Source organism: Neobacillus sp. B24, from assembly GCF_055381825.1.
Window position 1 is genome coordinate 2797101 of record NZ_AP035777.1, and the last position, 57671, is coordinate 2854771.

A 57671-nucleotide genomic window follows, 5' to 3' on the forward strand; every position below is an offset into this window, starting at 1 on the left:
TTTTTCCGCCTATTTATTAGCTCAGGTGCTAACCTGAATTCCAACTGAAAACTGCGGAGCCCTTTAATTTTGTTAGAAATACATTTAGCTGCTATAATGTTGAGCCAATTTGATTATCATTGCTCCCATTCTTTCGTGATCAGGGACAATGATCCGTTCGACCCCCTCTTCCCTTAGCGCATCAGCAGTAACCTTTCCCACCGCAGCAGCCAAAGTATCTTTATTTAAACAGTCGACAATTTCCTGATGGATGGAATGTTGCCTTGCATAATCAAACAGGGATCGAACCTGGACTGCCGTGGTAAAACATACAGCATCACATTCATTTCCCAGTATCTCCTTGGTTAAAGTGGCCAGTGTTTCTTCCTTAGGAGGAATATGCTGATAGGGAAGGATTTTCTGAACCTCTGCTCCACGGGATTCGAAAAACTGGGTTAACCTAGGTGCACTTTCCCCGTGCAGTTGGAGCATGACACTTTTTCCGGAAAAGTCGACATTATGAAGGGCCTGAGAAAGCCCTTTAGTTGTCCCGTCTTCAGCGACCGCCACTGGTGTTATTTCCAATTTCTTTAAGGCAGCTACTGTTTTATAACCGCGGCAGGCTATATTTGCTCCATGAAGCCTTTTTAAAAAAGCTTCTTCCAAATCTAGCTTTCGAGCCAGGTCAATTAGCGTTTCCGTCCCGATCCCAGTTGTAAGAATCACCCAATCTGCTCCAGTTTCCACGAATTCAATGATATCAGCCTCCACTTCCTTTTCTGCTAAAAAAACAGTGCCCTGAAGCGGGCGAAGGAGTGGTATACCACCTTGCTTCTCAATTAGCGCGCACATTTCTTCCAATTTACGTGACCCGCAAATGACTACTTTCTTCCTTGATAAACCTTTTTCCATTCGCTGACACTCCTATTTCATCTTAATCGCCAAACGTTGAATTTCATGTGAAGGGTAGATAATTACTCCCGATTTTGTGGATTGTGCCGCAACGGCCATTCCAGTGGCCACCGCTTTTGCCTCAATTGCTCTATATTGACGAAGCGGACCAACCATCAGCGTATTTAACACTCCGCTAAATTTGGCTGCTACATCTTCCCCAAACCGATGCTCTCCACGGTCTCCCAAAAGCAATGACGGACGGAAGATATGCAGTGCCGGCAGATTTAGATCTTTTAACGCTGTCTCGATATCCCCTTTCACCTGGTTATAGAAAAACATCGATTTCGAGTTGGCGCCCTTCGCTGTAATAATTAAATATTTCTCGACACCGCTCGCAGATGCCAATTTGGCAGCCTCAAGCGGGTACTGGTAATCGACCTTGCGAAAGGCTTCCTTCGTTTTTGCCTTTTTAATCGTCGTTCCCAAACAGCAGAACACATCTGTTACTTGGAATAGTTCCCGGTGAGCATCCAGTCTGTTGAAATCAACGGCATGCACCTTACAAATCGGGTCAAAAGGTTGTATTGGTTTCCTTACTAACAAATGTATTTCTTCATAGAAATTTTTTTCAACTAGAATCTTGACTAGTTCATTTCCAACCAAACCTGTTGCTCCCAACACGAGCGCTGTCTTCTTTTTCATCATATTCCCTCTTTACTGTATCTTTTGAATAGATAAATCATATTCTTCTTTGGAAATAAACAAAAGGAATTATTTATGTATTAATCGGAACAGCTTTTCCAATCCATCCAATAATCGCGGTGAGGGACGGCAGTATAACTCCTCTTCTAGTACAAAAATTCTATCATCACTTTGGTAACCTAATTTCTCAAAGCCCGGACGCTTTGTGACTGCACTTTTTTGCACTTTATCCTGTCTAACTCCAACCCAGGCAAGACAAATATAATCGGGACGGCGCCGTAAAACATCCTCCCAATCGGTCTGTACGCTGGCCAATTCCACATCATTAAACACATTAACAGCCCCGGCTGCCTCCGATATTTCGGTTAGCCAGTTTATTCTCCCAGGTGTAAAAATCGGTTTTGGCCACCATTCCCAATACAAGGATGGCCGCACCTCCACCATTTTGGAAAGCTCTTTCACCCTTTCCAGTCTGTAGCGAAAGTCACGGGCAGCCCGCAATCCACGTTCATGTTCCCCAAGTACCTCGGCGGTTTTGATTAAATCCTGCTCAATATCCTTAAGTGATTGCGGATTTAATACAATATGGGGAATCCCGCGCTTCTCCAGTGCTTCAACATTTTTTTCCATTCCCGGAACACTTAAAGATGCCAGAACCAGTTCAGGTTGTAATTGTTCAACAAGATCCATATTAATCGATAAATCAGGGCCAAGCTTTGGTAAGTCATTAATCGACGCTGGCCAATCTGAAAAGTCATCCACCCCAACCAATAAATGTGTCAGGCCCAAATATTCGATAACTTCTGTATTACTCGGGCATAATGAAATAACTCGCATGTTCCTCCCCCTTTTTATACCATTTTCTACTATTTATTATTTTTTGCAAACAATTAAAACAAAAAAAGGCCCAGGTTTAGTACCTGGAACCTTACCTATCTTCATCCTCGATTGTTTCCATCAATTTAAACAGAAACCGATAGATCAACTGATAGCCTTCACCAATCGACATGTTTTCATCAAAGCCTTCTAGTGAATTTAACGCAAAGTTTAAATCCCACAGGCCTTCCTGGCTGTTAAACATTAAATCAAAGCTGTTATCCTCATTATGTATATGTGCACGTAAGTAATGTCTAAGCGTTTTGTCGTATTTCTTTTGCAGCTTTAACCCGAGCATGACATCATACGTACCGAAAACATCATCCATTTCAATCGATACTGACTCGACTCGTACTACATCAAACCATTTTGATTCCAGATAGATAAATTCATTTTTATGTTTATTTAGAAACACAAGCGGCTGGGTTAAAAATTCTCCCGATTCATTGCGAATCAAATTCTCTGTTTCTTTATCACAACGTTCAATATAGGCATCCTCGAACCGTAGACCAGCTTCTTTCTCGACTAATGGCGTTTCAATCAATTGATGCTTTTCTGCATATTCCTTTTCTTCCTTAAAAATTGGTTCATCGGAAAGATATTGCTTTATTTTATCCTTTAACATGCGTTATTCCTCCATTATAAATGTTTCACCATTATTTTGAGTGATTTTATCAATAATAGCAAATAAAGGCGGCCTATTACGGCCGCCTCTATATAATGTTTAATTTTCTGCCAGTTTTGGGGAGATTTTTTGCTCCCCTGTGGGTTTGATTTCACCTGGGTCCTCGGCCTGTTTTGCACGTTTAATAAACAAGGATAACACGATGGCCACTGCTGCGATAAAGGTCGCGATTAAGAAAGCATAGTTAATCCCTTCCAATGTCGAATTCAGCATTATATCTTGTTTCATTTGCGCAATTACTTCAGGAGTTGGCTGCTGAGTCAGATTTTTCATAGCCTCTTCACCCAGCTCTTTGGCTTTGGATTCAGCACGGTTGGACATGATTGTTACCAGCAGTGCTGTCCCAATCGCACCTGCTACCTGGTTTAAGGTATTGTTCATCGCAGTACCGTGCGGATAAAAACGGCCAGGCAATTGATTAAGTCCATTTGTTGAAACAGGCATCATTACCATCGACATACCGAACATCCGGATGGCATGAAGAATCACTAAATAGGTATATGGTGTATCAAGTGTTAATTGACTTAAAAAATAAGTGCCTACAGTCATAATAGTTAAACCGGCAACAGCTAAAGGACGTCCGCCAATTTTATCAAACAGCTTTCCTGTGATCGGTGACATAAATGCCATCACAAGTGCTCCAGGAAGCAGCATCAGACCTGCATCCATTGGAGAAATCCCTCTAAGTGTTTGCACATAAATAGGCAGTAGCAGCATTCCAGAGAACATCGCCATGTTTACGACCATCGTAATCGCTGAAGATAAAGCAAACATAGGGTACTTATAAATTCGGAAGTTCAATAATGGTTGTTCTTGTTTTATGGAACGCAAGATAAACACAATCAATGAAATGGCACCGATGGCAATCGTTCCATATACTTGAGGGCTATCCCAGCCTTTATTTCCAGCAGAACTGAATCCATATAGAATACCACCGAAACCTACACACGATAACGTTAGTGATAATAAATCAAGGCGGATATTGATTTTTTCTTTTTTATCTTTCAGCAAGAAGAAGCCGATTAAGATCACTACAATGGCGATTGGGGTAATAAAATGGAATAGCATTCTCCAATCGTAGTGTTCAATAATCCAGCCGGACAAGGTCGGACCAATCGCTGGTGCTGCCATCAAGATTAATCCAAAGACACCCATTGCTGCCCCACGTCTTTCTATTGGGAAGCTGACTAACATAACGTTCATTAACAATGGCATCATGATGGCAGAACCTGAAGCCTGAATCATCCTGCCGGCAAGTAATAGCGGGAAGGCGTGGGCAAATCCAGCAAGGATCGTACCTAGCGTGAATAACCCCATAGCTGCTAGGAATAAGTGCCGGACTGAAAATTTTTGAATTAAGTAAGCGGTAGATGGAATTAAAATCCCGTTGACTAACATAAATCCAGTGGTCATCCACTGAACCGTCGCCGCATTGACATCTAAATCTTTCATAATCGATGGCAGAGCAATATTTAGTAAAGTATTATTTAAGAATGCAATAAACGCACCAATCATGAGAACCGCAATAATTCCATATGGCGGACGACTAGTGTGATTTACGGTTTTCTCCATTGAGTTTCCCCCTTTAAACTAATTGTTCATTTTTTTATACCCCTATTTCATACTTACCTATATTATACTCCCGGTTCATTTTTTGCAATAAAAAAATCTTGCATTTTTTATGGGTTTGTCAGAATTTAAAAAATAAGTTACTATATTTTTATACTAGTGGTATAAAGTGAAACTTCCATCAGAGGGGTGTAATTCAGCCCCCGCTGATGGTTAGTTGAACCAATCCGACCTTTACGGGCAGTTGAACCCCAATTTAGTTTCTCGTATCTCAGAATTTTAAGATGGGGGTCTTACTGCCCGTTCAGGCGGGACAAAAAGAATTCAAGGTGATATTGATGAACGAACGAAAGCGGCATGTCCTGAACAAAGCACATCAGCTTTTTATTGAAAAAGGATTTCAAGCAACCTCGATTCAGGATATATTGGAATACAGCGGTATTTCAAAGGGTACATTTTATAATTATTTCTCTTCCAAGAGTGAATTATTAATTGCCATTATCAAAAAGTCTGTAGCTGACATGGAAATACTGCGCAATGACTTATTAATGGGCCAATCGCCTTCAGATATTGAAGTGTTTATAAAACAAATCGATCTACAATTAAAGATGAATCGAAAAAATAATCTGATTACGCTATTCGAAGAAGTAATGGTTTCAGATGACAAAGACCTGAAGCAATTTATTAAAAAAGGGCAAATAAAAACCATCCGTTGGCTTTACCAACGGTTCATCGACCTTTTTGGGGAGGAAAAGAAACCGTTTCTATTAGATAGTGCGATTATGTTCATGGGCATTCTCCGCGAAAATCTTAAATACAATTATTTGGCCCATCAAACAAATTCCAATATTAGTGATGTGGTCCGATACTCGGTGGATCGTTTGGTAAAAATCGTGGATGAAGTTTCTGAAACGGGTGAACAATTAATCAAGCCAGAATTATTAGATGCTTGGCTGCCCAGTAAGAAGCCTGGCGCTTCATTTAAAAAGCAGTTCCATCAACATGTTGTATCATTAAAAAATAGTCTGGCATGGTTTGATAAACAGGAATGCATGTCCGAATGGCTTACGTTTATTGAAGAAGAAATGCTGGATTCAAAAAATCCGCGCCGGTACCTGATTGAAAGCACGATGGCAGCGTTAAAATCGAACAATGATCCAATATGGGAAAAAAATTTGCTTCAGCTTGAGCAATTAGTTGTTGATTATTTTAAACAGATGGATGAGATGAAAGAAAATGGATGAGAGGCTGTCATTGTGACAGCCTCTTTTTTGAATAGATGGATATGTAAGGACACTTCTATTGAAAGAACGCCTTTTGAATTTCCCAAATGAAATAATGCTTCGAGTATTGCCTGACTTCGACCACCGCATCCTCACCATCTTTAGAAAAAATCAATCCCGAGCCCATTTGTTCCTGATACTTCCAGCCTTTCGCCTTCATATATTCCTTCACAACATCATACGTGTTATTCCCTGTACTTTGGGATAAATACCTGCTTCTCTTTTCTGTTTTTGAGAATTGAACATATTTGGAATCACCAAACTGAAGTTTAGCGGCAGAAACCAGTAGAGGCACCGGATTTCCCTCTTGGAAAATAACTGGACCAAAAGCGCTAATGAAAAGACCAGTCCCGATGATTATTGTGATCAGAAATGGAAGTATATATTTTTTAATCCGTTCCACCCAACCCCTCCTAAAACACCCATATATATAATATGACGATTGTACTGGTCGTTTTGTTCCGGAAAAAATGGAAATTTTTTAAATAAATGAAAAACACTCTTCTTGCGATTAGCACTAAGAGTGTTTTTTTCCTATTGCTGTTTTAAAAATGTACTAGGCATTGATACAGCAATTACTTCTCCGCAGGCACAAAGCACATCATTGGCATACACTTCCGTGTCCACTTTGAATTTTTTCGGGTGGATTTCGGTTACCGTGCCAATTGCTTTAAGCTGTACCCCATGCGGTGTTGGCTTCACGAAACTTACATTTAAATTACCAGTGACAAATCGAGGCGGTTCCGTCCCATCGCCAGGTTCATTACCATTTTTTCTATGGAGTGCCAATGATGCCGAACCAGTGCCATGGCAATCAATAAGCGAGGCGATTAGGCCGCCATAAACAAACCCCGTCGCTGCCAATTGTTCCGGTTTTGGCGTGTAAATTGTGACCGTTTGTTCCCCTTGCCAGCCTGTGCGAAAATGATGCCCTGATTCATTTAAGCGTCCGCATCCATAGCACCAAGCAATTTCATCTGGATAATAATCTTGAATGGCTTTTTCAATTATTTCTTTCATTGGTCCCTCCATTAGACTTTCTTTAATAAATCTCGACTTAATTCTGCAGCAGACGTCTTGCCCGACAAAGCCAGAGTTAAATCAAAATCTGCAATCAAATTGCGCAGCACCTGTTTGACACCCTCTTCTCCGGCCAATGCCAAACCGTACATGTACGGTCTGCCGACTAAGACAGCTTTTGCGCCTAATGCCAGTGCCTTGAGAATATCGGATCCTCTGCGAATGCCGCTGTCCATTAAGACCGGAATTTTGCCTTCCACAGCATCAACTACATCAGGCAGAGCATCAATGGCAGCGATTGCTCCATCCACCTGTCTGCCGCCATGATTGCTGACAACAAGTCCGTCGACCCCATGCTCCACTGCAAGCTTCGCATCTTCTGGGTGCAATATTCCTTTTAATAAAATTGGCAGAGAAGTTTGACCTTTAATAAACTCCAAGTCCTTCCATGTTAACGTTGGATTGCCAAACACCCGCGCCCACAGCATAATTGCTGCTCTCATGTCCTCTTGCGGTGATTTTTCCAAGCGGGAACAGAAAACAGGATCGGATAAATAATTGCCAATCCCTTCTCCTTCAAGGAATGGCAAATAGGCATTCTCGATATCCTTTTCCCGCCATGCCATCATTGGGGTATCGAGGGTGATAACAATTGCGTCATAGCCTGCGGCTTCCGCACGTTTGACCATGCTGGCAGCAATTTCACGGTCATTGCTCCAGTATAATTGATACCAACGCTGGCCCTGTCCCATTTCTCCGGCCACTTTTTCCAGGCTGTATGTAGAGGCGGTACTGGCGATGAACGGAACTTCCATGGCCGCTGCCGCTCTTGCAGTCGCCAACTCCCCTTCAGGATGAACAATCGACTGGACTCCTACCGGCGCTAGTAGTACGGGATAGGATAATTTCTTGCCAAATAACTCGATACTTAAATCTCTATTTGAGGTATCACAGAGCATCCGCGGGACAATTTGCCACTTTTCAAAAGCTTTATTGTTTTGCTTTGCAGTCACCTCTGCACCTGCTGATGCCGCTACATAATAATACGGTTTTGCTTCGAGGTGTTCCTTTGCTTTTGCTTCTAATTCCTCATAGGAAACTGGAACAATATTTTTCTCAAATTGCTGGTAAACCTTAAACTGGACAGAATTGCCGAAACTCACTCTTTTCCTCCCCCTTTTCGTAAACGCTTCCATAATCATGATAGCATTGGAAAAATAAACTGGTCAATAAATTGACATAATATTTCAAAAGTAAAAAGATTGCACATAATGAATTTGAGTTTAAGGAATTGTTGGAATTTTTACAAATGTTTTCCCGTAAAAGCTATTGACTTAATTTTCGTACAAATAATATGATAATACTTAGTACCACGAAATATCTTTAGGGGGCATTAATAAATGGAGAAAACAGTAGAGAAACGACTTACCCGCTCCGAGGTTCCGGAGGAATTGACCTGGAATCTGGTTGATCTATTTCCGACCGAACAGGCTTGGGAAGCAGAACTGGAAGTGATTGATAAAAAAATCGCTGAATTTGATAGTTTCAAAGGAACATTACATACTGATTCAAAGGCATTATTGAATTGCTTGGAAGCGCAGGAACAGCTGTCAATGCGCTTGATCAAAGCAGCGACATATGCCCATTTAAAACAATCTGCTGATGGTACAGACCCGGTCAACCAGGCAAATTCAGCAAAATTTGCCGCTTTACGAACAAAGAGTTTAGCTGCTCTTTCCTTCATTAATTCAGAAATTCTTGAGCTTGGAGAAGGAACTGTTGATAAATTTTTGAAGGTCGAACCAGGTTTGGAGGCCTTCCGAAAAAATCTGCACGAGCTTTTGGAATCAAAAAAGTATCGGCTTTCTCCGGAAACGGAAGAAGTGCTGGCAGCACTTGGGCAAGTTCATGAAGCTCCCTACCAAATCTACCAAATGGCAAAACTGGCAGATATGGACTTTGATCCTATCGCTGATGCCAATGGGAATGAACTATCTGTCTCTTTTGCCCTGTTTGAAAATCGTTATGAATTTTCTCCTGATACAGAGGTTCGCAGAAAATCCTACCAATCATTTGTGTCAACACTTAAAAAATATACTAATACAATCGCGGCAACATATGCTACTGAAGTGAAAAAGCAAGTGACACTCGCACGCCTGCGCAATTATGAATCTGTCACCCATATGCTGTTGGAACCGCAGCAGGTATCACTTGAAATGTATAATAATCAGATTGATATTATTTATAAAGAATTAGCACCACATATGCGCAGATTCGCGGAGTTGAAGAAAAGGGTACTAGGCTTGGATCAGATGATGTTCTGCGATTTAAAAGCACCGCTTGATGCTGATTTTAATCCTAAAACTACGTTTGAAGAAGCGAGCCAATTAATTTCAGATTCCTTGAGGGTCATGGGACCGGAGTACAGCGAAATCATCCAAAGAGGATTTAAGGAAAGATGGGTAGACCAGGCGGACAATGTCGGCAAATCAACAGGAGCGTTCTGCTCAAGCCCGTATGGTGCACATCCTTACATCCTGATTACCTGGCAGGATAATATGCGCGGCTGCTTTACGTTGGCTCATGAATTCGGTCATGCTGGACACTTCTATTTGGCCAATAAAAATCAGCGAATTATGAATGTCCGTCCGTCGATGTATTTTATCGAAGCACCGTCAACAATGAATGAAATGCTATTGGGGCAGCATTTATTGGGGAAATATAAAGATGATGTACAAATGCGCCGCTGGGTCATCCTGCAGCTTCTAGGGACTTACTATCATAACTTTGTCACCCATTTGCTGGAAGCAGAATACCAACGCCGGGTTTATGCGCTTGCAGAGAATGGCTCCGCCTTGACTGCAAAGACGTTAACAGAGGTTACAGGTTCGGTGTTATCCGAGTTCTGGGGCGATACTGTGGAAATTGATGAAGGAGCAAGTTTGACTTGGATGCGCCAGCCGCACTATTACATGGGGCTGTATCCATACACATACTCTGCAGGTTTAACTGTTTCAACAGCCGTCGCCCAAATGATTCAAGAAGAAGGTCAACCAGTTGTTGACAGATGGCTCGAGGTCCTCCGCGCCGGTGGAACCATGAAACCACTTGAGCTAATCAAGCACGCCGGACTCGACATGTCCAAACCTGATGCAATCCGTAAGGCAGTAACATATGTCGGTTCGCTTATTGATGAATTAGAAAGATCATATAATTAATTTGGTGTCAGGCACCAAAAAAAGACAAGTTAGGCCTTTGTCCACCTCGAGTGGACAAATGGCCTTTTTCATTATATAAACATTTTCTATAACAACTCTTTTACCTTGTCTACTACTTCTATTAGAATTTTCTTGTTTACATGACCAAACTTTTTCTTTACGATATTTTGGGAAAGTGTATAGATTTTGTCAGCTTTAACAGCAGAGGTTATTTTAAGCTCCCCCTCCTTCAAATCATCGCTAGTAATTATGATGGAATAGTCGATGTTTCTTAAATGTGAGGTAATTGCGGAAACTAGGAAATCTTGCGATGTGGAATTAAAGTAGTCATTCGATATTACTAATACTGGACGTTGCTTCTTTGTAGATAAATCAGTGAACGGTACGGGGATTAAAAGTATGTCACCTTGTTTATACATCATTCCATACCCCATCATCAATGTCATTATCCCAAAAATCCAAACTGCTTTCACTTGCCTTTGATAAGTCGTTGTAAAGCTTTTTTTCTTTCTTATCTCTTAAATACCGTGCAAAATCCAAAATTTTAGCCAAGTCACTTTCAGGGATTTCATCAATAATTTTCAAGAGCTTTTCTTTTTCAGCGTTCATTATTCAACAACTCCCTTCTATGTATAATCACCTTATTATACCATTAAACACAAATTATCAACCCGCTATACAATTTAAAATAACATCCTCTTTTCATTCATTTTACTAATTTAAAAAGGGTGTCAGGCAATGCCTGACACCCTTTTTCTCTTTATTAGACTCCTTTGTAAGCCAAACGATAGATTTCTGCTAATTCGGTTACAAGCGGCAGTTTTGGATTGGCTGTGGTGCATTGGTCTTCGAATGCACGGTCGGCCAGATAATCGACTTTGCTTTCGAATTCGGCTTGATCAATGCCGTTTGTCTCCAGGCTCATCGGTATGTCTAGTTCCTTAGCTAATTCAATAATCGCCCCAACGAGACTATTAACGCCTTCTTCTGTCGTGCTTGCCGGTAACCCTAGCAATCTGGCAATTTCAGCATAGCGTTTGTCTGCAATGAAGTGCTTGTATTTAGGGAACGCTGTAAACTTTACAGGCTTTGTTGCATTGTAACGAATTACATGTGGCAGCATCACTGTATTGGCTCGGCCGTGCGCAATATGGAATTCTGCACCAAGCTTGTGTGCCAAGCTGTGGTTAATACCCAATAATGCATTCGCAAACGCCATTCCGGCAATCGTGGATGCATTATGCATTTTCTCACGCGCTTCTTCATCATTCCCATTTCTATAGGCTCTTGGCAGATATTCAAACACAAGCTGGATGGCTCTCATCGCGAGACCGTCTGTATAGTCATTAGCCATGCAGGAAACATAGGCTTCAATTGCATGTGTCAGCACATCCATTCCAGTATCCGCTGTAATATGTTTTGGAACGGTCATGACAAACTGCGGGTCAATAATGGCCACGTCCGGAGTCAATTCATAATCAGCCAATGGATACTTCACATTCGCTTCCTTATCGGTAATAACCGAGAAAGACGTTACTTCAGAACCTGTTCCGGATGTTGTTGGGATCGCGACAAACTGTGCTTTCGAGCCCAAATGCGGGTATTTCACAATCCGTTTGCGGATATCTAAGAACTTCTGCTTTAACCCGAAGAAATCAGCATCAGGATGTTCAAAGAACAACCACATTCCTTTTGCAGCATCCATCGCTGAACCACCGCCAAGCGCAATGATGACATCTGGCTGGAATTTCGCCATCATTTCGGCACCCTTCATGACCGTTTCAATGGATGGGTCGGGCTCTACCTCAGAGAATATTTCACAGTGGACATAATCAGGACGCTTTCTTAAATAGTAGAGAACCTTATCCACATAGCCCAGTTTCACCATACCCGGGTCGGTTACTATGAATGCCTTTGAGATATTCGGCATTTTTGCCAAGTATTGAGTGGAATTCTTTTCAAAATAGATTTTCGGTGGAACTTTAAACCATTGCATATTCACGTTTCGTTTCGCAACCTTTTTAATATTTACTAGGTGAATGGCGCCAACGTTTGTCGATACAGAGTTCCCCCCATAGGTCCCACAACCTAGTGTCAGTGATGGAATATAAGCATTATAGATATCACCAATCGCACCTTGTGAAGATGGAGCGTTGACAATAATCCGGCCCGCCTTCATCCGTAAGCCAAATTGGCGAATCATCTCATCATTGGTAGTATGAATAACAGCAGAGTGGCCGAGGCCGCCAAATTCGAGCATTTCTTCAGCACGTTTCAAGCCTTCTTCCAAGCTGCTTACCTTGTAACAAGCTAATACTGGACTTAATTTTTCTCTTGATAGCGGATAATCAGGTCCGACACCCTGTAATTCTGCTATTAAAATTTTTGTGCCTTCTGGAACTTCCACACCGGCCATTTGGGCAATTTTGAAAGCTGGCATCCCGACAATATCAGCATTAACCGCACAAGTATTTTCGTTAATTACTAGTTTTTCAACCTTTTTCTTTTCCGCTTTATTCAAGAAGTAGCATTTATTCGCGATCATTTCGCCTTTGACTTCATCATAAATATCCTGATCAATGATGACTGCCTGCTCGGAAGCACAAATCATTCCATTGTCAAATGTTTTGGATAAAATTAAATCGTTAACGGCTTGCTTCAGGTTTGCACTTTTTTCTATATAGCAAGGAACATTCCCAGGTCCTACTCCGAGGGCTGGTTTTCCTGAGCTATAGGCTGATTTCACCATGCCTGAACCGCCAGTTGCGAGAATAAGCGAGATTTTTGGATGGTTCATTAACGTTTGAGTTGCCTGGACAGATGGTGTTTCAATCCACTGAATGCAATTTTCCGGTGCCCCTGCTTTGGTAGCTGCGTCTCTTAACACTCGTGCGGCTTCACTGCTTGACTTCTGTGCCGATGGATGGAAAGCAAACACAATCGGGTTCCGTGTTTTAATAGAAATTAACGCCTTGAACATAGTCGTTGAGGTTGGGTTTGTTACAGGAGTAACTCCTGCGATGACGCCAACCGGTTCAGCAATTTCCATGATGCCTTCCAATTCATTTTCGTTGATGACACCGACTGTTTTGTTGTATTTAATATTGTGATAGACATATTCTGTCGCGAACATATTCTTGATGATTTTATCTTCATAAACGCCGCGTTTTGTTTCTTCCACAGCCAGTTTAGCCAGCGGCATATGCTGATCAAGTCCCGCCAATGCCATTTGCTTCACAATCTCATCGATTTGTACTTGATCCAAATTGCGGAATTCATTCAATGCCTTTAGCCCATTATCTACTAATGTATCAATCATTTCGGTGACACTTTGTACTTTTTCTTCAACAGCAGTCATGTACAAACACTCCCTAGTCTCAATTATGATTAAGTATGTGAAATTATTCACATACAGGGTTACGAGGAATTTTTTCAAAAGAGATATCAGTCATTACCTTCGAGCTTCTTTTGACGATAATGACAAAGTTAACGGTCCAAATATAGGCAGGAATCTGATCATCATCTTTAAACATCATTGCTTCAAATTCGTCGCCGATAATGTCTTCGAATACTTCTTGAGTGTAAACTTCTGCATCTGTCGAAAATACTTTCCATTCACAAACCATCATTTTGTATCACTCCTTGTTCCTTTATGTCTCTAATTTATCATAAGATAAGGCACTTTAGTTTGTGAAATATTGAACAAACTTTGAATAAAATATAAACAAAATGTTCATATTGAAAACACTTTAAATAAACATTATCTAGAAACCGCTTCCAAAATCCAACGAAAAAGACTGTGACATAAGTATCACAGTCTTCTCCATGCTGCACAGCTTATTGCAATTTCTTAATTCGATTTTGAAGCTCATAAGTGAAAGGTTTTGGTTGTGCCATAATGTAGTTAACAAGCACATCTAAATCAACAGGGCCGACTTCCTTGTTTTGCGCTTGGGTAAATACCGTAAAGCCGTCCCCTCCGCCTGATAAAAAGATGTTAGCTGCCACAGTGTACGATTTGTTAGGATCGATTGCGGAACCATCAGGCAGTTTAATGTCTACTACACGTCGTCCGATAGGTTTTGTTGAATCCCACGTGTAATTTAAACCGGAAATTTGCAGCATTGTACTCTTGGATGCGCTCCATTGCTGGTTTAATAGGGCGCGAATTTGCTCCCCCGTCATCGTCATTTTTACCATTTCATTATTAAACGGCTGAACTGTATAGACTTCGCCCCAAGTGATCTCACCTGCATCAATGTCGGCACGAATACCGCCAGGATTCATGAAGGCAAAATCAGTTTTCAGTTGGCTTCGCTGCGCGTCGGCAATAAAGTCTCCCAACACCGATTCTCCATTTTCATTTTGCAACGCTGTTAGAGGTGTAGAAGTTGCCCCAACGACACGGTTTACAATCGGTTCAATTTTAGCTTCGTAACCCTCAACCATTTGCTTTATTTCAGGGTCGGGTTGTATTCCTTCGTGGAAGGTCGTGACAATTTCTGCCCTTTTCGAGACAATATCCTTTGTTTTCGGATCAATCTCAATATCTACATCGGAAAAAGCTGTGCCATATGAATAAGCTTGAACGATCAATTTATTATCAATCGTGGCATTCATATAGGCATGATTATGCCCGCCAAAAATTACATCCACTTCATCGTCTACAGAATTGGCGATATTCACAAGCTGGCCTGTTGGGTTTTCCCCATTCGGCCCGGAAGTGCCTGGATTGTGTGCTAACACTACAATGGCCTTTACCCCTTGTTTTTTCAACTCTGCTACATTTCGGTTAATCGCCTCCACCTCATCCGTGAACTTTAGGCCGGCCACACCACTTGGAACGACAACGGTTGGTGTTTCTGTTGTCACGACACCGATAAAGCCGATTGGCATTCCGTTAACCCTAGTGACATGATAAGGCGGCAGTATCGTTTTACCTGTTTTTTCATTCACCACATTAGCCACTACCCAAGGGAATTTGGACCCCGCAAAGTTACCCGTTTTAAGGTGAGAACCGCCATTAATCAGCCGCAGTAGTTCATTGACGCCCTCATCGAATTCATGATTCCCAACCGTGCCAATAGCGAAGCCCATTCTGTTCAAAAATTCGATGGTAGGCTCGTCCTGCAATAGTGCTGAAACCGGCGGGCTTGCCCCAACCATATCCCCGTCTTGGACCAGAAGTGTGTTTTTGTTTTCTGCAGCCCGTTGTTTTAAATAAGCAGCTAAATAATCAGCCCGACCGGTATCCTTGCCGCCTACCTTCCGAGTTACATTTAATTGTCCGTGCAAATCGTTAATACCTAATAGTTGAACCTGAATATAGCGCTGATTCGGAGCAGGTGGCTTTTGCTTTTTCTGCTTGGTTTCCGGACGATTCGAAATATGACCATGATATTCTTCCGATAAACCCTGGTCGCCCTGCCGATTTTGCCTGGCTGCTTCAACATCCTGATTCTTGGAAACATCAGTTTCGGGACCATTTTCTTTCACAGCATGGGCCGAAACAGACAAATCCCCTGACCAGCCCAATAAAGAACAAATGATTATAGCGATTAAACTTTTATTCATCCATTTCATTCTTGATCCTCCTATATTTTACTATCAAACCAAAGCTATTTTTCGCATAGATTTGGAAGAATATTCATATAAAATCGCATTTTCACTATGACCATTTTAAGTAACATTTTCTCTGCGAAAGTAAATACTTCAAAAAGCACAAAAAAGCCAAAAGCATCGACAACGGGATGCTTTTGGCTTCATTATCATTGCTTGGATTTCGATGCGGCGTGGCCCAAAAAACCGCCCCCAATGGCACAAGCAATCATCATAACAATCCCGGAGAAAAACTGCGGGAACACTCCTCGAAACCATTCCATCATACTAAAGGCAATAGACCAGCTAAGTCCGAATCCAATTGTCCCCCATAGCACAAAGTCTTTGAAATTACGAAAAACAACTCCGAGCAGGAGACCGCCAGTAAAACCCATGAATAAACCAATAAACAAATACTTAAATGGAAGTTCAAAGAATGTTAGGAACACAAAAATCGGAACTGCAAACCCAATGAAAAATCCAATTCCGCCTAAGAGACCTGCTAACAGTATTAACTTAGGACTGCGGGTGGGAATGGCCAAAAATGCACTGCCCAAAAATCCCATTAATAGAAATGACTGAACCATGTAGTCACCCGCAAAACCCGCAATTAATCCCCCCAGACCAAAACCAATTGCCCCATAAAGTTTATAGGACATCGCTCCATCCTCCTTGACCCCATTTGAAACTGCAAGGCTATTTTCGTTTTGGAATAATTAACACCGGTACTTGGGATTCATGGAGGACTCCGTTTGAAACACTCCCCAGTACAGTACCCTTAATTAATCCTATGCCGCGAGACCCAATTACGATATACTGAACCGATAATTCTTTTGCCAGTTTGCAAATTTGCTGCGTTGGATCACCGATACGCAGGACCAATTCATGATCGACTTTTTGCGCCTGCATAAAATCAGCCGCATATTTTGTCGCTTCCATAAACATTTCCTTTTGATATTCTTTAATTAGTTCATCATTAATAAATAATCTTGTGTGAAAAAAATTGTAGGAAGGCTGCACATTTACTAAGAAAAGCTTACTTTGATACGCCTCTGCCAAGTGAACGGCTTCCTTTAAGGCTTCAAGCGAATTCTCCGATCCATCAATCCCGACCAATATTCGATTTTTCATGCCTCTTCCCTCCTAAAAAATTTTAGAAATGCCAAAAGACCTTTTGACATTGTTCAAAAGATCTAGCGAGTAACATGGTGTAAATGTAACCACATACTATATAGTTGGCGAAGGGATTCACCCTCACTTTTATTGTATGTAAAATTTACCAATAATACAATGTGAAGGTTTGAACAATTTGTGACTTTACCCCTTTTTAAACAGCTACACCACTACAATTTATGGTTTAATTGAATTAGATAGATTTTCCATTTTAAATATTTTGGAAGGGTGAAGTTTCATGTGGCATACCAAGAGTAATGCCGAAGTGTTCAAAGTGTTAAAGACCAATTTCTTTACTGGACTTTCCAGCAAGGAAGCACAAGTACGCCTCCACCGTTACGGCCCCAATGAATTTAGCGACCACACAAAACCATCATTATGGAAACTATTTTTCGAACAAATCAACAGCCCTCTTATTTACATCCTTATTGTTGCAGCCTTGATTTCCATCTTTGTCGGCGAGTACAGTGATGCCATCATTATCGTAATTGTGATTCTGCTCAATTCTATAATCGGGGTCATTCAAGAAGCTAAAGCTGAGAAAGCCCTAGAGGAACTGAAAAAGATGACCACACCCAAAGCAGTAGTCAAAAGGGACGGAACGATAGGTGAAATCCCTTCGGAGCAACTGGTACCCGGTGATATTGTCATCATCGATGCAGGACGGTTTATCCCCGCTGACCTGCGGATAGTTGAAACTGCCAATTTAAAAATTGAGGAATCCTCATTAACCGGAGAATCAGTTCCAGTCGATAAACAGGCTGACTGGCAGGGTGAGGACGATATTCCCATTGCCGATCAACAAAATATGGCGTTTATGTCGACGCTGTCAACCTATGGCCGTGGTGTCGGGGTTGTGGTAAACACAGGAATGAGTACGGAAATTGGCAAGATTGCCAGCATGTTGGGGAACCAAAAACGGGAAATGACGCCTTTGCAGGTAAAATTGGCAGAACTCGGGAAAATCCTTGGGATTGGGGCCGTACTGATTTCCGCCGTCATCTTTTTAATTGGCTATTTTCAGGGCAGAGAGGCACTGGATATGTTTCTGATTGCCGTAAGCCTTGCTGTAGCAGCCATCCCGGAAGGACTCCCTGCGATTGTCACGATCGTCCTCGCCCTTGGTGTCCAACGGATGATCAAACGGCGTGCCGTCGTAAGAAAGCTCCCCGCTGTAGAAACATTAGGTGCGGTCAGTGTCATTTGTTCCGATAAGACAGGAACACTGACACAAAATAAAATGACGGTCACAAACGTTTGGACGAATGGCAAGTATGCTTCACTTTCTTCTTTTAAAATACAAAATCCATCCGATCAATTATTTTTCGAAGCCATTTTGTTGTGCAATGACGCCATTGTGACAAAAAGCGAACAAACCGGAGACCCTACCGAAATCGCGTTGGTAACGGCAGCACAAAAAATGGGCTTGTCAAAGCAACAAATGGAGAATGACTATCCACGTGTATTTGAAGTCCCGTTTGATTCAGAACGAAAAATGATGACCACTGTCCACCAGAAGGATGACTCCTACATTGCCATGGTTAAAGGAGCGCTAGAATGCATTTTGCCGGAAACAATCCATATCATGAACAATGATGAAAAAATTCCTGCCACAGCTCATGAATGCGAGAGAATAAAAAACCAAGCGGATAGGATGTCCCATGAGGCGCTAAGGGTGCTGGCTATTGCTTATAAAGAGGTGAATTCCCCTGATGAATTTACTAAAGAGAAGCTTGAAAGCGGTCTTACTTTACTAGGGTTAACAGGAATGATTGACCCGCCAAGGGAAGAAGTAAAAGCATCGATTGCCCAATGTAAAGATGCCGGAATCCGCACTGTGATAATTACTGGTGACCATCAAAAAACTGCCTTCGCGATTGCCAAAGAACTTGGGATTGCAGAAGATGAAAAAGAAACAATCTCAGGGGCAGAACTCGATAACTTGACAGAAAGTGAATGGACAGAAAAGGTGAAACGAATTTCTGTGTTTGCCCGTGTTTCCCCTGAACATAAAGTAAAAATTGTCAAGGCGCTGAAGACAACCGGCGAGATCGCCTCAATGACCGGTGATGGTGTCAATGATGCTCCGTCGCTTCAACAGGCTGATGTGGGTGTGGCAATGGGCATGAGCGGAACTGATGTTGCCAAGGGGGCTGCCGATATCGTACTCACCGATGACAATTTTTCTACGATTGTCGCGGCTGTTGAGGAAGGTAGAAATATTTATCAAAATATAAAAAAAGCAATACTATTCCTTCTATCCTGCAATTTAGGTGAAATTATCACCCTATTCTTTGCCATTTTACTTGGCTGGCCCGCCCCATTGACAGCGATTCATATTTTATGGGTCAATTTAATTACCGATACCCTCCCTGCCATCTCACTCGGTCTTGACCCGGATGATCCTGATGTGATGAAAGATAAACCGCGGTCAATAAAAGAAAGCATTTTTGCACAAGGAAGCGGTACCTACACATTGGTGAATGGTTTGGTTATTGGTGTCATCACACTATTTGGCTTTATTGCCGGCCTGTCGCTGTACACAGGGGCGGGTTCGATATTTTCAATTGACTTTAATCATATTCCGGCAGATGCACTCATCCACGCGCAGACGATGGCGTTTATTACGCTAAGTATTTCGCAGCTATTCCACTCGCTTAACCTGCGGAATAATCATAAATCGATTTTTCAGATCGGGCTTTTGACCAATAAGTACTTGCTTGGTTCCATTCTACTGGGCATAGCGATTCAAGCCGTTTTAGTCAACAGCACTGTTTTCAATAGAATATTTGAAATCAGAGTACTAACGATTAAGGATTGGCTCCTGGTCCTTGCCCTTTCCCTATTGCCGGTCATGCTCAACGAGCTTTGGAAAGCGGGAAACAGGGTTTTCCTTCCACCGATTAGTTCCAACCGCAAAAAGACTGACAGTTTCTAATCAAAGAAGGCCAATTCACGGGTGGAATTGGCCTTTTTTATACTACTTTCGCTTCTTACCACTCCCCCCTTGTCTTAAAATTTGCACAATAAATGTACGGCTAAAATGAGAAATAGGCGGAGAATTTCCTGCTAATGGTTTAGGGGAAGCCAAAACAGCGGATATAGGCGGAGAATTTCCGGTTAACGTCTCTAAATAAGACAAAATCCAATGTTTTCGTTAATATAAGCGGAAAAACTCCTCCTATTTTCAAGGAAATAAGGGTATTTCCCAATTTAGCCGGAATTTATCCGTTTATTTTTTCAGACACAGTGAAATCATATACAGTTACCTCTTTATATCAATAAAAGGACCTCCAAACTACCATACAATTTGAAGGTCATTTACCATCAAAAATAAAAACCTCCCAAGCCTAAAATTAGGAGGTCAACCATTTCCTTATTTACGTTTTTTATTTGCTGACTTCGTTAATCTGCCTAATAGGAAAGCACCTGCAGCAACACCAATAACGGTATTGGTTTTTTTGTTAAACACCTGCTTGGCAACAAGATTTAAGTTTTGCGGTCTTTCCGCCAACCGGCGCATAAAATAGCCATACCAGTCATTGCCAAATGGCACATACGTACAGAAATTATAGCCTTCTTTAGCCAGCTGCAACTGAAGCTCTTTTCTGAAGCCATACAGCATTTGGAACTCAAATTTATCATTTGGAATATTGTTCTTTTTCACAAACTGCTTTACATGATTAATAATCCGGTGGTCATGGGTTGCAATCGATGTAAATTTGCCATTTAACAAATGCCATTCAATTAGCTTGATATAGTTTTCATCAATTTCCTGCTTTTCCTGGTAAGCAATCTCTGCCGATTCTTTATAAGCACCTTTAACTAGGCGGATGCGGTAATTCTGATATCTTTCCAAGTACTCCAATGCTTTATGGAAGTAAGCCTGAATAACCGTACCGACATTATCAAATTCGACTGAAAGATCATCCAACAGATCAAAAGTAGGCTGGAGATGTTTGAAATCCTCCATATCGATGTTCACGAACATATTATATTGACTGGCCTTCGCAACGATTTCTCTTACATTGCTTAAGCAGAAAGCATATTCGATATCAAGGCCAAGTTGAGTTGGTTTTAAGGAAATATGAGCATCTGCTCCATTCTGATGAATCGCATCAATCACTTGCAAGATTTGATCTTTAGCAACAGTTGCCTCTTCCTCTTTAAAAACAAATTCCCCGAGGTTATCAACTGTACAAGAAATACCTTGGGCATTAAGCTCCTTAATACTTTTAATTGCTTCCTCGATATTGGTACCAGCCACAACACTTTGCGCCCCTAGTTTTAAACCATACTTCTTGGCCGTGCTGTTTAGAAATTGATTTTGTGATAAGCCCATGAAAAAATCTTTCAACATCCTGATTGCTCCTTACCATACTGGTGTTTTATTACGATAAGATAATTATAGCATACGCTTACATAAAAGATTATTTTGAGAATTTTCTCAATTTCAAACCAAAAAAAAGACCACCCGATGAGTGGCTTAAGTTACAATATTTTTAGTGCAATCCATTTATTAAAAGATTTCCGAAATTCTCCATTGGTGATGGCTTTGCGTACAAGTACCCTTGTACCTGATGGCAATTATGCTCCTGTAAAAATAACAATTCCTCCATTGTCTCTACACCCTCGGCAATCACATCCGTTTTTAACAGATGGGCAAGCTGGATCATCGCCGCGGTAATTCCGGCATTATCAGATTGACAGGAAATGTCATGAATAAACGACCGGTCGATTTTAATTCCGTCTAGTCTAAATGATTTTAAATAGGAAAACGAAGAGTAACCCGTCCCAAAGTCATCAATATAAATCTTAATTCCCAATTTTTTCAGTTCACCTATTGTTTCATTGACATCTACTTCATTGCGCATCAATGAATTTTCGGTAATTTCAAATTCTAACAGACAGCCGTCCAAACTGAATTCCTCGAGAAGTCCGCGAACACTTTCCGCAAAATCCTTTTGGAAAAACCGCTGTGGACTAATGTTAATACTGATTGGCACTAATGGAATTCCTTCATTTCGCCATTGTACCAATTGTTCACAAACCTTCCGTTTCACCCATTTGCCAATAGGAATAATCAAACCCGTTTCTTCGGCAATCGGGATGAACTGTGAGGGAGGGATCAGTCCAAATTCAGGGTGATTCCAACGAATCAAAGCCTCGGCACTGACAATTTTATTGTGACGCGCATCTACCCGCGGCTGCAGGTAAACTAGAAATTCATTATTTAATAATGCCTTTCGCAAATCCCTTTCAAGGAAAAACGACTGAAAGCTCTTTGAATCCATGATGGATGAATAAATTTGACAATTATTTCTGCCTTGGTCTTTCGCTTTATATAGTGCGATATCAGCATGCTTCATTAAATCAACGACTGTTTGTCCGTTATCAGGAAAAAGGCTTATCCCGATACTTGCTGTAACGTATAGCTCATATTCCTTTATAAAAAATGGCTCTGTTAAACGATCCAATAATTCTTCACCAAAGATAACAGCCTCTTGATCCTGCTGTATAACGGGGCAAAGAACCATAAATTCATCTCCACCCATGCGGGCAATCGCCTTATCTTTACCGATATGCCCCTTTAACCGGGAGGCAAGCTGTTCCAATAGGCGGTCACCAATTAAATGACCTAAAGTGTCATTGATGTTTTTAAACCGATCCAAATCAATATACATGACGGCAAGCTTTTGGTTTCTAGATTTTGCATGTTGGATTGCTCCCGTTAGCTTTTCTTCAAATCCTCTTCTATTGAGAAGTTTCGTTAGTTCATCATGACGTGCAAAATAGGCATTTAGTTCCTGGACTCTTTTTTGTTCCGATATATCCTTACCGAGCATATAAATCCCACTAATCTGATTGTCCATTATAATGGGAAGAAAGGTTAGATTTAGGTAAATTTTTCGGCCGTTTTGATGAAAAACGACGGTTTCAAAGTTCTGTGGTTCACCCTTAAGTGCTTTCTCAAAATAATCAATTGCCAACCCTTGGTATTCTTGCGGTATGAGATGCACCAAGGCCATTTCTTGTAGTGCTTCACTTGAATACCCGACAATTTTTTCCACAGCGGGATTCAAATTAATAACATTGCCGGTTGTATCGAAGGTGAACACCGCCTCTTGACTATGCTCAAATAGTGACTGATACAGCAATTGGTTCTCCTGAAGCTGTCTTTGGGTTATTCTTAATTCTGTCAAGTCATGGATATAACCTAATAACTCAACAACCCTATTGTCCTTATAGATAGGGGTCACATCAACATATAACAGCCTGCCTCCCAGTTCTATTTCATATTGAACCCGATTTCCTTTAAAGGCAAAATGATATTTTTCCAGCTTATAGCTGGCGATTTCAAATGGAAATATATCATAGGGAGTTTTATTTCTATGCTGTTCAGTACTCAACCCCAGTTTATATAGTAGTCTTCCTTCGGCCATTGTATAAATAATGTCGCCGCTTTCAGTTTGTCTCATCTTAAAAATGCCATTTTCAAGATTTTTTACAGTTTGGTAAAAGTCATCCTGAAGCGCCTTTTGCAGGGCTGCCTCCATTTGCTTCTGCTTGGTAATGTCAACGCGAATAGAAATATAACGCTGCGGTTTGCCTTTTTCATTTAGGATGGGAACGATGGTCGTATGCACCCAGTACAGACTGCCATCCTTTGCTTTATTTTTGATTTCTCCTTTCCAAACCCTGCCTGTAGCGATTGTCGACCATAAATCGCGAAAAAAATCTTTAGAATGATAGCCTGAATTAAGAATTCGATGGTCCTGTCCAATCAATTCTTCTTTGTTATATTTGGAGATGTCGCAAAATTTTTTATTAACTATCTGAATGATACCCTTATGATCAGTAATGGCGATAATCGAAGATTCATCCAGGGCATATTTTAAATCTAATAATTCCTTATTTAATGTAATGATGTCGTGGTAACGATCCATTTCAATTATACTCATTTCGGGGCTCTCCTTAATAGACTTGTCCCAAATGTACATAATACTCCGCCTTACCAGATAGTATACAAGGGGCACAGTAATCTAAAACATTATACAACTTCATTCTACCAAAATCGACATAAATCTTATGCATCAAAAGACCTGAAAAAATAGGACTTCACAGAAGATTCATATATTTCCAATGAAAGGGTTGAAATTTCTCTTAAACTCAAAAAAAACAAGGGCCCGAAAGACGGAAGCCCTTGTTTCCAATGATTAATTTTTCGCACGTTGCTCAGCCTTCAGGTTTTGTTTATCCCACATTCTAAAGAATGGATAGTAGATAGCGAAAGCCACCAGCAGGTTGATCACCTGCATCAATGCCCCCCTAATGTTTCCTCCGGTAGCCAAGTAGCCTCCGATAATCGGTGGTGTCGTCCACGGTACTGCAACACCAGCGGTTTTCGGAGCAAAACCTGTACTCATGCCAATATAGGTGGTAATGACCAATGCCAGCGGCGTTAATATGAATGGAATGATGAGCAGCGGGTTCATGACAATCGGTGCACCGAAGGTAATCGGTTCATTAATATTAAAAATTCCCGGTCCGATTGCCAGCCTTCCTAGTTGTTTGGACTGCTGGCTTTTTGCCATGAACAGCATCATGAACGCAAAGGAGATGGTTGCACCCGATCCACCTAAATAAATGAAGATATCAAAAAATTGCTGGGTTACGACATTGGGAAGTTCTTGGCCCGCCTGCAGCGCAAGTCGGTTAGCATCGGTTTGGGCCAGCCAAATCGGCCCCATAACACCACCGACAATACTTGCACCATGCAGCCCTGTTGACCACAGCAACTGAACCAAAAATACGGCAATTAAGGCACCAATTAATGATCCGCCCAATACGCTCAGCGGCTCCTGTAGCAGCTTACTGACAACATTGTGCAGCGTTTCAAATGAGGTGTTTTCAATTAATAAACGGAGTATCCAAACGATTGCAATAACAACAAAAGCAGGAAACAACGCAACAAATGATTTGCTGACACTCGGCGGAACGCCATCAGGCATTTTAATAACAATATTCTTTTGAATAATATATCGATAAATTTCAGTGGATAAAACAGCAATAATCATCGCGACAAACAGACCTTTACTGCCAAGGTATGTCATTGAAATGACGCCGCCAACCTGAACCGCTTCTGTTGCTCCTTCCGGCGTAAACATCGTGAAATAAGGTGTTGCTAGAATGAAAGCAGCAACGGAGATTGCACCGGCATTCAGCGCATCTACTTTGTATTGTTCGGCCAAGCGGTAAGCTATACCGAAGCCTGCAATTAATGCCATGATATCAAAGGAAGCGCTTACAGGATAGAGGAGCTTCGTCATCCATGCATCACCAAATGTTCTAGCCATGAATTCCGGATAGCCATCAATAGGAATAAAACCTAATATTAAGAAAATAGAACCGATGATAATAAGCGGCATCGTTAATATAATGCCATCCCTTAAGGCCTGCAGGTGACGCTGACCGGCAATTTTACCGGCAATCGGCATTATTTTCTCTTCCAGCATTTGGTTAAATTTGCTCATTTGTATTCACCCCTATGTGAATTTACGAATCTATAATACTCCAGGCAAATTTTAAAACCGCTGCACCATTGCACTAAAGAACATAATCATTCCTGTCTCTCTTCCCCATCTCTCCCCCTCCCCGTAAAATGTTTCCGCTCTAAAATATATTTCAATATTCCTAATATTAGGACAAATAAATTAAAAATTCTAACTCCCTCTTATTAAAAAAGTCCCCAAAAAATCTGGGGACTACCGATTAGGCTCAGGCGTCAATAACCTATTTGCACGGTGGATAAAATAGATGGGTTTCAGACACTTTCTTTGGCCCTGCTCCCTTTATACATGTATTGCAAAGCGAGCAATGCGGCGAAGGTGACAAGTCCAATGATATCGCTGATTTTTTCCGGATAGATGAGACATAGACCGGCTGCCAATGCGAAGAGGCGTTCAAACCCGTGTAGTTTGCGCATCCAGAAGCCAATTACACTTGCACTGATTGCGACCATTCCGATGAAGGCTGTGAACACAACCCAAATTACATACGTCCAAGTGGTATCAATCATCAGCAATTCTGGTGACAGTACGAACATATACGGGATGATAAATGCTGATATGGCCAATTTCGATGACTCGACACCCGTTCGAAACGGTTCCCCTCCCGAAATCGCCGACGCAGCGAAGGCGGCCAACGCCACAGGTGGCGTAATATCAGCAACAATACCGAAATAGAACACAAATAAATGTGCCGACAAATCAGGGACACCCAATAAGATAATTGCTGGTGCGGCAATTGTTGAAGTGATAACATAGTTAGCCGTTGTTGGCGAACCCATCCCCAGGATTAAGGAAGCGATCATTGTCAAAAATAAGGTTGGCAGCAGGGCTCCTCCGGATAAATCCAATAATCCGTTGGCCATTTTCAAGCCTAAACCCGTTTTTGTCACAACCCCAACAATGATCCCGGCAGCAGCAGTTGCCGCCGCGACTCCAAGCGCAGTACGGGCCCCGTCTACCAGAGCCTCAATGATTCCCTTAAATCCGACTCTTGTTTCTTTTTTAAACCAACTGACAACCACTGTAATGACAATCGACCACAGTGCAGCCCTGATTACAGTCATTCCCGACATCAACAAGATAATAATGGCGATAATCGGCAGTAATAGGTACAGCTTGCCAAAAACCTCTTTTCGGTTTGGCATTTCTTCTTTTGTAAGGCCGCGCAGTCCGATGCGCTTTGCTTCAAAATGGGTCATAATCCATATTCCGGTAAAATAAAGCACCGCTGGAATTGCTGCTGCTTTAGCAATATCCCCATAGGAAATTCCATTTCCAATAAACTCTACCATCAGGAAGGCGGCAGCACCCATAACTGGCGGCATCAATTGACCACCAGTAGACGAGGACGCCTCTACCGCTCCGGCAAATTCCTTTTTATAACCGAGATTTTTCATCATCGGAATCGTAAACGCACCTGAGGTTACCACATTAGCCACCGAGCTGCCGCTTATGGTTCCTTGCAAAGCGCTAGAAAAAACTGCCACTTTAGCGGGGCCGCCAACACTTCGGCCGGCAATAGCAATGGATAAATCATTGAAATATTCCCCAACGCCAGTCTTAATCAAAAAAGACCCAAACAATAAAAACAGAAAGATAAAAGTCGAGGATACTGCAATTGGCGTACCAAGAATCCCTTCCGTCGTAAAGAACATCGTCTGAACTAACCGCTCCATATCAAGGCCCCGGTGGGCAAGAAAACCCGGCATATACGGACCATACAGTGCATAGACCATAAACAAAACCGCTATGATTGTGATTGGCAGGCCAACCGCTCGGCGAGTCGCCTCCAAAACTAGTATTATAGCAGCTAGCCCTATATAAAAATCAAGCTGTGTTACGTTGCCGGCACGCAATACTAAGTCATCAATCATCAATGGCCAATAGGCCCCAATTACAACAGATAGAGCGGCAAGAATGAAATCGTACCAAGCGACCTTATGTTCCTTTCCGCGATTTTTTCTTTGTGCTGGAAACAAAAGAAAAATAAGGGCAAGGGCAAAGCCTAAATGTATAGAGCGCTGAAGCTGTGCTGTCAACACCCCAAAAATACCGGTGTATAATTGAAATAATGAAAATGACAGCAGAATTCCAAATGTAATCCAGCCTATGATGCCGCGCAGCTTTCTCGTTCCGGCCTCCGGATCATATTTTTCCAACAGTTCTTGCTGCTTTTCATCTGATAGTGTTCCTTCATAATGACTCAAGGATATTCACTCCTTTCCAAGCTTGAAAAAAGGTCAGGCTGCGAAATTCCACTTTGACCAGTGTTCCAGGTTTAATACTATGTGACAAAGGGTACTCATTATCTTTAAATATGACGCGATGATTGGCACGGACCTGTCCAATGCGTAAATAATAGGATGGGAGTAATACCCTCATGTTTTTGAGGTAATACTTCCCGCCGGCCTGTTCAAAACTCTCGCCTTCACCGGCATTTGCAGGCATTCCAATTGAAAAATCTTCGTACATCAGCTCATATTGGTGCAGCTGACCATCTTCCGTAATTTTGTAGCTTTCCACAACATCGGATAAATGAATTGAATGAGTATATTTAATCTTAAATTTGGAAGTATGCCCTAAAGGAAGATATACAAGAGTGGAGGCCGGACGAATTGATTGAAAAACAACGGCTCTTTGGATTGGAACAAAAACTAGAATGATGATAGTAATAGATAAACAGGTTGCTAGCAAAATGATAAGGGGTGCGAGCTTATGATTTTTCATGATTCCTCCTGCCTCAGCTCATATTTTTGAGAAAAGTAGACCGGCTCGCTTTCTTGCAGCCGGTCACCATAAGTTGTTTATACGCTTACTGTGCCTTCACGCCTTTTTCATCAAAGTATTTTTTTGCTCCGGGGTGGACATCAATTCCGACTCCATTTAGGGCATTTTCTACTTTGATCAATTTACCTTTGGCATATGTCACTTTATCAAGGTTTTCAAAAATCGCCTTCGTAATATCGTAAACAACCTGCTCTGAAAGGTCGGCCCTTGCTACCAGCATCGCTTGAACTGCAACGGTTGAAACTGCTCCGTCCAGACCATAAACTCCCGAAGGAACCTCATCCTTAACGTAGTAAGGGTATTTCTTAATCAAATCATCTACTTTATCACTATCAAGTGGAACAATCACGACATCTTCCGTTGCCGACAGACTTTCCACTGCTCCAGTTGGTGTTCCCGCAGTTACAAAGGCCGCATCAATCGAACCGTTTTGAATTCCTTCTGTAGATTCATCAAAAGAAAGATCTTGTTTCTTGATATCATCAAAGGTCATCCCGTAGATTTCTAGAATTTGTTCGGCATTGGCGACCGTCCCGGAACCAGGAGCACCCACTGATACCTTTTTCCCTTTTAAATCTTTCACTGATTTAATTCCGGATTTTTTTGTTGTGACAATTTGAATCGTTTCCGGATAAAGCGTGGCAATGGCCTTAATGTTTTCTACCTTGTTATCCTTAAACATTAATTTGCCCTCTGTTGCGTACGAGGCAATATCCGTTTGACTGAACGCAATTTCTCCCTCTTTTTTCTTGAGGGTGTTCATGTTTTCGGCTGAAGCACCGGTAGACTCGGCATTGACTTCAATGCCTGTCTCATCTTTAATGATTTTTGCAAAGGAGCCGCCCAGCGGAAAATAGGTTCCTCCTGTACCACCAGTCAAAATGCTCATAAATTTTGGCGTTTCTTCGGTTTTGCCGCCATCAGTTCCTCCCGTGGTGGTCTCGTCCTCTTCCTTAGTGCCGCCGCAGGCTGCCAGAATCATAGATAAAGCCAATAGAAAAACGATAGAAAGAAGAAACTTTTTCTTTTTCAATTAAAAAATCCCCCTTTATTAAATTTCCGTTTGTCGTAACTATTCTTATTATGAAAATGGGGGAAACTTGTCAATAATCATCAATTTAGTACTAAAGACCTATTTTAAACCGAAAATAGACTGCCTTTAATAGAGGCAGCCTTGCATGTATGAATAGTGATTAATCTTTTTTCGTTTCGGGCATGGTGATAACTAGAATGAAGGACCTACCCTCGTTATTCCTACCCTTACTTACTCTAATCTATCAAATAATCAGATTCCTCAGCTGGCCGATTCCTTCGATTTCCAATTCTACCGTATCCCCGGGCTCCAGCCAGCGATGAACCTCTTGTCCAAGCTCCAACAGACATCCAGTACCAACTGTTCCGGAACCAATAATATCTCCTGGATACAGGGTTACACCGGCCGAAGCCCGTTCAATCATCTGACCAAAACTGTAATACATGTCTTTAGCATTGCCTTTGGACAACAATTTTCCATTAACCTTTGCACTCATTGACAAATTAAACCCTTTTCCAGCACGATAGTTTTCCAATTCATCTTTCGTTACGATGACTGGGCCAATTGAGGTAGCGAAGTCCTTCCCTTTAGCCGGTCCCAGGCCGACCTTCATTTCCTTTTGCTGAAAGTCGCGGGCCGACCAATCGTTAAAAATCGTATAACCGAAAATATAATCCTCTGCCTCATCGGCCTTAATGTTTTTACCCTCTTTACCAATAATACAAGCAAGCTCAAGTTCATAATCAAGCGCCACACAGCCAGCGGGTCTCTCAACTTTTTCCTCGGATCCGGATAGCACTAAGTGATTGGTGAAATAAAATGCAGGGATCTCGTACCATTCTTCCGGGACTTTCCTCCCTGTCTTTTTACGGGCATTCAATACATGCAGCTCAAATGCCATGAAATCCCGAACACTTGGTGGATTTGGAAGCGGTGCTGTCAACTTCACGTCACTTAGTAAATACGTTGGCTCGGCGTCACTTGCCAATTTTTGAACAAGTGATATGTAGCTGGAATAATTTCTAATAAATTCGAGCATGTTATCTGGCAGCATGCCGTCACTGACACGCGCCATATCATAAACAAGCTCACCCTTCAGCAAGCCTGCTTTTTTTTCGCCATTCCCATCAATAAATGTAATAAACTTCACGATCCCCAGCTCCCTCTCTGACTGCATAATGTTTAATAACTCACTTAAAACCAATGATAGCAAATGAAACTTAAGAAGTTTGTCGAATATGGAAAAATCCGATAAATCCTGTTCTTACATCAAATTGAAAAAATATGTTATCCTTATAGTAGAAAACTATGTTTTTGGTCTTTTTAGAAAGGGTGTTTTAATTGGTTAGTTCGGTTGAAACCATTTATATTTTGGAAAATCCAGAGAAAGATTTGATCAAGTTTGCCACAGCGACTCAGCTGCGCTATGAGGATACCATTAAGGAAGTTTTTGGGGTAGCATGCGTGAAAGACTTACCCATGATGATTCAGTTTAATAAGAGTTTTCAAGAAAGTCTTTGCAAGAAAAATGGCATCAATGAAAAAAATATTACGATAAAGCATATTTTTAGGGTTGCCACAAAAGATGAGCTGCAATTATTAAGGAATCAGTTACAATCTGAACATGAAGATTCCATTCCATGTCCGTTTGATACCGTAATCCAATTACAAGACGGTATCTTTCAATGGGATGAAAGTAATTCAAGTTATGTTCATGTTAATAACTGAGAGTAATCACCATTTATAGACACACAAAAAAGCTGGGAATTTTCCCAGCTTTTTCTAGATTTTAATCATGAAAATGAGTGCCATCTTCCACAGCTTCCACAATCCCCGCACGAATGACGTAATCACCGAAGTGCTCGCCAGCTTCGCGCTCTTTTGCATAGCGGCCAAGCAGCATCCGCAGTTCGGTAAGGATTTCCGCCTCACCGATGTTTTCTCGGTACATTTTATTCAAGCGGCTGCCGTCAAATGCAGCCCCTAAATACAGATTATATTTGCCGACCGCTTTCCCGATTAAGGCAATTTCTGCAAGCGCCGGTCGGGCACAACCGTTTGGACAACCGGTCATGCGGATGGTAATTTCTTCATCACGAAGGCCATTTTCATCCACAATCTCTTCGATACTGTCAATCAACTTCGGCAAATAACGTTCACTTTCAGCAAACGCCAAGCCGCATGTTGGCAGGGCCACACAGGCCATGGAATTTCGTCTTAGTGCTGAATGATGCTTCCCATCACTTAACCCGTATTCCTCCATCAGTTCAGTAATTTTTTTCTTTTTTTGGCTAGAAACATTCGCTATCACTAAATTTTGATTTGGTGTTAAACGGAAATCACCGGTATGGATTTTGGCGATTTCTCTTAAGCCAGTCTTCAACTGATACCCATCGTAATCCTTAACCCGGCCATTTTCCACAAATAGCGTATAATGCCATTTGCTCCCGACACCTTTCTCCCAGCCATAGCGATCGCCGTTATGATCAAAATGGTAGGGTTTCGCTTCCTCCAAATTCCAGCCAAGACGGTTCTCCAATTCGCCTTTTACAACATCAAGGCCTAAACGGTCAACCGTATATTTAAACCGGGCATTTTTACGGACAGAGCGATTTCCGTAATCGCGTTGGATTGTAATCGTCTTCTCTGCCAATTCCACTATCTTATCAGGGGTACAGAAGCCAATGACCTTTGCCACCTGTGGATAGGTAGCCTTATCGCCATGCGTACTGCCCATGCCCCCGCCGATGGCAACATTAAAGCCCATCAGCTTGCCATCCTCTACAACAGCGATTAAACCTAAATCCTGTGAAAAAACATCAATATCATTTGATGGCGGCACGGCGATACCAATCTTGAACTTCCGCGGGAGGTAGGTTGGTCCATATAGCGGTTCGACCTCTTCCACTTCCGGAGTCCCTGCCACCTTTTCTTCATCAAGCCAAATTTCATGATACGCCCTAGTCCGCGGTAATAAATATTCACTTAAAACCTTCGCCCATTCATATACTTCCGCATGAATCTGGGATTGATCCGGGTTCGGGTTACACATGACGTTCCGGTTGACATCGCCGCAGGCTGCAAGCGTCGTCAAGAGTGTATTATGAATTTGTTGAATCGTATCTTTCATATTCCATTTTAATATCCCATGAAACTGGAACGACTGGCGGGTTGTCAGTTTGATCGTACCATTGGCATTTTTATCGGCAAGGCTATCGAGAACCAGCCATTGTTCCGGTGTTACCACACCGCCCGGTGCACGAACGCGCAGCATGAACTGATACGCCGGTTCAAGCTTTTGCTTTTGCCGCTCATTGCGGAGGTCACGGTCATCCTGCAAATAGCTTCCGTGATGCTTCATTAAACGGTTATCATCATCGGGAATCCCAGCACTAAGCCGGTCCTGCATAACTTCTTTCAATGTGCCGCGTAAATAATCGCTGTTTACTTTTATATCTTCAACATCACTCGGAGGTCCGTCCGGCGCTGTTAACACTTGCTTCACCATGTTGAAAAAACTCCCTTCCAATCCAATCAATAAACATCACGTTGGTAACGTTTCTGCTGCTGCATTCCGGCCAGGTATTCTACCGCTTGTTCACGGCTCAAACTGCCTTCCTTTTCAATAATTTCAAGCAGCGTTTCGTGAACATCATGGGCCATATGCTTTTCATCACCACAGATGTAAACATAAGCACCTGTCTCAAGCCATTCAAAAAGCTCCTTGCTTTGTTCCAGCATCCTGTGCTGTACGTAAACCTTTTCACCTTGATCGCGGGAAAAGGCTACATCCATTTTCGTCAGCACGCCTTCCTTTAGCCATTTTTGCCATTCAGTCTGATAAAGGAAATCCGTCACGAAATGCTGGTCTCCAAAAAACATCCATGATTTACCTGATGCCGCTGATTCTTCCCGCTCCTGCATAAACGAACGAAACGGAGCAACACCTGTACCTGGTCCAACCATGATGATTGGAGTATCATGGTTTTCTGGCAGTTTAAAGTTTTCATTGTGTTGTATAAACACAGGCAGTGTGTCTCCTGGCTGAATACGTTCTGCCGTTAAAATCGAACAAACACCCTTGCGTTCGCGGCCATTGGCATCATATCGTACCGCCCCAATCGTTAAATGGACTTCATCTGGATTAGCGGTTAAACTGCTGGCAATCGAATAAAGTCTTGGTGGAATCTTCCGCAACACCGAAACAAATTCTTGAGCTGTTGCGCCCCATGGACCGAAGTCATGAACCAAATCAAGTATGTCGCGGCAGTCAATATAAGCCTTTAATGTATCTCCACTCTCGACTAACTCTTTAAGCTCGACGTTTGTCGATAACTGAGCCACTTTTTGAAGAAGTGGTTTTGATAAAACGGTAATTTCATAGTATGAGAGAAGCGCCTCTTTAAACCGACGAACATCACCCTGTTTGACAGATACTTGTTCATCAGGGCTCCAATTCAATTCAGCCAACAATAATTCAACCAGCGCTGGGTCATTTTCCGGATAAATCCCGAGACTGTCGCCTGGCTCAAATACAAGGCCGGAACCTTCAAGTGATAACTCGAGATGCCGCGTCTCTTTATTTGAACCACGCCCGTTTAGATTGATATTTTCCAAAACTTCGGCCGGGAACGGGTTACTTCTGGAATATACACTTTCAATTGTTTGGTTTGGAGCTGCCTGCACCGTAACTCCACTTCCGCCTTGTACTTCACTTAAACTGCCTAGCACACCCTGCAGCCACTCACCTGCCGGCTCATCAAAATCCACATCGCAGTCAAACCGGGGATACAGTCTTGTGCCGCCGAGCTCTTCCAATCGTTTATCGAAATCTTTTCCGGTCTGGCAGAAAAATTCATACGAGCTATCACCAAGGGCTAATACGGAAAATTGAACACCGTCAAGCTTTGGCGCCCTTTTGCTGTGAAGAAATTCATAAAAGGACTTCGCGCTATCAGGCGGTTCCCCTTCACCATGGGTACTGACAATAATAAGCAGGTTTTGAACTTTTTTTAGATTGTTTGGTTTGAAATCACTCATCGATGAGAGTGTTACTTGATAACCGCTGCCTTCAAATGCAGCAGCTGTTTTCTTGGCCAGTCCCTTTGAATTGCCGGTTTGCGATCCATAAAGAACGGTTAGATCCTTTGTACCTTGTTGGACACTTTGTCCTGTCGATGCCCCTGCTGAAGGAGCTTGGTTTAATGTATTTAGCGATGCTGCTAAATATCCGCTTAACCAAACCTTTTGCGGTTCGGTTAATGTTGACAGAAGTCGATTTAGGAGTTCTGCCTGCTCCTCTGTAAATGGACTGTTCAATACCTGAAGTTGCAAAAATATCCCCCCATTGTGGAAATACACCATTCATGATAAAAGCAGACCTTACCTGCCTGCATTTCAGAAAATTTGATTACTATAATCATAGTTTCACTATTCCTATAAGTCAAGTAGGAATTAAAATGGTGGCAGTGCCTATTACGTCCTTAATCCCCATTATTCTTCTAAGAGATTTTTTCTATTTTACTTTACCGTAACCATTCGCATTAGTAAAATAAATATTAATGATTGAAACTATTAGTATTTCTAATAACAATGGGGAGATTTTTATGAATTACGATGAACTAAAAACCTTTGTTACCCTGGCGGAGGTGAAAAACTTCACCAAAACGGCAGAAGTATTGGTCATGTCACAACCTAGTGTAAGTCTTCATATTAAGAACTTGGAAAAGGAGTTCCAAACAAAATTATTTAAGCGTTCTCCGAAATTTTTGCAGATTACTCCGACCGGTGAGATCCTTTATGAACGGGCAAAACAAATGATTGCCATGTATGAACAAACAAGGCAGGACATACTTGAACATCACCATTCCATTAAAGGAGAACTAATTATTGGCGCAAGTTTTACCATTGGCGAATATATCCTGCCTTCTTTGCTGATTGACCTGCAAACTACCTATCCTGAATTAGAACTGCATGTTGTTATTGGGAATACGGAGGAAATAGTTCAACTTGTCAGGCTGTATCAAGTGGATATCGGATTAATTGAAGGTCAGACAAATGAAAAAGACCTGATGGTGGAGCCGTTTATGAAGGATGAGCTATTTATGGTAGCTTCTGTACATCATGAACTGGCAAAAATGAACACCGTGACCATTCAGGACCTCCAAAATCAAACTTGGATAACGAGAGAAAATGGTTCTGGAACAAGAGAATATCTCAATCACGTCATTCGTTCAAATGGATTAAAGGCGAAATCATTCATAACAATCAGCAGCAGCCAGGGAATTAAAGAAACCCTGATTAACGGAATGGGATTATCGCTTTTATCCTACAGTGTAATAGAAAGAGAGATTAAGCAAGGCATTCTTTCCATCCTTGAATTAACGAATCTGTCATTTCCTCGCACGCTTTCTTTGGTGTATTCACCTATTATGATGGAAAAAAAGAATGTAAAGACATTCATCAGTTCAGTGCGAGAGAAATGGCCCTATCACTAAACCCTCACCATCCAGTTATCTTTCAGCCTTTTTCTGCAGGAATTCCACGTATTCACGATGAATAAGTAAAGAACTAATTGTAATGTTGAGATGACTGAAAGGAAGATGACTGTGATACAAGGTAATCAATTAAAAATAATTCGTGTTCCAATACCTACTCCCACCTTGCTGCCACATACCACAACCAACGGGTACATAATTGGCAACAAGCGCGAAAGTATTTTGGTAGACGCAGGGTACGACCAGCCTGAAACACGAAAAGAACTGGAACAAGCCTTGCAGAAACACGACATGGCAGTACCGCATGCAATAATCCTTACCCATTCTCATCCTGATCACGCCCCCGGAGTACGGCAATTATTTGATTGGAATCCGACGGTGTATTGCCATCAGCATGAAGAACAGCCGATACTTTCAGCTATTTCACCATGGGATGATGTATCATTTCTGAATGATGGTGACCATCTCCAAATTGCTGGAGAGGAAATTCAAGTGATTCATGCCCCGGGCCATACATCTGGCGGGTTAAACCTTTATATTCCTTCCTTGGAAATTCTCCTATCTGGGGACAATATTGTGGCAGAAGGAACATCGTGGATTGGACCGCCTGACGGGGATATGTCAGACTATTTTCAAACGTTAAATCGTTTAAAGCAGCTGAAATTAAAGGAAATTGGTCCCGGGCATGGCGGGTGGATTGATCAACCATATGACCATATTGAATTTGTAATTCAGCGGAGATTGCTGCGAGAAAGTCAGATTGTGGCCCTGTTAAAGGAGCATGAGGCGTTAACCGCGGTACAATTGACCAACATGATTTACCATGAGCTTCCTCACCCCAGCGTCTTTGAGGTGGCGCGCCGAACGACTGAAGCACACTTAATTAAATTAATCAAGGAAGGTTCCGTCATCCAGCATGATTCTATTTATCAATTAAACTGACAATGTCAGTTATATGACAGTAATTGAAGTTTATCCGACAGCTAGCTAAACTTATCCGACAGTAAATAACCATTATAAGACAGTAAATGCCCGAGACGAAGTCATCGGGCGTTTTTTTCGAAAGGATTTTTATAATCGAACACATTAAATTCAGGCATTACTAATGGCTGCCCTTGTAAATACAGAATAATAGTTTTCAGAGTATGGATCGTCGGTGGTGCTAATGAAAGTTCCCCAGATTCAGCGGCTGCTAGGGCATCTTGCGGAGAAATCCAAATGGAGTCACTGATTTCATAGTCATCTGATTTGGGAGATTGGCCGTTTGGCAGCTGGGCAAGGAAAAACCTGGTGTCAAAGCGTATCGGACTCATTTTTGGTGTAATAATTTGCCCGATATAGGCTAAGTCCTCAAACTGAAAGGTAAGACCTTCCTTTTTTAACATATGTAAAAAAGAAATTTCTCCATTCGTGAGCAGACGGCGGTATTCCATTTTCGTGGTTTCATCTAACAAGGAGGGTGACCCATCGACATGATGGCAAAGTAAAATTCCAACTTCCTCACATAATTCTCTTGCTGCTGCAATATAGAACGCTTGGTCAAGATCTGTAGTTCTTTCCCCTGAAAGTACCTCGGTGTCTTCTAGTGCATCTTCCTTTTCAACAGCACCCCCGGGAAACACATAAAAACCGCCCATGAACTTCATTGTTTCGGGTCTTTTCGTCATGTAAACCCTTGATTGCTGATCCATTAATACAACCGTTGCTGCCGGTCTTGGAATAGCTGACATATTTGTACCACCTTTTTAAAAAATAGTCCTTCCTTTCATATATATTCAACCACCTCCATTCATTTCCCTTTATATTTCTTGACACTTCCCATAACGGATTAAAAAAAGCACCTTGTTTCCAAAGTGCTTACCCTGTCAAATAGTCGGTGCATCCATGCCCATTTGACTCCAATCCTCTCTTGTAGGTCCATAAATACCAGGGACCCGTAAACCTGCCTGCCGCATCAGAACGGAGATTTGCCCGCGGTGATGAATGATATGCTTGTTCAACATTAATAACATGACCCCTCGTGGCAGATCCATGCCAAACACGTTTTTCATTTCTGAAAGTGAGGCGTCACTCCATTGCTGTTTTACGGCATCTATCGTATCAGCACTTACCTTACGAAAGGTATCAGCAATTTCCTTTGCCGAACCCGGAACAGCATTTTCATTATTTACAAAGTCGACTTTGATGCCAAATTCATTCAGCATTCCAGGTGTACTTGTTACAATATGCCAGGCAATTCTTCCAAGCGAGCGGTCATCAGCAGTTACCATTTGTTGCAGTGAGCTGTCTGTCAACGCGTCGAAAACCTTTTGTGTCGTAGCCGCTTCTTGGTTCCAATCGCCTATAAACGCTTCAATTGAAGTATACATCATTCATTCCTCCATACTCTTGAGTTTAAACACCCTAGCTATTATTACCATTTTTTATAAAAAAATGCTTGGATTACAGGTAACCCAAGCAGTTCAATCCTTCCTTATTTCGGATGCAGTATTTCATCGATAATCCCATACTCTTTAGCTTCCTCTGCACTCATAAAGAAATCCCTGTCCGTATCCTTTGCTACTTTTTCAAACGGCTGTCCTGTACGTTCAGAAATAATCTGATTGATATGCTCGCGAAGCTTAAGGATTCTACGCGCAGAAATTTCGATTTCCGTTGCCTGCCCTCTCGCACCGCCCAATGGCTGGTGAATCATGATTTCACTGTTTGGCAGGGCGAACCGCTTCCCTTTCGTTCCGGCGAGGAGCAGCATCGCGCCAAACGAGGCCGCCATTCCGGTACAAATCGTCCTTACCTCTGGTTGGATGTATTGCATCGTATCAAATATCGCAAAGCCGGCTGAAGTCGACCCGCCCGGACTATTAATATACAATGAAATCTCCTTTTCCGGGTTATCCGCTGCTAAAAACAACAGCTGGGCGACTACACTATTGGCCAGATGGTCATTGATTTCATCGCCAATAATGATAATCCGATCCTTTAACAGCCGTGAATAAATATCATAGGAACGCTCGCCGCGATTACTTTGTTCAATGACATAGGGAATGGTATTCATTAGTAACTTCCTCCTCGAAAGCATTTTGGCCTATGCAGCCAGACAGAGAGTGCTTGAAGGAGAAACCGCTTGTGTGCTGTGGTGCTTCCTGCCAAAAATGGCGTTTGGTACTTCGCTCAATATGGCTGGTACCGCTTCGATCACAATCGTCGGATCCTGATTTTTAAGTGCCTCATAAAACAGTTCGGAACATTGCTCCTTTTCTTCCTCGTTCCAAAAGTAGTCCACCGAAGAGGATTGTTCTACACCTTTTTCAAGCCGCTTTTTAGCGCGGTGCAGGTTCCCTTTCACCGCCATCTCCGTTGTATCCAGCAGTTCTGCGATTTCTTTGATTTGATATTGAAACCCTTCCTTTAACAGAAACATAACAGCCTGCTTTGGGGTAAACTGCTGCAACATGAGTTCCACTGTACTTTTCATCTCATCAAGTGGAAGGTGAAGAATTTCTGATGGAACCCTGTCAGAAAGGGTTTCCTTTTTCCGCTTCCGCAGCAAATCAATCCAATGATGATAGGCAATTTTATTTAACAAGGCCGGGGTCAATTTTTGCTGCTGCGCCCCATACCTTTTTGCTTTAAGATAGGTTTCCTGAGCGATATCATCTCCATCCCACCTGTTTTGGGCGAGAAAGTAACAATAACGCTGAAGCTTTGGATAGTGTTCACCCCAGAAGGAATCCTCCTGTTGTGGTGTTTCTGATGAAATTTTGGGACTAAGCTTTTGTGCCATTCATTTCACTCCTTTTGCACTCTCTACCCGATAAACGTTTTAGGATGGATGAAAAGATACGGGTTAGAAAAAAATCTTTCTTTAATCATATTCAAGTTTGGAAATAAAAGCCAAATAAAAACGCCTCATTGCGAAGCGTTTTTAGGATTCCTTATGTCATTTGGTTATTTTCATTGATCATGTCTTTCACATCTTGGGCAATTTTATCAAAAGTTTGATTAACTCGATTCATAATAGCATCATCGTTACTTTGTTGGATTTCTGGATTTGTGGTTTGCTGATTTTCTTTTTCCATATTTTCACCTCCGTTTATTTAGAGTGTGTAAAATGGAAAAATTTATGATTTTGGTTTTCTTCGATATAAACAACAGGAAAAATAAAGTAACTACTCCGCCCAAAAAAGTGAAACCAATCACGACAGAGGCAATACTGGCAATGCCAAACCCAATCCCGACTATTAAGGTGATCGCCCTTTCAATCAGAGATTGAATCGATTCAAGTGTTGCCCTTATTTCCGAACTGCCCCGATGATGCAGATAGCCTGACACAACCGGGTCGACCACACCACTGGCCAAGAATATGATAAGCATTGCGATAATCCCAAATACCCCTGGAAACAAAGCTGTCATGAAAAAACCAGCGGCACTAACGCCTAAAACCGAAAGGATAATAGTTTCCGCACTAAAATAGTTGAGTAAACTAGCCGCTATTAAATTTCCCGGTATTCGCGCCAACGAAATGACCGCAGAAAATACGCCAAAGAACAAAATCGAATAACCGATTTCATCCAAATAGAGCTGCCAAAACTCATCCAGGTAAGTGACACAGGCACCAAGCGCGGTCGCATTCGTGATAATGGAGACTAATTTTGGGTTGCCTTTAAAAAATGAAATGGACTGGTCTAGATATACTTTAAGCTTCTGCCCCTTTTCCTCTTTAACCTGAGTTTGAATTGGCGGTTCCATCAGGAAAACAGTGAATGCCAAGGCAATAAACATGCTCCCAACTGAGAGAATGTAATTGAACTCAAACCCAAAAACTTTTGCCAAGAAGCTGCCTGACAATGCAGCAAGCAGTGACCCAATTAAATCAAGCGAATTGAGTCTCCCGACTATTTTTTCAAAGGAATGCTCCTGCTTCGTCACCAACAGTGAATCATAAAGTAGCGCATTCGACGCTCCGCTTGTACAGGCGCCGGCAATACCCGCAAGAAAAACCACGAAAGCAAATGTCCAAAAATTAAAAGCAACCAATAGGATGATAAGCTCCAGCATGGACAACACTGCACCAAAGACAAGCAATGCCTTCCTGCCAAATTTATCCGCCAAAATCCCAGTAGGAATTTCGCAAATCACAATCGTCACGGCGTAAATAATTTCACAAAGAACGACCATCAACACCGTCATTCCCCGCTCCTGCCAAAACAGCCGTTCAATCACATAAGCAGGAATCAGGTTATGAAAAAATGCAATAAAGTACAATTTAGATATATTTTTTGAATAATTCATGGTCCATCTCCTCTTCTATTTGTAATCTGTGACTACTAATAGACAAGGCGGTGGACGAATCCTAAATTAACAAGGCGGCCGTGGATACCTCATATTACCAACCCCCTATTTGCTTTTCTTTTATTATAATGTATAAAGATGGAAATTTCCTCTTTTTCCTCTATGCATATTACTTATATAATTTTTCAGGATTGGTTATAATTCTGATAGAAATTGGAGGTGAAACCTATGTTTCGATTCCTGATGCTGATTGCATCATTATTTTTACTGACTTATTCATTACCCTCTATTGAAAAACAAATGACTGATTCGGATTATGGTCAAGCAATAGAAAAAATCGGCAGCGAAATTAATGATATAAAAGATAATCCTGAAGCGATGGAAACAATCACTACGGTATTTGATGGGGTTCAATCATTATTAGAACAGCTTAATCTCCGACTAGACGAGATGCCAAAAGAATCAAAGCCGCAGGAACATGAAAAATTAGAACTAAAAGCCCCTGCTCAGCAATTATTTTCGATTCATAATGTTGAACTTGGGAGTGCCAAGGAAGACATTGAGCATGACCTAGGTCAAGCAAATCGTGTATCGCTCAATGAGTACGGAACAAATTGGAATGCTTATCATGATAATTATCATGACTTTTTTATGGTGATGTATAATAAGAATAATAAAGCAGCTGGATTGTATACCAATCAGGATTTAATATCGTCCGGAAATGGCATTAAGATGGGTAGCGCGAAAAGTAATGTACGTGCGGCGATGGGTGAACCGTTGACCGGTATCCAAAAAGGCATGACGATTTATCAGTTTCAAAAAGATGCAGATTATGATGTTTTCTTGAGTGATCAAACCTATGTCACTGTTTTTTATGATAAACACGAGGATAATACCGTTACGGCCCTGCAGTTAGTGGATAAAGAGTTAGAAGATCAAAGGAATGGTTTTTACACGGAGGCCAGTCCTGAATTAAAGGAAGGCTTTGAGTATCAATTGTTCGACTTGACCAATGCTGCCCGGGTTATGCATAATCTGCCGGTTTTAACGTGGGATGAGCATGTCAGGACAACTGCAAGGAAACATAGTGCAGATATGGCGACGAATAATTATTTTGACCATACGAATTTACAGGGTGAGTCCCCATTTGACCGGATGAAAGAGGACGATATCGTTTTCCATTTAGCGGGTGAAAACTTAGCCTATGGCCAGTTTAGCAGCATTTTTGCTCATGAAGGCTTGATGAATTCTCTTGGCCACCGGGAAAATATTTTGAAAAAGGGCTATGAGTATCTAGGTGTCGGTGTAGCCTTTAACGGTGAATCCCATCCGTACTATACACAGAACTATTACGCAAAGTAATTTTTTTAGAAAAATATGCCGATTCCTTCCACTACGAATTAGGTTTTTCAAATAGGTTAAATTATATACGAGCAATTTTTTTATTGCTCAAAAAACTTCGTCGGGAGTGATGTATCATGGCTAGAAACAAACTATTGGTTCCTGGTGCAGATAATGTTCTGGATCAAATGAAGCAAGAAATCGCCAACGAGTTTGGAGTGCAGCTTGGTGCTGATACGACCGCACGAGCAAACGGTTCGGTCGGCGGTGAAATGACGAAGCGTCTCGTCGCTTATGCTGAGCAATCGTTACGAAATCAACAAGGTCAATAACTTGTGATTTCAAAATTTTTTGAGGGGGTCAGGTTCCTTTATTTGAGGGATCTGACCCCTCTCTTTTACATTTTTTATTTTACTTTTGCTTTTTCACGGCAGGCATCAATTGCTTGTTGGATTAATTGCTTTAGCTGGCCAGCTTCAAGTACCTCCAAACCGGCAGCTGTTGACCCTCCAGGGGTGGCAACTTCATCGATAAGTTCTTGGGTGCTGATGTTTGTTTTTAACATTTCAGCGGAACCCGCGATCATATTGGCAACAAGTATTCGGGCCTGTTCCTTTGATACACCAGTTTCCACCGTCATTTCTTCAAGCGCTTCAGCAACAAGGTAAATAAATGCCGGTGCACTGCCTGTAATAGCCGTTAGTTCGTGAATTTGCTGCTGGGTTACTTTTTCAAATTCACCGATTCCAGAAATTAATGGTTCAATTGATTCTATATGCTGTTGATTTACATATTGTCCTGTTGCATATAGTGACATGGATTGTCCCATTTTGGCTGCAGTATTTGGCATGATCCAAGCAACCGGTGTTCCTTTAGGTAATTTTGATTCCATATATGTTGGATCGATTCCGGCTGCAACCGTCAGAACCAATTGCCCGTCCACAACCTCACTTAACTTCGTTAACAAGGGCTCATGCGCTTCCGGTGGCATTGCCAGAACAATAATATCCATGTTAGCTGCCGTCTCGGTCCAAGATTGTATCGTTTCAACACCATACTTTTCGCCTACATATTTTAAGCGCTCCTCATTACCACTGTTTGTAACAGTAATCGCAAAATCATTATTCTTCGTCAGTCCTGCAATAATCGCCTGAGCCATTCTGCCGGCACCAATGAACAGTACCCTTTTTGTTTCTTTTTTCATAATTTCACCTACTAACAATTAATTCTCATTTTTAGATAATCCCTTAAAATTGGACAAAAGGCAAATTATTTTTATTATAGGTAAAAATAGCCAATTTTTTAGTCTTATAGTATCCTATAAACGTGGGTTGATTCCAAATAATAAGAATCTTCCTAAAATAGAAAAACAGGAGGTCTGCAATTTGCTTAATCAATCATTAATTGAAGACGTACTGACCGCTGCTTTATCGACGGGTGGGGATTTCTCCGAAATTTTTGTTGAGGACCGCTTCACCAATAACATCACATTAAAAAGCAGCAAAATTGAAACCGCTCTCTCAGGGCGGGACTTTGGAATTGGTATTCGGGTATTTAAAGGGCTGGAAAGCGTGTATGCCTATACTACCGACTTTTCCCAAGATGGTCTCTTAAAAGCGGCAAAGAACGCGGCCCAAGCCATCAAAGGCAACACCATCATCCAACCTGCTCCACTCTTACACGAATCGTTTAGAACCATCCACCCTATTCAACTCATGCCGCAAGAGATAGAGAAATCCAGAAAAGTTGCTGTTATGAAAAAAGCATCGGAAACGGCAAGAAACTATCACTCCAGTATCTCACAGGTAACCGTCCGCTTGATGGATGAAGAACAAAATGTATTGATTGCCAATTCAGAAGGTAAATTTATTGAAGATAGACGGGTCCGTTCAAGAATGGCCATTCAGGCTGTCGCAATGCGCGATAACAAAATGGAGACCGGATTCTACGGACCGGGCGCCCACCAAGGCTTTGAATTTATCGAAACCTTAAACTTGGACCATTATGCCAATGAAGCAGCCCGGATGGCCATGACGATGCTGGATGCCAGCCCATGTCCGAGCGGGAAATTCCCGGTCATTATCGACAATGAGTTTGGCGGCGTTATTTTCCACGAAGCATGCGGTCATGGTCTGGAAGCTACCGCGGTAGCCAAAAACACCTCCGTCTTCGCCAACCGTTTAGGTGAAAAAGTTGCGCCTGGAATTGTTACATATATTGATGACGGGACGATCCCGAATGAGTGGGGTTCCATCAATATTGACGACGAAGGCGAAAAGGCGCGAAAAAATGTCCTGATAGAAAATGGAATTCTCAAAGGCTATCTAATTGATAAATTCAATTCCCGCCGAATGGGAATGGAGTCGACTGGTTCCGGCCGACGCGAGTCATTCCGGTTTGCACCTACCTCTAGGATGACCAATACATATATCGCGCCTGGCAAATCGACACCGGAAGATATCATTTCCAATACCGAGCACGGAATCTTTGCTAAATATATGGGCGGCGGTCAAGTAGACCCTGCGACCGGTGATTATAATTTTGCCATCATGGAAGCATATGAAGTCAAAAACGGCAAGATTGGAAAGCCGTTAAAAGGTGCTACGCTTATCGGAAATGGTCCAAAAACACTTCAGTTAGTCGATATGGTTGGAAACAATTTGGGACATGGTGCGGGAATGTGCGGTGCCTTAAGCGGCAGTATTCCGGTAAACGTAGGTCAGCCGATGATCCGTGTCAGCGAAATCACTGTTGGCGGGACTAAGGGGGAATAATCGATGAGTATTCAAGAATTTCAAACTAAGCTTATTGCAGAAGCCCAGGCTAATGGTTTTTCCGATGTTGAAGTTTATTTTGAAAAGAAAGAAGTCTTTGGCTGCCAAGTGCATAAAGGCGAAATCGAACAATATGAACTAGCGGAAGACGGTGGTGTGTCTTTCCGAGGTGTCATTGATGGAAAAATGGGCTATGCCTATACAGAAAAAATCGACCCAGCCTCCATTTCTTTCTTGCTTAAAAATGCAACGGAGAATGCTGGTTTGATAGATGAGGATGTCGAAGAAATTTTCGCAGGCAGCAGCCGCTATGAACAAGGTAACTTTTTCTCGGAGCGTTTAAATGAAGTCACCATCCAAGAAAGAATTCAATTCATCAAGGATGTTGAACGCGAAGTGTTGGCTTACGATCCGAGGATTGTTGGTACTGACTACTGCATGATCCGGTCTGAGTCGATTACGAAAAATCTGGCAAACAATAAAGGGTTAACCTTAACAGACCAAATAAATTATATGTATGCTCATCTGCTAGCGATTGCAAATAACGGCGAGGAAACTAAAAGTGCCTTTGAATTTACTATGACAAGGGACTTCAACAGCTTAGACGCAAAAGAATTCGCTAAAAAAGTTGCTGAATCAGCGCTTTCACAGCTCGGTTCAAAAGCAATTCCTAGCAAGGAATATCAGATACTCCTGCGAAATGATGCGGCAGCCAGCCTGCTTGGAGCCTTCTATACGAATTTTTCAGCGGAAAATACCCAGGCTGGACTATCAGCCTTGAAGGACAAACTCGGTCAACAAATCGCAAACCAAAAGATTACCATTGTCGATGATCCGCTTCTAGAAGAAGGCCCGGCCAGCAGAACCTTTGACAGCGAAGGTGTGGCTTCACAGAAATTAATCTTGGTTGAATCCGGAGTCCTGCAATCACTGCTCCATAATCAAAAAACGGCGAAAAAAGACAAAACGGAAACAACAGGTCACGCACATAAAGATTCCTATAAAGGTGCGGTCAAAGTTGGACCATCCAACCTATATATCGAGCCTGCCTCTGCCTCTTTTGATGAATTAGTTGCAACCGTAGATGAAGGAGTATTGATTGCGAATCTATCAGGCTTGCATTCTGGAACCAATCAGGTTTCTGGTGATTTTTCAGTTGCGGCCAATGGATTTTTCATTAAGGATGGTAAAGTACAGTATCCGGTAAACCTGATGACCATCGCCGGCAATTTCTATCAATTGCTGCAGGATGTGCAGGAAGTAGGATCAGACTTAATCTTCCCGCTTTCACCTATTGGTTCGCCATCGATGTTAGTCAAATCGTTGTCAGTTACAGTAGAATAGAAGAAAAGCCGTCACTCCATGGGGTGACGGCTTCTTTACTAGAATTAATGTTGATAAATAGCTGCAATGATTTGATCCTTTGACATTCCGCTATCGACAGCATATGACCCAGGACGCAGCTTGTTTTGCAATCCTCTAGCCTCAATATCTTTAGAGAAGTTAAAGGCATTTTCAATAAAACCAGCTTGGACAAGCATTCTGCCTACATCGATATTATTCATACCATCCGATACATTAATAATCATCTTTGTAACTGAAGTAGCAGGCTCGGGATTTGCCGCTGGTGCTTGTTGTTTTGCTGCTTCTTCGGCATTTTTCAGATTCGTGTCATACTCATCTTTAGTCAAAACTACAAAGCCCTTAGCTTCAAGCTCCTGTTTTGGATCCTTCGCAGAGGCTTTGGCTGGTTCAGTGGCCTTAGATGCTGCAACTTTCGGTGCATCACTTTTTTCGGATAAATAAACAGCACCACTTACCGTGGTTGCCAGTAAAAGGCCGGCTGCAAAGCTGCTTAACAAGTTAATTCGCATTGGCAACCTTTCTCCTTTCTTCCTTCACCTTCAGGTAAGGCGCAAGCATCTGTTGTATTTCAGCTTCAGATACTTCATATTTCTCGGCAATGCTCGCGATGGAGTAGTTTCTTTTATATAAGTCCAGTACTTCACGTTTAAACACAATTTCATCGGTAGAGAACGGAATGTCCGATTCTGTTACTACTACTTCCATATCAAGCTCCATATTCCTCAGTGAATCCTTTAATGCATTAATTTCTTTCATTGTCTCAATATGCACCAGATCAATTTGGTTATGTTCAGCCTTCGCTGCGCGATTCGATTTTACGATGGATACAACTAGCAGTAACGCTGACACCGCAAACAAACCGGTTAAAGTCCATTGCATCATAATCAATTCCTCCTTTCTTGCATCACAAGTCTCTATTATACAACCAAACTTGTATTTTTTCGAACGATATCTAAAAAACACGAAAAAAGTCGGAGGAGTTTGTCAGATTATTGTCGAAAATCAGCCCATATGTTTGACCAAAAGTCCATGCGGGGTCAAAAAAGAAAGGCCGGATTCTTTATAAATCCAGCCTTTCCAAGTAATGATATTTTTTAGGTTGTCTTTACTGAAATCTTTGTCTCAACATAGGCCAGAATAGCCTTAATGACTGTGTCGATTTCTTCTTCGGTGTTATAAGGGGCAAGGCCTGCACGAATCCAGCCACCTTTTTTATTGATTCCAAGTTTATCAGCAAGAGTCGAAGCATAAAAATCACCGCTGGCGATAAAAATGGAGTAGTTTTCAGCCAAGTATTTACAGACTTCAACCGGGTCTGCCCCTTTAATGGTAAAGGCAATAGTCGGAGTTTTGATAACGGAATCGGGCGCTTGATATAAAGTGATTTCCGGCATATTCGCGAGTGCTGACCGCAATTTTCTAGCAAGGTTATTCTCATATTCTTCTATTTTTATAAATGCATTTTCAATACTTTCTCTTCTGGTTGTCCCTTCTCCAATACTAGCAATAAAATTGATGACTGCTTCCATAGCAGCAATAGATTCATGATTTTGGGTACCCGTTTCTAATTTGTCAGGAAAATACGCTGGTGCTGGATGCAATTTATAAACGGCAAGTTTTTCAAACACCTTTTCCTTGATCACTGCCATCCCAAGATGCGGACCGAAAAATTTATAAGCCGAACAAAATAATAGGTCAGCGCCAATTTTTCCAAAATCAACTGAGAAATGCGGAACAGCATGGACCGCATCAACTGCCAACAACGCCCCCACCTCTTTGGTACGTTTTGCGATTGAGTCAATATCCGTAATCGTACCAACGGCATTGGAAGCAAGAGAAACAGCTACTAATTTCGTATTTTCGTCAATGAGTTCAACTAATGAGGACAGGTCTAATGTTAATGTTTCGGTATCAACTGGAATAAAACGAACCTCTGTATTTGTATCCTGTGCAGCTGTCACCCATGAGTCAACATTGGAACGATGATCGATTTCGGTAACGACGATATTATCCTGCTCCGTCCATGTTTTACTTAAAGCCCGGGCTACCGGGAACATTAATGATGTTGAATTTTGGCCAAATGCTACTTCACTTGGTTTGGCACCGACTAAATCGGCAACGGCCCTCCTGGCGGCTTCAATATGCTGCTCTGTCTCCTTACTTGTTGGAAATTCACCATGCAGGTTTGCCCCACCTCGAGACATATATAATACCATTGCATCAATTGCAGACTTTACCACTTGTGAACCCCCTGGCCCATCCATATATATGGCTTGCTTCTCCTGATATGTACGTGTTAATGCTGGAAATTGGCTGCGAATTACTTCAATTGGAAACATAATACCCCTCCTACAACTATTATCAGATAACCATATTCGTTAATTAAACCGCGAATTCCTGCAATTTTCTGAAAAATAGGTATATAATTGCAGGAGGTGATGGTGAAAAAGTCTTTTAATTGTAAAAAAAATTAGCCTTCCTTTACAACAGGTAAATTTGTAAAGGAAGGCAATTTTCATTCTGGGATCTGCTCATAGGCCAGTTTCATAATGATGTCTCGATGTTGCGGGTATTTTTCCAAGAGCTCGGCTTGGCTAAACAGTTCAAAATCCTGAAATTCAAAGCCTGGCGAAACCATACAGCCAACAAGGGAAAAGGCATCTGGTTCAGAAACGGAAGAACCAAATATGGCATTCTTCGGCACTAATGCCTGCAGAACGTCACCATTCTCCACATTCAACCCTACTTTCATTTCCTCATAGTCGCCATTTTCATGAATCACGTGGACAGTGAGGGAACTGCCGGCATGGAAATACCATAACTCATCAGATTTCAAACGGTGAAAGTGTGATACATTGTCGGAAGTAAGTAGAAAATAGATGCTAGTAAATAGCTTTCGCTTCCCCTCATATTGAACGCTTAGTTCTCTGTTTGAAACTTGTTCCCCTGATACAAAGGTCTGCTTGAAGAATCCGCCCTCAGGATGGTGTTCAAGTCCAAGCTTGTTTACCCAGAAATCTACTTCACTTTTTGGCATTGATTCAGATCCTTTCTTATGTATTGGTGAAACCCAAATGAGGTCTCACCAAATAAGTTTATATTATTTTTCCACCGCTGGTTTTGCTCTTTTAATAAAGAATGCAAGGACCAAGGCGTTTATGAATTAGTGATTGAAGTTAAATGATCGATAAGTATTTGTTCATTTTCTCTGGCATCCTCCAAATGAAAAGCATGAGAAGATTTTTTTGACCAGAAGATTTTTTTCGATGGTGCCTCTAACTGGTCAACATACTTTTGAACCAATTCACCCCAGACATGCATTTCTTTTTCACCATGAATAAACAGGATAGGAATTTCCAGCTTCGGAACCTCAGAAAAGAAATCAAATCGGTTTAAATCAGCAATCATCTGATCCGAATAAGACAACTTGAAGCCTGAAACTAAAGAATGGTAGACATCGATTAATGAGTAATCCGGTGAACTGAGCATGATATTTGCTGCTTTTGCATAGGTGGCTGACCCTTTATCTCCAGCATCATAGACCATGGATTTGTATTTAAGCAGCCATTTTCGCATAAGTCCCCATTGTTTAAAGCTTTCCAAGTATGGCGGTTCTCCTACCTCCGTTAATTCCCTAATTGCCTTTTGATTGTTGGTTTCCTTCGCCCGTTCCATTAACCAGCGATAACAGAGTTTATCATTTTCAACCCAGTTGGTTATTTGTGAAAAAGCAGTATACGAATAATACTTTCCAGGGTATCGGCACGCGAGCGAAAGTCCAATGACTGTTCCCCAGGAGTGAGCAATCAGGTGCAGCTTAGGCTGGTTGAACCGTTTTAATAGATAATCGGTCACCTCATTAGCATCACTGATAAATTGGTTTAGATTCATAGTTTTTGAAGGAATTTGTTTGGAATAGGACTTACCTGTACCTCGCTGATCCCAAAAAACGAGGGTAAAATGCTTGACCAGTTGTTTTGTGCAGGTGACTAATGCATAATCCCTTCCCCGGCTAGAAACCCCGGGCACCGGCATACTTGGCCCGCCATGAAGCATGAATAGTATCGGGTTCGCAGGATCCTCTGTTTGAATGAGGATGGATTGTTTAACACCACCAACCATAACAGATTCAATTGCACTAATCCCTTGTTCTGATATTGTAAAATCCACTTTCCTTGAAAGTAGTTTCATATATAAACACTCATTTCACTTTGAAATTTCTTCATAAATAGGAATCAAGAAGCTCTAGATTCACCAACTACTCCACTTCGCTCCAGCAATTGCGTTATTTTCTCAAGCTGTTTGGCATCGGTTACGACTAAATATTGCGGTTGAAAGAATGTCATTTTTAGTTTAAATGTTAATTTATAGCCATTGTTGATTTTTGAGTCCAGACCATATAAATGATGCCAGCGGACGATTTGTTCCGTTTGGTAATGTTTTATTTGCGAAAAGGAGACAAATTTTCCATTCAGAATAATTCCTTTGGGTAAAATAAACAAGCTGCCACGATGGCGAACGGAATTGATAACCGCAAAGAATATATAGGCCAGGCTAAAATAAGCTGATGTGAGCAAATCGGTTGTGATAACTACCACCAAAAGCACAGTTAACACTACAAGGACGGCTGCGGTACCCCATTTGACATACCGATAGGATTTTGTGTTTTTCGCAAGAGGCTCCATCGGTTTCCACTCAGCCGGTACGATTATACTTGTGAATTCATTCTCATTTATAGGAAAAAGGGCATCCTTTGCATAATCAGCTGCCTTTTTCAAATTTAATAGATTACTAAGCAAATAATAAATCCCACTAATAAATAGAAGTAAAAAAATGATATCTACTAATATCCGTCTTCATCCTTTCCGTTTTGTCCATTTCATAGTATGTTAACTTTATTTTCAAGGAAATTACCTCCGCTGTCAAATACTTCCTAAGACCCATAAGCCTCAACTTTTTTGGCAAAATATCGTCTGGCGTCCATCCTGTTCATCTTCTTCAAAGAATAAGACTGTCCAATCAGCATATTCACGCAACAGTTCTTTAGGCAGAAGTTTGAAGCGATTTGACACTCCCTTACCTTCACTCCTTGGCGATTGATAAAATGTTTCCATGAAAAAATAACCGTTGTCTTTAACTAATTCTTTTACTAACGGGAAAAGTGATCGATCTAGATAATAGGAAATAACAACGAGATCAAACTCATCATTTTTCCAGTTCATTTCATTTGTAAGGTCAGTGACCATTGCGTTGATATTAAGGTTTTGGTTAGCTGCCTGTTGTTGAAGATAGGTGATGGCGACTTCAGAAATATCGACGGCCTCCACTTGATAATTCAAATTGGCGAGAAACATACTGTTTGCCCCAAGACCACATGCCAAGTCAAGTGCCATTCCGCCGCTCAGATAAGATACCAAATGTTTCAATCTAGGATTTGGTTCGGGTACCTCCAAATTATTTAGGCGTTCATAATACTTCTTATTCCATTTCGTTTGGTCGTTCATCTTCAGGCCCCTTTCGAAAGGTGCAATCTCTGCTTATAATATCGATATTAAGCTGGAAAAACAATCCTTTTACTCGAAAATTTCCCTCTTATCAGAAAATTCAAACCCACAAGCAGGATATCTGCTAGTTTCTAAGAATACATATAATAACGATTGAAAGGGGTGGTTTATAATCCATGCTTCGTGCAGAGAAAATTGAGGTAAAAGATTCATTACAGGCGATCGAATATTTTTATCAAAAGGGCTGGACAGACGGCCTTCCTATTGTGCCACCTACAAAAGAAAGAATCTATGAAATGCTAAAAAGCGTCAATATGGAGCCGGAAACCATTGTTGGTGGTATACCCGAACGCGATCGAGTTTTCACCGCTGAACTCGTCGCAATCAATGCAGTGATGGCAGGTTGTCTGCCGGGCTATTTTCCAGTTGTGATGGCCGCAGTGCAAGCGATTTCGGAGCCTGAATTCGGGCTGCACGGACCAAGTGCAAGTACCCATGGGGCAGCCATCATGATTGCTATCAATGGTCCGATTGTCGAGCAAATCGGATTAAATGCTGGTGCCAATGCATTCGCTCCAGGAAATCGGGCTAATGCGACAATTGGACGAGCCATTCGATTATTAATGATGAACGTTGGCGGGTCCCCAGAGTTTGACCGCTCTACCTTGGGCACCCCGGCAAAATTCAGCTTTTGTTTTGCCGAACAGAAAACCGATTGGACACCTTTGCACGTCCAAAGAGGTTTTCACGAGAATGATAGCACGGTCACGGTTTTTGCCTGTGAAGGTCCGAATCAAATGCAAAACCATGGGTCACTTAAGGGTGAATACATCCTTAGAATTATGGCAGACAGGATGAGCGCCTTAGGTACCTTCAATATAGGAAGCGAAACGGAAATGGCAGTCGTCCTTTGTCCTGAGCACTATCAGCACCTGCATAAACAAGGCTGGAGCAAGCAAAGCGTTCAGCAATATCTTTATGAGAATGCCAAAAGGTCAATAAGCGACATGAAAAGAGGCGGTATCATTGATGCACCTATCGTGGAGAGCGATGACCATATTTTTAAATACGCCGTTCCTTCACCCGAACAAATTCTCTTAATGGTTGCAGGTGGTGAGGCAGGAAGATTCTCAGCCTGCATGCCCGGTTGGTTTAGCTATAAACAATCGAAAGCAGTTACAAAGTCGATTAAGGCAGCAACTGGCTTTACTTGACATGAGTGTTCCTGACCAATCGGAGATTGGTTTACAGATTTTTAGAAAAGAAAGGATGGTAGAATTTGAGCTTGATTGTTTATAATCCCACCTCAGGTCCTAGTTTAAAGGAACTGCGAATGGCAACAAGAGACAAACCAATACAAGGTAGTGTGATTGGGTTAGTCGATAATGGAAAAAAGAATTCAGATATCGTCATTCAATACATTGCGGAACGCCTGCAACGAAAATATGTACTAAAAGATGTGATTCACTATAAAAAAACTTCTTTTTCACATGGCTTAACAGAGAAAGAAGCTGGTAAAATTGCTGAGCAATGCGACTTTGTCATTTCCGGGGTCGGCGACTGAGGCTCTTGCAGCTCGGGCAGTTTGCTCGACGGGATAATTTTGGAAAAACACGGTGTTCCTACCGCCGTCATTAGTACCCAACCTTTCATAGCCTCGAGTAAGGCGATGGCCGTTGCGCAAGGGATTCCGGACTACCCGTTTGCCGTTATCCCCCATCCGCTTGCAGCAACCGAAAAAGAAGTGCTTTATAAGCGGGCAGACCAAATTTTGGGAGATATCGAGGGTATCCTTTTAGGCAAAGGTTGAACTCACATAAAAAATACTAGAAAGTCTCGGCTTTCTAGTATTTTTGCGTTTTATAGAATTGATGGTTCAATATACGTTGGAAACGCCTTTTCATAGGCGTGACACGCCTGCAATACCAGTTGATCAGCAAACCGATTTCCTGCCACCTGTATTCCAACAGGAAGGCCGGTCTTCGTTAACCCCACCGGCATGGATGCGGCAGGATGTCCAGTTAGGTTATAAATTTGCGTTAACATCCAATCAGTAGCAGGATTTACGCTTTTTCCATTAATTGTCGACGGGCCTGCCAATTCATGACCAAAGGCCGTTACAGCAAGCGTTGGAGAAACTATCAAATCATACTGGTTCAATACTTCCTGCACAGTTCTCCAAATAGTGGTTCGTTTTAGTTCAAGTCTCTTATATTCGATTGCACTATATTTCCTGCCAATATAAATCATTTTCGCCATGCCATCAGAGAAACTGTCCGGATCTTTGTCATACAGTTCGCCATAGCTAGCAGCAAACTTCACGCACCATAACCCTGAAAACGTCCAAGCGAGGTCTTTTTGGCTGACCCCAAGACTAAAATCAATTTCTTGCACCTCACCGCCAAGCTCTGAAAAATGCCCTACCGCTTGTTCGATGACCTCGGCCACATCCGCAGAAATTTCATAGAACCCGAAATTGCGGGTATAGGCAATTTTTAACCCTTTCATCTCTCTGTTTAAATCCATGAAATCTACACCTAAATCTGGAGTGGCGCTTGGATTATTAGCATCAAATCCTTGCATCACGGAAAAGAGCAAGGCCGCATCCTCGACTGTTCTCGTCATTGGTCCATTATGCAGAAATGGATGCTGGGAACCAAATAAATTCTCGCTATCTTCGTGGGGTACGACTCCAAAGGTTGGCTTGAATCCAAAGATTCCAGTTAGTGCTGCCGGAATCCGGATCGAACCTCCCCCGTCACTTCCCTCGGCAAAAGGAGCCAATTTGGCAGCAACCGCTGCTGCAGACCCGCCGCTCGAGCCTCCTGGAGTCAATCCTTCCTTCCACGGGTTTGTCGTCACACCAAACAAGGGATTGTCCGTAGTCCCTTTATGCCCAAATTCTGGGGTATTGGTTTTGCCAAGGATAATAGCACCGGCTTCCTTTATTCTTTTTAAAAAAGTAGGATCATAATCTGGGATGTTATCTTTAAAAAGTGGGGATCCATATGTAGTCAGTATTCCTTTTGTCGGGGTCAAATCTTTGATGGCGATAGGAATTCCATGGAGTTTGCCAAGAGGTTCCCCGTTCATTACAGCTTGTTCAGCTAGTTTGGCTTCCTCTAAGGCACGTTCATTTATTGTGACAAAAGCATTCCATTTTGAATTATGAGTTTCGATTCTGTCTAAAAAAGCCTTTGTAACCTCGACTGGAGAAAGCTCCTTTTGTTTAATTAATTTTCCTAATTCCGTCGCAGTAAAATCAGTAATTGCCAAGTTATCCACTCCCTTATATAATTTACTTTCATTATACTAGAAAGGGAGCGGAATTTTGATTATATTCTGAATATTTAACCTTACAAATTCTTAGCTTATATCCAAATGGCTTCTTATTGCTGCAAACACCTTTTGATAATAGGCTGGCAAGTGTGGGACAAATCGTTCTTTACCCGCTTCTTCTAAAATGGTGACTCTGCTTCCATCAGGCAAGATGGTAAATCCCTCGATGGGAACCACTTTAGCGCTTCCAAGCAAAAGTTCATAAAACGCTGAAAAAGGGACCCGTATCATTCCCGAAACTTCTTCCTCCTGCAGGATAAAATCATCGAAACCATGGTGTGTGGTATACAAAAAGATATGCGCCATCTCTTTGTCAATAATATTGTCTTTTTCAACACAATATGGAATGGTACCTAGCGGAATCAATTCCTCCATCGTCACATGTATTCCGATCTCTTCTTTTATTTCTCTTATTCCATCCTCAACTGTTTCATGTGCCAGCAAATGGCCAGCAGCGGTAATATCGAATAGATTGGGATACATATCTTTCTCCTTACTGCGCTGCTGAAGATAGATATAATTGATATCCTTTTCCCTGCTAATAAACCAACAATGAAACGCTTCATGCCATAGACCTAACGTGTGCACATCAGCGCGTGTTGCGACACCAATATGATTTCCCTGGTCATCAAATACTTTTAACATTTCAGTTTCCATGAGTTGTCCCGCCATTCGTCTTTCTAGAGTAGTAGTAGCTCATCCAAATCGAGTATTGCGATTTTCTTATGTGGTTTTTGTTTGATCAGGCCTGCTGCCTCAAAATCCGTGAGCTTGCGGCTGATTGTTTCCGGGGTAGTCCCCAAATAGGATGCCAAGTCCTTTTTACTCATTGGTAACGTTATTTCGTATCCCTGGTCATTTGATTCCAAACATTCCGCCAAAAACAGGGCAAGCCTTGTTTCGACTTTTTCGGTGGCAAAGCGGGCCGTTTGCTTTTCCGACTGCTCCAAGCGTTTGGAAAACTGAGTTAAAATTTTCAAGGAGATCGTTGGATATTTTAACAGGAGTTCCTGCAGGTCGGAACGCTTAATGAGACAAACCTGTGTGTCAACCATCGCCTGCGCAAAATTTTCGTGTAACTCTTCAGTAAATAATGCGTGTTCACCGGTAAATTCCCCCGGATTTAGAATCCGCAATAGCTGTTCTTTACCCGACTCCGACAACCGGTAGATTCTTATTTTTCCAGTGTTAACGATATAGAGAGAGTCAGATTGTTCACCAGCCTGATAAACCAACTCCCCCTTTTTGAAAGATAATGACCGTGCAGCAGTCATGATTTCATCCATTTGCTCTGGTTCCAAATGATTAAAGATCGGAACCAATGAGACACAAGATTTATGTGAATGATGATGGCATTCCACTGTTCAACACTCCCATTCCCGACCATGCTTTTGCCTTTATTTTCTTCTTTATCGAAAAAATAGTCCAGCCTTAATCTAAATATCCAGGTAAAATCTGATGAGTTCTGGACACTTTTTTGTTCCTCTGATTAAATTTGGTCAATCGCATACCATTTAAGATTACGATTAGGACACTGGCTTCATGAATGAACATGCCAGAAGCCAAATGAACGGAGCCTAGTAATACCCCTGCTAATAATACAAAGACAATCCCGACTGCAAAAAACGTATTCTGTTTGATATTGGTAAAAGTCGCTTTCGCTAACGAGTAGGCATGCGACAATTGCAGTAACCGGTCCGCCATTAACACAACATCGGCGGTTTCCATTGAGATATCTGTTCCGCCTTCGCCCATTGCAAAGCCAATATCCGCGGTCGCGATGGCAGGGGCATCATTGATTCCGTCGCCGGCCATGGCCACAACATAACCCTCTTGTTTTAGTTTTTTCACATATTCTGCTTTATCTTCTGGTAAAACTTCAGCAATAAACTCATCTACACCCAATTTATTTGCCACGATTTCAGCAGTATATCGGTTATCTCCAGTTAACATAACAATTTTATTAACTCCATTTTTTCGAAGTTCCGCCAACGCTGTCACTGCATCATCACGAATTTGGTCGGCAATCGAAAAAATTCCGCTTATGACACCATCTACTGCTGCAAAAATTGCACTGTTGCCCGCATTTTCCCGTGCTAGGGCGTACGCTGCTGTTTCCTCTGGGATGGTGATTCCCGCCTTTGCCAATAACTGACGGTTCCCCACAACCAG

Annotated in this window: 54 protein-coding genes (1 of these 54 only partly in view); 12 read left to right on the top strand and 42 right to left on the bottom strand. The window is 41.9% G+C overall.

Annotated elements, in window-relative coordinates; translation table 11 throughout:
• Window positions 1-84: 84 nt before the first annotated feature.
• The 5 genes from ACZ43M_RS13785 to ACZ43M_RS13805 form a co-directional block, all read right to left on the bottom strand.
• Window positions 85-891: a uroporphyrinogen-III synthase gene (locus ACZ43M_RS13785; protein WP_464503134.1), complete on the bottom strand. Its 807-nt coding sequence runs from the start codon at window positions 889-891 to the stop codon at window positions 85-87.
• A 12-nt stretch (window positions 892-903) separates the two neighbouring features.
• Window positions 904-1578, bottom strand: coding sequence for an NAD-dependent epimerase/dehydratase family protein (locus ACZ43M_RS13790; protein ID WP_464503135.1), 675 nt, complete (start codon window positions 1576-1578; stop codon window positions 904-906).
• 66 nt (window positions 1579-1644) lie between these two features.
• A complete protein-coding gene (locus ACZ43M_RS13795; RefSeq protein WP_464503136.1) occupies window positions 1645-2412 on the bottom strand; it encodes a cobalamin-binding protein in 768 nt (255 codons plus the stop codon).
• 91 nt (window positions 2413-2503) lie between these two features.
• Window positions 2504-3076: a branched-chain amino acid aminotransferase gene (locus ACZ43M_RS13800; RefSeq protein ID WP_464503137.1), complete on the bottom strand. Its 573-nt coding sequence runs from the start codon at window positions 3074-3076 to the stop codon at window positions 2504-2506.
• A 99-nt stretch (window positions 3077-3175) separates the two neighbouring features.
• Complete coding sequence (locus ACZ43M_RS13805) at window positions 3176-4708, bottom strand: MDR family MFS transporter (protein ID WP_464503138.1); 1533 nt, start codon at window positions 4706-4708, stop codon at window positions 3176-3178.
• Window positions 4709-5043: 335 nt separating this feature from the next.
• Here ACZ43M_RS13805 and ACZ43M_RS13810 point away from each other — a divergent pair, with 335 nt between their 5' ends.
• Entirely contained in the window at window positions 5044-5949 is a 906-nt protein-coding gene (locus ACZ43M_RS13810) for a TetR/AcrR family transcriptional regulator (RefSeq protein ID WP_464503139.1), read from the top strand.
• Window positions 5950-6004: 55 nt separating this feature from the next.
• Here the strand turns inward: ACZ43M_RS13810 and ACZ43M_RS13815 are convergent, their stop codons facing one another.
• From ACZ43M_RS13815 to ACZ43M_RS13825, 3 genes are all read right to left on the bottom strand, one after another.
• Window positions 6005-6391, bottom strand: a complete 387-nt coding sequence (locus ACZ43M_RS13815) for a hypothetical protein (RefSeq protein WP_464503140.1) — start codon at window positions 6389-6391, stop codon at window positions 6005-6007.
• Window positions 6392-6522: 131 nt separating this feature from the next.
• Window positions 6523-7008 (bottom strand): PaaI family thioesterase, encoded by a 486-nt coding sequence (locus ACZ43M_RS13820; RefSeq protein WP_464503141.1) that lies wholly within the window; start codon window positions 7006-7008, stop codon window positions 6523-6525.
• An 11-nt stretch (window positions 7009-7019) separates the two neighbouring features.
• Window positions 7020-8171 (bottom strand): lactate 2-monooxygenase, encoded by a 1152-nt coding sequence (locus ACZ43M_RS13825; RefSeq protein WP_464503142.1) that lies wholly within the window; start codon window positions 8169-8171, stop codon window positions 7020-7022.
• A gap of 237 nt (window positions 8172-8408) precedes the next feature.
• Here ACZ43M_RS13825 and pepF point away from each other — a divergent pair, with 237 nt between their 5' ends.
• Window positions 8409-10226, top strand: coding sequence for an oligoendopeptidase F (gene pepF, locus ACZ43M_RS13830; RefSeq protein ID WP_464503143.1), 1818 nt, complete (start codon window positions 8409-8411; stop codon window positions 10224-10226).
• Between the two features lie 86 nt (window positions 10227-10312).
• Here pepF and ACZ43M_RS13835 read toward each other — a convergent pair whose 3' ends face one another.
• The 7 genes from ACZ43M_RS13835 to ACZ43M_RS13865 all read right to left on the bottom strand — a co-directional run bounded on the left by ACZ43M_RS13835 (window position 10313) and on the right by ACZ43M_RS13865 (window position 16955).
• Window positions 10313-10648: a type II toxin-antitoxin system PemK/MazF family toxin gene (locus ACZ43M_RS13835; RefSeq protein WP_464503144.1), complete on the bottom strand. Its 336-nt coding sequence runs from the start codon at window positions 10646-10648 to the stop codon at window positions 10313-10315.
• On the bottom strand, window positions 10638-10835 hold the full coding sequence (locus ACZ43M_RS13840) for a DUF2281 domain-containing protein (protein WP_464503145.1): 198 nt from the start codon (window positions 10833-10835) through the stop codon (window positions 10638-10640). Before ACZ43M_RS13840 ends, ACZ43M_RS13835 begins: the two co-directional genes overlap by 11 nt.
• A gap of 154 nt (window positions 10836-10989) precedes the next feature.
• Complete coding sequence (adhE, locus tag ACZ43M_RS13845) at window positions 10990-13584, bottom strand: bifunctional acetaldehyde-CoA/alcohol dehydrogenase (protein ID WP_464503146.1); 2595 nt, start codon at window positions 13582-13584, stop codon at window positions 10990-10992.
• Window positions 13585-13627: 43 nt separating this feature from the next.
• The gene (locus ACZ43M_RS13850; protein ID WP_464503147.1) at window positions 13628-13855 is read right to left on the bottom strand and encodes a hypothetical protein; all 228 of its coding nucleotides are present in this window, start codon (window positions 13853-13855) and stop codon (window positions 13628-13630) included.
• Between the two features lie 208 nt (window positions 13856-14063).
• Window positions 14064-15809 (bottom strand): bifunctional metallophosphatase/5'-nucleotidase, encoded by a 1746-nt coding sequence (locus ACZ43M_RS13855; RefSeq protein WP_464503148.1) that lies wholly within the window; start codon window positions 15807-15809, stop codon window positions 14064-14066.
• Between the two features lie 185 nt (window positions 15810-15994).
• A complete protein-coding gene (locus ACZ43M_RS13860; protein ID WP_464503149.1) occupies window positions 15995-16483 on the bottom strand; it encodes a hypothetical protein in 489 nt (162 codons plus the stop codon).
• Window positions 16484-16520: 37 nt separating this feature from the next.
• On the bottom strand, window positions 16521-16955 hold the full coding sequence (locus ACZ43M_RS13865; protein WP_464503150.1) for a universal stress protein: 435 nt from the start codon (window positions 16953-16955) through the stop codon (window positions 16521-16523).
• Window positions 16956-17235: 280 nt separating this feature from the next.
• Here ACZ43M_RS13865 and ACZ43M_RS13870 point away from each other — a divergent pair, with 280 nt between their 5' ends.
• Window positions 17236-19935, top strand: coding sequence for a cation-translocating P-type ATPase (locus tag ACZ43M_RS13870; protein ID WP_464503151.1), 2700 nt, complete (start codon window positions 17236-17238; stop codon window positions 19933-19935).
• A gap of 438 nt (window positions 19936-20373) precedes the next feature.
• Here the strand turns inward: ACZ43M_RS13870 and ACZ43M_RS13875 are convergent, their stop codons facing one another.
• The 7 genes from ACZ43M_RS13875 to ACZ43M_RS13905 all read right to left on the bottom strand — a co-directional run bounded on the left by ACZ43M_RS13875 (window position 20374) and on the right by ACZ43M_RS13905 (window position 30537).
• Complete coding sequence (locus tag ACZ43M_RS13875; protein ID WP_464503152.1) at window positions 20374-21357, bottom strand: proline dehydrogenase family protein; 984 nt, start codon at window positions 21355-21357, stop codon at window positions 20374-20376.
• A 142-nt stretch (window positions 21358-21499) separates the two neighbouring features.
• Window positions 21500-23959: a sensor domain-containing protein gene (locus ACZ43M_RS13880; protein WP_464503153.1), complete on the bottom strand. Its 2460-nt coding sequence runs from the start codon at window positions 23957-23959 to the stop codon at window positions 21500-21502.
• Between the two features lie 255 nt (window positions 23960-24214).
• Window positions 24215-25531 carry a PTS cellobiose transporter subunit IIC gene (gene celB, locus ACZ43M_RS13885; RefSeq protein WP_464503154.1) on the bottom strand — a complete coding sequence of 439 codons (1317 nt, stop codon included), beginning with the start codon at window positions 25529-25531 and terminating at the stop codon, window positions 24215-24217.
• Between the two features lie 290 nt (window positions 25532-25821).
• The gene (locus ACZ43M_RS13890) at window positions 25822-27774 is read right to left on the bottom strand and encodes a TRAP transporter permease (protein WP_464503155.1); all 1953 of its coding nucleotides are present in this window, start codon (window positions 27772-27774) and stop codon (window positions 25822-25824) included.
• Window positions 27761-28294 (bottom strand): DUF1850 domain-containing protein, encoded by a 534-nt coding sequence (locus ACZ43M_RS13895; RefSeq protein WP_464503156.1) that lies wholly within the window; start codon window positions 28292-28294, stop codon window positions 27761-27763. Before ACZ43M_RS13895 ends, ACZ43M_RS13890 begins: the two co-directional genes overlap by 14 nt.
• A gap of 85 nt (window positions 28295-28379) precedes the next feature.
• Window positions 28380-29387 (bottom strand): TAXI family TRAP transporter solute-binding subunit, encoded by a 1008-nt coding sequence (locus tag ACZ43M_RS13900; RefSeq protein WP_464503157.1) that lies wholly within the window; start codon window positions 29385-29387, stop codon window positions 28380-28382.
• Window positions 29388-29631: 244 nt separating this feature from the next.
• The gene (locus tag ACZ43M_RS13905; protein WP_464503158.1) at window positions 29632-30537 is read right to left on the bottom strand and encodes a fumarylacetoacetate hydrolase family protein; all 906 of its coding nucleotides are present in this window, start codon (window positions 30535-30537) and stop codon (window positions 29632-29634) included.
• A gap of 191 nt (window positions 30538-30728) precedes the next feature.
• Between ACZ43M_RS13905 and ACZ43M_RS13910 the strand changes: the two genes are divergently transcribed.
• The gene (locus ACZ43M_RS13910; protein ID WP_464503159.1) at window positions 30729-31115 is read left to right on the top strand and encodes a hypothetical protein; all 387 of its coding nucleotides are present in this window, start codon (window positions 30729-30731) and stop codon (window positions 31113-31115) included.
• A gap of 61 nt (window positions 31116-31176) precedes the next feature.
• Here the strand turns inward: ACZ43M_RS13910 and cysI are convergent, their stop codons facing one another.
• Complete coding sequence (cysI, locus tag ACZ43M_RS13915; protein ID WP_464503160.1) at window positions 31177-32895, bottom strand: assimilatory sulfite reductase (NADPH) hemoprotein subunit; 1719 nt, start codon at window positions 32893-32895, stop codon at window positions 31177-31179.
• 26 nt (window positions 32896-32921) lie between these two features.
• Window positions 32922-34721: an assimilatory sulfite reductase (NADPH) flavoprotein subunit gene (locus ACZ43M_RS13920; protein ID WP_464503161.1), complete on the bottom strand. Its 1800-nt coding sequence runs from the start codon at window positions 34719-34721 to the stop codon at window positions 32922-32924.
• A gap of 272 nt (window positions 34722-34993) precedes the next feature.
• Between ACZ43M_RS13920 and ACZ43M_RS13925 the strand changes: the two genes are divergently transcribed.
• Both ACZ43M_RS13925 and ACZ43M_RS13930 read left to right on the top strand, forming a co-directional pair.
• Entirely contained in the window at window positions 34994-35884 is an 891-nt protein-coding gene (locus ACZ43M_RS13925; RefSeq protein WP_464503162.1) for a LysR family transcriptional regulator, read from the top strand.
• A gap of 105 nt (window positions 35885-35989) precedes the next feature.
• Window positions 35990-36826, top strand: a complete 837-nt coding sequence (locus tag ACZ43M_RS13930) for an MBL fold metallo-hydrolase (RefSeq protein ID WP_464503163.1) — start codon at window positions 35990-35992, stop codon at window positions 36824-36826.
• Between the two features lie 101 nt (window positions 36827-36927).
• Here the strand turns inward: ACZ43M_RS13930 and ACZ43M_RS13935 are convergent, their stop codons facing one another.
• From ACZ43M_RS13935 to ACZ43M_RS13960, 6 genes are all read right to left on the bottom strand, one after another.
• Window positions 36928-37614: an NUDIX hydrolase gene (locus ACZ43M_RS13935; protein WP_464503164.1), complete on the bottom strand. Its 687-nt coding sequence runs from the start codon at window positions 37612-37614 to the stop codon at window positions 36928-36930.
• A gap of 135 nt (window positions 37615-37749) precedes the next feature.
• Window positions 37750-38256: a DinB family protein gene (locus tag ACZ43M_RS13940; RefSeq protein ID WP_464503165.1), complete on the bottom strand. Its 507-nt coding sequence runs from the start codon at window positions 38254-38256 to the stop codon at window positions 37750-37752.
• A 101-nt stretch (window positions 38257-38357) separates the two neighbouring features.
• A complete protein-coding gene (gene clpP, locus ACZ43M_RS13945) occupies window positions 38358-38939 on the bottom strand; it encodes an ATP-dependent Clp endopeptidase proteolytic subunit ClpP (protein WP_464503166.1) in 582 nt (193 codons plus the stop codon).
• 30 nt (window positions 38940-38969) lie between these two features.
• Window positions 38970-39668, bottom strand: a complete 699-nt coding sequence (locus ACZ43M_RS13950) for a sigma-70 family RNA polymerase sigma factor (RefSeq protein WP_464503167.1) — start codon at window positions 39666-39668, stop codon at window positions 38970-38972.
• A gap of 151 nt (window positions 39669-39819) precedes the next feature.
• Window positions 39820-39963, bottom strand: a complete 144-nt coding sequence (locus ACZ43M_RS13955) for a hypothetical protein (protein ID WP_464503168.1) — start codon at window positions 39961-39963, stop codon at window positions 39820-39822.
• Between the two features lie 4 nt (window positions 39964-39967).
• A complete protein-coding gene (locus ACZ43M_RS13960; RefSeq protein WP_464503169.1) occupies window positions 39968-41176 on the bottom strand; it encodes an MFS transporter in 1209 nt (402 codons plus the stop codon).
• A gap of 228 nt (window positions 41177-41404) precedes the next feature.
• Between ACZ43M_RS13960 and ACZ43M_RS13965 the strand changes: the two genes are divergently transcribed.
• Window positions 41405-42538, top strand: a complete 1134-nt coding sequence (locus ACZ43M_RS13965) for a CAP domain-containing protein (RefSeq protein ID WP_464503170.1) — start codon at window positions 41405-41407, stop codon at window positions 42536-42538.
• A 116-nt stretch (window positions 42539-42654) separates the two neighbouring features.
• Window positions 42655-42849: a small, acid-soluble spore protein, alpha/beta type gene (locus ACZ43M_RS13970; protein WP_464503171.1), complete on the top strand. Its 195-nt coding sequence runs from the start codon at window positions 42655-42657 to the stop codon at window positions 42847-42849.
• A gap of 74 nt (window positions 42850-42923) precedes the next feature.
• On the opposite strand, the gene proC is transcribed toward ACZ43M_RS13970, so the two are convergent.
• Window positions 42924-43721 carry a pyrroline-5-carboxylate reductase gene (gene proC, locus ACZ43M_RS13975; protein ID WP_464503172.1) on the bottom strand — a complete coding sequence of 266 codons (798 nt, stop codon included), beginning with the start codon at window positions 43719-43721 and terminating at the stop codon, window positions 42924-42926.
• Window positions 43722-43902: 181 nt separating this feature from the next.
• Here proC and ACZ43M_RS13980 point away from each other — a divergent pair, with 181 nt between their 5' ends.
• Both ACZ43M_RS13980 and ACZ43M_RS13985 read left to right on the top strand, forming a co-directional pair.
• Entirely contained in the window at window positions 43903-45291 is a 1389-nt protein-coding gene (locus tag ACZ43M_RS13980; RefSeq protein WP_464503173.1) for a TldD/PmbA family protein, read from the top strand.
• Window positions 45292-45294: 3 nt separating this feature from the next.
• Window positions 45295-46635, top strand: a complete 1341-nt coding sequence (locus tag ACZ43M_RS13985) for a TldD/PmbA family protein (RefSeq protein ID WP_464503174.1) — start codon at window positions 45295-45297, stop codon at window positions 46633-46635.
• A gap of 44 nt (window positions 46636-46679) precedes the next feature.
• Here the strand turns inward: ACZ43M_RS13985 and ACZ43M_RS13990 are convergent, their stop codons facing one another.
• The 7 genes from ACZ43M_RS13990 to ACZ43M_RS14020 form a co-directional block, all read right to left on the bottom strand.
• Window positions 46680-47165, bottom strand: a complete 486-nt coding sequence (locus ACZ43M_RS13990) for an aminodeoxychorismate lyase (protein WP_464503175.1) — start codon at window positions 47163-47165, stop codon at window positions 46680-46682.
• Entirely contained in the window at window positions 47155-47538 is a 384-nt protein-coding gene (locus ACZ43M_RS13995) for a hypothetical protein (RefSeq protein WP_464503176.1), read from the bottom strand. Before ACZ43M_RS13995 ends, ACZ43M_RS13990 begins: the two co-directional genes overlap by 11 nt.
• A 212-nt stretch (window positions 47539-47750) precedes the next feature.
• Window positions 47751-48995, bottom strand: a complete 1245-nt coding sequence (locus ACZ43M_RS14000; protein WP_464503177.1) for a cysteine desulfurase-like protein — start codon at window positions 48993-48995, stop codon at window positions 47751-47753.
• 176 nt (window positions 48996-49171) lie between these two features.
• Window positions 49172-49693: a cupin domain-containing protein gene (locus tag ACZ43M_RS14005; RefSeq protein ID WP_464503178.1), complete on the bottom strand. Its 522-nt coding sequence runs from the start codon at window positions 49691-49693 to the stop codon at window positions 49172-49174.
• 119 nt (window positions 49694-49812) lie between these two features.
• Window positions 49813-50847: an alpha/beta fold hydrolase gene (locus ACZ43M_RS14010; RefSeq protein WP_464503179.1), complete on the bottom strand. Its 1035-nt coding sequence runs from the start codon at window positions 50845-50847 to the stop codon at window positions 49813-49815.
• A 44-nt stretch (window positions 50848-50891) separates the two neighbouring features.
• Window positions 50892-51455: a hypothetical protein gene (locus tag ACZ43M_RS14015; protein WP_464503180.1), complete on the bottom strand. Its 564-nt coding sequence runs from the start codon at window positions 51453-51455 to the stop codon at window positions 50892-50894.
• A gap of 150 nt (window positions 51456-51605) precedes the next feature.
• Window positions 51606-52160: a class I SAM-dependent methyltransferase gene (locus ACZ43M_RS14020; protein ID WP_464503181.1), complete on the bottom strand. Its 555-nt coding sequence runs from the start codon at window positions 52158-52160 to the stop codon at window positions 51606-51608.
• 176 nt (window positions 52161-52336) lie between these two features.
• Here ACZ43M_RS14020 and ACZ43M_RS14025 point away from each other — a divergent pair, with 176 nt between their 5' ends.
• Window positions 52337-53374 (top strand): hypothetical protein, encoded by a 1038-nt coding sequence (locus tag ACZ43M_RS14025; RefSeq protein WP_464503182.1) that lies wholly within the window; start codon window positions 52337-52339, stop codon window positions 53372-53374.
• A 65-nt stretch (window positions 53375-53439) separates the two neighbouring features.
• Window positions 53440-53970 (top strand): UGSC family (seleno)protein, encoded by a 531-nt coding sequence (locus tag ACZ43M_RS14030; protein WP_464503183.1) that lies wholly within the window; start codon window positions 53440-53442, stop codon window positions 53968-53970.
• 50 nt (window positions 53971-54020) lie between these two features.
• Here ACZ43M_RS14030 and ACZ43M_RS14035 read toward each other — a convergent pair whose 3' ends face one another.
• The 4 genes from ACZ43M_RS14035 to ACZ43M_RS14050 form a co-directional block, all read right to left on the bottom strand.
• Complete coding sequence (locus ACZ43M_RS14035; RefSeq protein WP_464503184.1) at window positions 54021-55436, bottom strand: amidase; 1416 nt, start codon at window positions 55434-55436, stop codon at window positions 54021-54023.
• 90 nt (window positions 55437-55526) lie between these two features.
• Entirely contained in the window at window positions 55527-56156 is a 630-nt protein-coding gene (locus ACZ43M_RS14040; RefSeq protein ID WP_464503185.1) for an NUDIX hydrolase, read from the bottom strand.
• A gap of 23 nt (window positions 56157-56179) precedes the next feature.
• Window positions 56180-56860, bottom strand: coding sequence for a Crp/Fnr family transcriptional regulator (locus ACZ43M_RS14045; RefSeq protein ID WP_464503186.1), 681 nt, complete (start codon window positions 56858-56860; stop codon window positions 56180-56182).
• 70 nt (window positions 56861-56930) lie between these two features.
• A protein-coding gene (locus ACZ43M_RS14050) for a heavy metal translocating P-type ATPase (protein WP_464503187.1) crosses the window boundary here: on the bottom strand, window positions 56931-57671 show its 3' portion. Its footprint extends 1164 nt past the window's final position; 741 of the gene's 1905 nt are visible here — the last part of the coding sequence; its start codon lies beyond the right edge, outside the window — the gene reads right to left on this strand; its stop codon occupies window positions 56931-56933.

Excerpts from the sequence above, each read along its gene's own strand:
- ACZ43M_RS13785 (WP_464503134.1), bottom strand. The coding sequence starts at position 891 with ATGGAAAAAGGTTTATCAAGGAAGAAAGTAGTCATTTGCGGGTCACGT.
- ACZ43M_RS13790 (WP_464503135.1), bottom strand. The coding sequence starts at position 1,578 with ATGATGAAAAAGAAGACAGCGCTCGTGTTGGGAGCAACAGGTTTGGTT.
- ACZ43M_RS13795 (WP_464503136.1), bottom strand. The coding sequence starts at position 2,412 with ATGCGAGTTATTTCATTATGCCCGAGTAATACAGAAGTTATCGAATAT.
- ACZ43M_RS13800 (WP_464503137.1), bottom strand. The coding sequence starts at position 3,076 with ATGTTAAAGGATAAAATAAAGCAATATCTTTCCGATGAACCAATTTTT.
- ACZ43M_RS13805 (WP_464503138.1), bottom strand. The coding sequence starts at position 4,708 with ATGGAGAAAACCGTAAATCACACTAGTCGTCCGCCATATGGAATTATT.
- ACZ43M_RS13810 (WP_464503139.1), top strand. The coding sequence starts at position 5,044 with ATGAACGAACGAAAGCGGCATGTCCTGAACAAAGCACATCAGCTTTTT.
- ACZ43M_RS13820 (WP_464503141.1), bottom strand. The coding sequence starts at position 7,008 with ATGAAAGAAATAATTGAAAAAGCCATTCAAGATTATTATCCAGATGAA.
- pepF (WP_464503143.1), top strand. The coding sequence starts at position 8,409 with ATGGAGAAAACAGTAGAGAAACGACTTACCCGCTCCGAGGTTCCGGAG.
- ACZ43M_RS13835 (WP_464503144.1), bottom strand. The coding sequence starts at position 10,648 with ATGATGTATAAACAAGGTGACATACTTTTAATCCCCGTACCGTTCACT.
- ACZ43M_RS13840 (WP_464503145.1), bottom strand. The coding sequence starts at position 10,835 with ATGAACGCTGAAAAAGAAAAGCTCTTGAAAATTATTGATGAAATCCCT.
- adhE (WP_464503146.1), bottom strand. The coding sequence starts at position 13,584 with ATGACTGCTGTTGAAGAAAAAGTACAAAGTGTCACCGAAATGATTGAT.
- ACZ43M_RS13850 (WP_464503147.1), bottom strand. The coding sequence starts at position 13,855 with ATGATGGTTTGTGAATGGAAAGTATTTTCGACAGATGCAGAAGTTTAC.
- ACZ43M_RS13855 (WP_464503148.1), bottom strand. The coding sequence starts at position 15,809 with ATGAAATGGATGAATAAAAGTTTAATCGCTATAATCATTTGTTCTTTA.
- ACZ43M_RS13860 (WP_464503149.1), bottom strand. The coding sequence starts at position 16,483 with ATGTCCTATAAACTTTATGGGGCAATTGGTTTTGGTCTGGGGGGATTA.
- ACZ43M_RS13865 (WP_464503150.1), bottom strand. The coding sequence starts at position 16,955 with ATGAAAAATCGAATATTGGTCGGGATTGATGGATCGGAGAATTCGCTT.
- ACZ43M_RS13870 (WP_464503151.1), top strand. The coding sequence starts at position 17,236 with ATGTGGCATACCAAGAGTAATGCCGAAGTGTTCAAAGTGTTAAAGACC.
- ACZ43M_RS13875 (WP_464503152.1), bottom strand. The coding sequence starts at position 21,357 with ATGTTGAAAGATTTTTTCATGGGCTTATCACAAAATCAATTTCTAAAC.
- ACZ43M_RS13880 (WP_464503153.1), bottom strand. The coding sequence starts at position 23,959 with ATGAGTATAATTGAAATGGATCGTTACCACGACATCATTACATTAAAT.
- celB (WP_464503154.1), bottom strand. The coding sequence starts at position 25,531 with ATGAGCAAATTTAACCAAATGCTGGAAGAGAAAATAATGCCGATTGCC.
- ACZ43M_RS13895 (WP_464503156.1), bottom strand. The coding sequence starts at position 28,294 with ATGAAAAATCATAAGCTCGCACCCCTTATCATTTTGCTAGCAACCTGT.
- cysI (WP_464503160.1), bottom strand. The coding sequence starts at position 32,895 with ATGGTGAAGCAAGTGTTAACAGCGCCGGACGGACCTCCGAGTGATGTT.
- ACZ43M_RS13925 (WP_464503162.1), top strand. The coding sequence starts at position 34,994 with ATGAATTACGATGAACTAAAAACCTTTGTTACCCTGGCGGAGGTGAAA.
- ACZ43M_RS13930 (WP_464503163.1), top strand. The coding sequence starts at position 35,990 with ATGACTGTGATACAAGGTAATCAATTAAAAATAATTCGTGTTCCAATA.
- ACZ43M_RS13935 (WP_464503164.1), bottom strand. The coding sequence starts at position 37,614 with ATGTCAGCTATTCCAAGACCGGCAGCAACGGTTGTATTAATGGATCAG.
- ACZ43M_RS13940 (WP_464503165.1), bottom strand. The coding sequence starts at position 38,256 with ATGATGTATACTTCAATTGAAGCGTTTATAGGCGATTGGAACCAAGAA.
- clpP (WP_464503166.1), bottom strand. The coding sequence starts at position 38,939 with ATGAATACCATTCCCTATGTCATTGAACAAAGTAATCGCGGCGAGCGT.
- ACZ43M_RS13950 (WP_464503167.1), bottom strand. The coding sequence starts at position 39,668 with ATGGCACAAAAGCTTAGTCCCAAAATTTCATCAGAAACACCACAACAG.
- ACZ43M_RS13955 (WP_464503168.1), bottom strand. The coding sequence starts at position 39,963 with ATGGAAAAAGAAAATCAGCAAACCACAAATCCAGAAATCCAACAAAGT.
- ACZ43M_RS13960 (WP_464503169.1), bottom strand. The coding sequence starts at position 41,176 with ATGAATTATTCAAAAAATATATCTAAATTGTACTTTATTGCATTTTTT.
- ACZ43M_RS13965 (WP_464503170.1), top strand. The coding sequence starts at position 41,405 with ATGTTTCGATTCCTGATGCTGATTGCATCATTATTTTTACTGACTTAT.
- ACZ43M_RS13970 (WP_464503171.1), top strand. The coding sequence starts at position 42,655 with ATGGCTAGAAACAAACTATTGGTTCCTGGTGCAGATAATGTTCTGGAT.
- proC (WP_464503172.1), bottom strand. The coding sequence starts at position 43,721 with ATGAAAAAAGAAACAAAAAGGGTACTGTTCATTGGTGCCGGCAGAATG.
- ACZ43M_RS13985 (WP_464503174.1), top strand. The coding sequence starts at position 45,295 with ATGAGTATTCAAGAATTTCAAACTAAGCTTATTGCAGAAGCCCAGGCT.
- ACZ43M_RS13990 (WP_464503175.1), bottom strand. The coding sequence starts at position 47,165 with ATGCGAATTAACTTGTTAAGCAGCTTTGCAGCCGGCCTTTTACTGGCA.
- ACZ43M_RS13995 (WP_464503176.1), bottom strand. The coding sequence starts at position 47,538 with ATGATGCAATGGACTTTAACCGGTTTGTTTGCGGTGTCAGCGTTACTG.
- ACZ43M_RS14000 (WP_464503177.1), bottom strand. The coding sequence starts at position 48,995 with ATGTTTCCAATTGAAGTAATTCGCAGCCAATTTCCAGCATTAACACGT.
- ACZ43M_RS14005 (WP_464503178.1), bottom strand. The coding sequence starts at position 49,693 with ATGCCAAAAAGTGAAGTAGATTTCTGGGTAAACAAGCTTGGACTTGAA.
- ACZ43M_RS14010 (WP_464503179.1), bottom strand. The coding sequence starts at position 50,847 with ATGAAACTACTTTCAAGGAAAGTGGATTTTACAATATCAGAACAAGGG.
- ACZ43M_RS14020 (WP_464503181.1), bottom strand. The coding sequence starts at position 52,160 with ATGAACGACCAAACGAAATGGAATAAGAAGTATTATGAACGCCTAAAT.
- ACZ43M_RS14025 (WP_464503182.1), top strand. The coding sequence starts at position 52,337 with ATGCTTCGTGCAGAGAAAATTGAGGTAAAAGATTCATTACAGGCGATC.
- ACZ43M_RS14040 (WP_464503185.1), bottom strand. The coding sequence starts at position 56,156 with ATGGAAACTGAAATGTTAAAAGTATTTGATGACCAGGGAAATCATATT.